This is a genomic window from Chishuiella sp. (assembly GCF_032109125.1).
In the GTDB taxonomy this organism is placed as follows: Bacteria; Bacteroidota; Bacteroidia; order Flavobacteriales; family Weeksellaceae; genus Empedobacter.
Map to the genome: position 1 here is coordinate 173,015 of NZ_DAMCLZ010000001.1, position 57,671 is coordinate 230,685.

Consider the following 57,671-nt stretch of genomic DNA (forward strand, 5'->3'; position numbering starts at 1 on the left):
TGAAAGTCTTGGGACATAAAGATATTCGCACAACTCAGATTTACGCTAAAATCGTAGACAAAAAACTAAAAGAAGCCTCTAACTTATTACCAACTTTAAACTTAGAATTATGAATACTTTAATAGACTTCATTAAAATCATATTATTAACAGGATTAATAATATATGTTTATTTTGCTTTAATTAAGAAATTAAGTAATAATTACAAAGTATTAATTCTTCCCTTCATAACTTTAATTAACAGTATTATTTTTGGATATAAGGCAAATTCAAATGATGATGATATTACTTTAATTATTTGGTTGGTTATATTTTTAACTTCTTTACTTTTAATTGTACTAGTAATTAGAAAAATTAATTCGAAGAAACATAAACCTGTACAAACAACAATCAATAATACAGAAATTAATCATAATACTAATATTGATACAATTGATAATTCTAATACCTTTCATAATTTACAGACGAATAATCATTTCGAACAAAATAATAATGTAACGAATATTCATTCGAAACAAAGCAGTCAAAAAAAAGAAAAGGTAGACGTTATGAACTCGAGTGATAATACTAATAATAAATTATCCGAAGAACAATTGAAAAAATTATATAATTTCTTCGTTGATAATGACCTTTTAGTAGAAAATAATCTAGAATTAATAGACTTTAAAGATTTATTTTTAAAAAAGCCTATTAGACTAAAAGCAGATGTACCTACATTAAGAGAATTCTACAACAATTTGAAAATCCAAAAAAATGTAACTTTCAATAAAATAAATGATGATTTCTTAATTTATTTCATAAACTCTAATGATAATAATATATATAATTATAAACAGTTTGGAAATCATAAGCATACGATTTCGAAATTAAGTGATGAAATTATTGAACTCTTTAATAAATTTTAATGGTAAACCATTTTTTCCATCTTTTCCACTTTTAGGTTAATGTAGTTTTGGTGATATAATCATAAAAACAATATACCAATGGACAATTTAATTTTAGAAAAATTATTAAGTATTGAAAGTTTATTACTTGATAAAAAGAAAGTTTTAAACCCAGACGAATTAGCTGATTATACAGGCTATTCTAAATCGACAATTTATAAAATGGTACAAAATAATATTTTACCATTTTCAAAACCCAATGGGAAACACTTATTCTTTGATAAAGAAGAAATTGATGAATGGCTACTTTCTAATAAATCGAAAAGTAAACTTCAATTGCAAAATGAAGCTTCAAAATATGCAAAGACTAGAAAATAAAAAAGTGTTTATTCCCCAATAAACACTTCAAATATTATTAACAAAGTTTTTGCCTTGTCTTATTTATAATCCTAAGTCAAAGATAAGGCAAAAAACTTATAATTCAATCATTTTATGAACAAAAATTATAAGTCGTTACGTTCTGTATTCGACCAGCTAGAGGAATATCTAAAAAATAGATATGATATCAGATTTAATAACATTAGCCTCCTTTATGAATCTTCAATTCACGGAGAATATAATTACAATGAATTGAATCTAGAACGTCTTTACATTGAACTCGAAAGGAATGATATTCGTATTTCGTTTGACAAGCTTTTAATCTATTTAAAAGCTACATCTTATCATTATAACCCTATTAAAAACTATTTTCATAACCTATTACCAAAATGGGATGGATATGATTATATAGGCGAATTGGTATCGAAAATTGTCGTAAATGAACATCAAGAGTTTTTTAATCAACAATTCAGAAAGTTTCTAGTTCGCACAATCCTCTGTGCTTGTGAAAAGAAAATAGTTAACAAAAACGCAATTATTTTTTATAGCCCTAAACAAAATATAGGTAAGAGTACTTTTATTCGATACTTATGTCCACCTATTTTGGAAGAATATATAGCTGAGAACATCAGTAACGATAAAGATTCTATTATTAAAATAGCCAAATGCTTAATAATAAATCTTGATGAAATGCAAAATTTTATGACAAAAGATATAGAATTTACTAAATCTCTTATTTCAAAGGACAGTATAAATGAGCGATTACCCTATGGGAGAAAATCAGAACGAATTGAACGTATAGCTTCATTTTTAGGGTCTACCAATCAAATTCGAATACTAAAAGACAATAGCAATGTAAGATGGTTAGTTTTCGAAATTGACTTTATCGATTTTTCATATTCTAATATTGATATTAATATTGTTTGGTCTCAAGCTTATCATTTAGCTTATAAAGATAAAAATTTTGATCCATTTTTAACAAGCGATGAATTAAATTATAATGATGATAAGAATAATAAATTCAGGTCTTATTCTCGAGAAGAAGAAGAGATTATTTCTTTCGTAGATTATAGTGATAATGAAGATGATTTTTTGACTGTTACTGAACTTTCTTTTGAACTAAGAAAAGTATCTGTAAACAAGCATCCTGTTGTGCTTGGTAAACTATTAAACAATATAGGTTATAAAAAACTTAGAGTAGGGGAGGAAAGAACAAAAAAATACAAAATAAAATTATCCGAATATTACTATGAATTTATGAAGTTTTAAAAAAACTACCCGTTCAACCCGTTCTACTTATTCAAAGTCTCTATTTATGGAACATAATTATGGGTAAGTTAAATGTTTTTACTTATTCATACCTATTCAAAATTTAATTTATGGATAAGTCCGAACGGGTATGAACTAGTAGTAAAAATAGTCACAAACCTAGTAATAGAAAGAACTGAACGGGTAGAACGGGTAAAATTTAAAATTAAACTTTCAAAAAATGAACTTAAACGACATAAATAAACTTGATTTTGTTCAATTGTTAATGAAGCAATTTGGAGTAAATCCTTTATATAAATCAGAAAAGTCAATATGGGTTATTTCACCATTTAGACCAAATGAACTAACGCCATCTTTTCATATTTCGAAGATGTATAAATATGATATTTGGTTTGATCATGGAAATGGATTAGGTGGAAAAATTGTAGACTTTTATCTCCATTATTTAAAAACGGATTTAAAAGGAGTTTTAAAATATTTTAATGAAAATTCTTTTTCTTTTCAAAAGCAAAATGATTTTCTTATTGAAAGAAATATAAAAGAGACTCAAACTAAAAATGAATATGAAATTTTAAAATTGAAAGAAATTTCATCATTTCCACTCATTCAATATTTAGAAGAAAGAAAACTTCCCTTAGAAATTGTAAATCGATATTGTAAAGAAATTCATTATAAATTAAATGGAAAATACTATTATGCAATTGCATTTCCAAATATTCAAAATGGATATGAAATTAGAAATAAATATGTAAAAATGTGTTTAGTAAAAAAAGATATTTCTTTGATAAAAAATAATCAAAATCAAGTAAAAATATTTGAAAGTTGGAGTGATTTTATCAGTTATATTTTTTTATTTCCAGCTCAAGAATTTTTATCAGATTTTTTAATATTAAATTCAATTTCTTTACTCAGAAAAAAATCAGAATTAATTAATAATTATAAAAAAATTGAAACCTATTTTGACCATGATACTGCTGGAAAATCTGCAACAATTTTTTTAGAAAATGAATTAAAAAATAAAGTAAAAGATGATTCATCTTTTTATAAAAACTTCAAAGATTTGAATGAATTCATAATTCATTTAAAAGGGTGATTATACTTCGTGTGTGTGATTAACGATAGCTTACGCGCACGTAATTACTATTTTAATGAGGTAAAGATAGAAAATGATTAGTAAATTTTATAATAAACAGTTTATATTAAATTCAAAAGTGTTACTTAAATATCTGAATAATTTTTTCTATTTTAAGTCTATTTTTCCTCCATCGATAGCCTCAAATTTATTTGTCCAAGTATAAAAATCATAGTCAATTTCTTTCCAAAGATTTTCGTTAAATTCAAAACCGAAATTTATACCATTATTGTTTAAAGTTATATAGACTTGTAATCGATCATTTTTTTCAAAATTTAATAATTTATCAAATAATGAATTTGTATTTAATTTTTTTAGAATTATTTCCACTATATTATTTGAATTAGCTTCTTTAAAAAGTGGATCTAAAATAATTTCACCTACAATAACAATATCTAGCTTTTCATTGTATCGATACAACACCCAATAATTCTCTAATTGATCAATCATTTCTTCACTAAAGTCTGAGCAGGTACAAAAGATTATATCTGAAAAATTTTTACACATAATTTTAATTATAATCTAAAAGTATAATTTTTTCTTTCAATAGCCTATAATTCTTTAGTACACTTTTATTATCTCTTATTATCTAAGCGACTTATTCTGTCGTTACAATAAATTATATTTGTTATATTAAAAAAATAAAATTAAAAATGTGATATATATTACGGTTTCCCGTAAGGATATATCCGTTGTTATTACTTTATTAGCAATTTAACATTTTGTATATTTACATTTTATAAAATGCAAATCAATTCAAATATAAATATCATTGGTGGATTACCTGAATTCAATCTGATCAAAACTTTTTTGATAAAGACTGAATTACAGGAAATAAGCCATGTGGAATATTCTGATATAAGAACACTTAAGTCGGTTAATCGATTCAAAAAGGCAATTACAGAGTCATTCATTTCTACGAATGAAAATCTAAATCATTTAGTACTTCCATTCATAGAAAAGCAGTCTATAGAAGAGAATAGTTATTTATTATTTCTTCTATTTTCCTTCAATAATGAATTATTTAGTTATCTAAATAACCAGGTGTTTTTTCCAGTTTATTATTCAGGACGTAAAATCATAAAAAAAGAAGAAGTCATTGCTTGTCTTGTTGAACTTCAAAAAACAGAGGATACTTTAAAGAGCTGGTCTGAATCTACGATTACAACTACAGCTTCTAAGTATTTAACTCTATTAAAGAAATTTGAATTATTATCTGGAGTTCAAAAAAAAGAAATAGTCTATAAAAATTTATCTAGCGAAGAATTTTTAGTATTTGCTTATTTTTTAACGATAGCTGAAGAAAACACCAATAAAATTAATTCCGATTGGATTAAGTATTCGTTCTACGAACAAGAATTTTTCGTTGAAAAGGTGCTTAATAAGCAGTTTATTCAATACGTTGAAATTCAATATAACGGGGACAGCTTAAAAATTAATCCAACTATTAACTACGATCAACTTTATGAAATACTTAAATCCGCATAATGCAATTCTAGAACTGGAAAGATTGGTTTCTTCTAAGGATTCTGAAATTAAATTGCAAGCGAATGGTGGAAATTCTATTCTATTAGTTTGTAAACCTTCTGAAGAAATTAATTTCATTAATGAAATCAAACAACTAGAAGAATCTAAATACCACATTGTAGATATGAATCTTTTGTTAGTAGAGTTTGTTACGAATAACAAAGAAGATATTGAATTTTACTTTGAGCATTGGCCATCTTCACTAGATCGAATTTTTAAAAATGATTTAGAGGAACAACAAGATTTCTATCATCTAATTTTAGATAAAATTAATGAGGCATTTTCAGTGAATAAGATCCCTGTAGTAATTAATACAGGTGTTATATATGCTACGCATTTTGATTTAGCTACTTTTTCAGGAAGTGAACTGATCATGAATGCTTCATTGCCTGCCGTGTTTTTATATCCTGCAGAATACAATCAAAACAATCAATTAGTTTTTTTAAATAAAAGAATTGCATCTCAAGACAGATGTAAAATAATATAGCCAGTAACACATGAAAATTAAAGATTTATTATCAATTGATCTATCGGTCGACATTAAGAACGTGATTAATATCGAGGATGTTTCTGAGAATGAAATTCAAAAGGAAATTGAAGATTATATTGTGACCGATGGTTTAGCGAAAGATTTTGAACAATTTATAGATAAATTCACATCTAACGCTGTTGAAACTGGTGTTTGGATTTCTGGTTTTTATGGATCAGGTAAATCCTATTTTTCAAAAATGATTGGGTATTTGTTAGCCAATCAATCTATAAATGGAACACCATCAAGAGAACGTTTATTACACCGATTTACTGGGATTAATGATGAAGTTTTCTTTAAAAATAAAATTGCAAAATTAGACCGTTACAATAATATTGTCGTGTTTCTTGATATTGCAAAACAAGATACATCAAAAGGGTTTAGTTATACCTTATTTAAGAACTTTTTAAAAACGATTGATCTTCCGCAAGACGAATATGGATACATGTTATTCAATTCGATGATTGCTGCAGGCAAGTCGGATATTTATGCCCATGTTCAGGACACAATCGGAAAAGATTGGGCTACATTAAAAGGAAATATGCGTACTTATTTTACGGCTTGTAAGGATATACATTTAAAGTCTGGTTTATCAGAAAAAGAATACGATCAATTATTTTCATCGGTTAGAAATGCCATTGGTGTATTTGCAGCGGCTGATTTAGCACGTGAATTAAAATCGTACTTAGAAGTTAAAACTGACGCGACTGTGGTATTTATGTTTGATGAAACTTCGGAAGCGGTGAATCAAAATAAACTAAAGTTATTGGATTTAGAAGGGGTCTCTGAGGCATTAAATACGTTGGGTAAAAAAGTATGGACCATTGCAATTGCTCAGGAAAAATTAGATGACGTGATTTCTAATGCAAATATTTCGAAGGCTTCCTTGGTTAAAGTGACAGACCGATTTGTGGAGAAAATTCACTTAGAAGCCACTGAAGTGGATACCATTATCAAAAGTAGAATCCTTAAAAAAACAGAAGAAGGCGTTCAGTTATTAAATCAATATTATCAATCCAACTCCGGTAAAATTGGAGATCACTCCAATTTAAATGGCTATGGTATATCGAATACGTCAACAGTAGATTCTTACGCCGCTTATTATCCATTTTATGAAAACCAATTCAGCCTACTACAAAATTTCTTGTTTGGGACGAAGGGATATGCTTCTACGAAAGTAGCGGCACGTGGGATGATCATTACGACTTTCGACATCCTACGTAAATTAGTAAAAGAAGATGATTTATATAACACGGTAACTGGATGGCAAATTGCACGAGAAGCTAATAATCAACCCGAAACCAGTATTTCAACCCGATATAAGACTGCAGAAAAGGTTTTGGAAAATCACTCAATTGATGGGAGAAAATTATCAGAAACTATAAAATTTCTACATGATTCTGATGCAGTTAAAGTAACCTCTTTAAATATAGCAAAAGCGTATTTCAATAATGCGGATGACGTGATCACGAAGCAGAATGAAATTAAAGAGGCTTTACAAATATTAGTAGAGGCTAAAATTTTAATTGAAACAGATCATACCTATAAAATTACGACTGATGTCGAGCAAAAGATATTAGACGAGATGAACAATTTTGCCGTGCAAGGATTCCTAAAAAAGGGAAGACTAATTGACTATTACAAAAAGTCAAGTATGATCAGTCAATTAAGTAGTGTAACGGATGGTATAAAGTTCAATTTTAATGTGCAATCCGATGATAAGGATGATATTGCAAACCCAAATACAAAAGAATTAGCGTTCCAAGTTAAGAGTTTATACACGATGCAAGACAATCGTGTGGCTGAAATCAATCAGTTAAAAACACAATACGACGAACAAAAAGGAATGGCTATTTTGTATCCAGAAAACGATCATTTTACAGAAATAGATAAATTGATTGACGCGATAATTCGTATTGAGCAAGTGGAAGCAAAATACCCAAGTAAGAGTACTGAAGAAGGAAAAGTTGTACAAAATTTATTACGTAACAAAGAGGATAAAGAACATGCGCTTAAAAATGCAATCGACAAAGCATTAGCCAACGCTACGTTAATTTATTGCTTTAATACTACGATACTGAATGATGCTAATTATGCTGCTGAAGTACAAAATCTACAGCGTAAAATGGTAACGAATGTGTACAATAAAAGACTGCAAAGTCAAATGCAGGAAGCAGTAGCCGTACAAGTGGTAAAAGAGCAAAATCCAAGTCGTTTAGCCACATTTTTTAATTCCAAAGAGTTTGGTTTTTTTGATGCAAACGGAAATTTTGTGGGAGAAAATTTAAGTGTGGTTGAAGAAATAACCAATCTTATTCGAAACTCATTTGTACCAGGATCAGATATCGAATCAAATTTAGCAGGTGCACCTACTGGTTATACTTACGGAACGGTAATCGTTACCTTAGCTGCCTTATTACGAGCGGGAAGATTAGCCGTTAAAACGCCTACACAAACCAATCCTATTTATGCCGTAACAGATAAAGGGGCTTTAGAAGTGTTTTCAAAAACAAATGAATTCAAAAAAGCATCTTTCAAAGCCAATACACAATCCCTTTCTGCACACCAGAAAAAGCAGGTCGTTGATTTCTTCTTGAACAACGAACTTGATTATACTGTTCAAAAAGTAGAGGGGTATAAAGTAGATTACAACACCAACGATTTCCAATTAGCGGTGGCTATTCGAGATGTTTCGAAAATATATGTACAAAAAATCCAACAGCTAACGGATAATGTGAAAGATTTTACCATCTATTTCCCGAAAGCCAAAGAACATAAAGATTACATCAATGCATTCACAAGTCAAGTGACACCTGATAATTACATCAGCAGAGTGAATGACTTTATTGCCCAGAAAGAAGAATTAGAAGCTGTAATTCTGAAAGTGGATAAAATGGAGAAATTCGTTAAAAAGAACTTGAAGAAATTACAAGATTGGGCCATCTATATTCAAGACGTTAAAACCGATTTATTAAAAGCCAATGCTTTAGATGCTTCGGTAACGGATAAAATGGAAGAATATGAGGCCTTGTTAAAAACAGATATTACCAAAGCTTTTGTACAATTACAACAATTAGCGCAAGAGATTAAAGATAAGTATCACGCTAAATTCAAAGGGCTTATCGATCAGTATGCTGTTGAGTTTAAAAAGCTACAGACTAAGGCGGAAGATATTAAATTGGATATCGAGGCTTTACCGAATCAATTGAATGCGGGTATTTTATCAGAGGTGAAAAAGGTGTTAACCTTTGCGCAACAACGTGCTGTAAGCGATTTAGAGTTGGATTTTTCTATCGTGAATAAAAAGTCGGGCTTCTCGTTTTCTGAATATGCGACAGCTACCGCTTTAATCAACCAAAACGACACGCACTTAGAGATTCAAAAAGCATCCATTATTCGTACAGCGCCAGCGCCAGTTACACCGCCAACAACGGATGGTACTGACACACCAACAACGCAAGTACAAGAGCCAGCTACGCCTGTCATTCGTAAAATTAAAACGCAAATTCCTACAAGTAAAATGACGGTAGTGGATTACAAAGCGTGGTTAACCAAAGAATTACAGAAAGTAGCGAATGCGCAACCTGACGATGAAATTGAATTTGAGGACTAAAACCGAACCATAGAAAACACGATAAATTAAATGAAACTTTCAGATCATACTAATCATATACGCCAAAAGGTTCAATCTGCTGTGAGCAACAGATTGGATCGTTTAGGCATCACTATAGAAGAAACAGAAATCAGCCTTTCGGCTGAACAACAAAAAGAAAAAGAACGCTTGTTAGAAGTGTTTCAATCTTTAAAAGACGAAACAGGAACAAAAGAAAAAGCGTACGAAAAGTTAGTAGATGAATTAACATTTACTTTATTCAACCGTATTGCTGCTTTAAAAGTATCAGAAGCGCATACCTTAATTCCAGAAATGATCACGCAACGTCCTGAAAATGGAAATCGTTCGTTTTCACACACAGCTTACTTAGAGCAGTTTCCTGACAAGCGTAAACAAGAACAAGAAGGTTTGGTGGATTTCATCAGCTTCGAGTTCGAAAACTTAGCAGAAAACTTACCTCTTTATAGTCTATCGGATTATTATCATCTGATGCCTTCTGCAATGGACTTAAAGGAAATTATCGACGCTTTTAATGCCGTAGAAGTAGACAAAGATGTGGATGATGCCATTTGGCAATCCGATGATGTATTGGGTTGGTTGTACGAAAGTTATAACAACTACAAGAAAGTAGCCCACAAAGATTCTAAAGCCAAAACAGAATACGATAAAGTATCCATACAATCTCAGGTGTACACACCAAAGTGGGTGGTAAAGTTTTTGGTGGATAACAGTTTAGGAAAACAGTATTTGGAAATGTACCCGCACTCGGACATCAAAAACAAATACGCCATTGCCAACGCACCTACTGAACGTGTTCGTGAGTCTAAACCATTAACTGAAATCAAATTAATCGATCCTGCCATGGGATCGGGAAATTTCTTATTGTATGCGTTTGATGTGTTTTATGATTTGTACCAAGACCAAATCGATAATTTTGGTGCCGATTACGACGAACGCGACATCCCGAAATTTATTTTAGAACACAATTTATACGGAGTCGATTTAGACAACCGTGCGGCTCAAATTGCACAGTTGGGACTGTACATCAAAGCAAGACGTAAAAAGCGCAATATCAAAATTGAACATTTCAATTTGGTAAGTTCCGATTTTATCTTACCACCTTACGAGCAGGTAAAACATATTTTCTTCCCTTCAGAAGAGAAAAAAACGACTGCCGAACAAGCGGTAGAAAGAGTCGTGATCAGTTTGTGGGACGATTTAATGCAAGCTCATAAGTTTGGAGCATTGATCCGTATTGAAGAAATTGTAGAACAACACTTATCGGCTTTCGAAAAATCAGAAGTGACCTTGTTTACTTCTGCTGAAAACGAAACCTACTTGTCTTTCCGTAAATCTTTTATTAACGATTTGTACAAAGCCGTAAGCAAGTACGCCTCTACAGGGGTGCAAAACTTTATCCAAGTACAAGCAGCCAATGCGGTAACTTATTTGGATGTATTAACCAACAAATACGATGTAGCAGTTGCCAATCCGCCCTATACAGATTCAGCCGATTTTGGTCCTGAATTAAAAACCTTTGTAGAAAAACACTACAAAAAACCGTATAAGTTTCATACCAATCTATACGCGACCTTCATCAAACGTTGTTGCGAATTAACCAACGAGGTAGGAAAAGTAGCTATGATTCATCCTTTAACTTTTATGTACATTAAAACATTTGAGAATGTTCGTAAATATATCATCGAGAAAACACATATTTCAGTTTTTGTAGATTATGGTTTAAGTAATTTATTTGGTGCTGTGATGGTTGATCCTGCATTCTATGTTTTAGAGAAAGGGAAAAAAACTAAAGAAGAATCATTATTTATTTCTTTAAATCAATATACTAGAACACCGAATGAAAAGTATAAGAAAGATTTTTGTTTAGAAGCATTAAACGACTGTATTGCAAATAATCCAAATAAGCACAACATTTTCCTAGACCAAGAAAAGCTAAAAATAATTGATTCTTGGCCGTTTATTTATTGGATTTCCGATGAATTTAGAGAGAAGTTTGGAGGCAAATCATTAGATGAATTTTTATTCATTGTTAAAGGATTAACAACTGGTGATAATAATAGATTTATAAGATACTGGTGGGAAGTAAATATAAATAATATTTCAAAAGATTATAGTACAGATAAATTAAAATGGGTTCCATATGCTAAAGGGGGACCATTTAAGAAATGGTATGGAAACCTATGGTCTGTTATAAATTGGAAAGATAATGGTTATGAAATAAAAAACTTAGTCGACGAAAATGGAAAACAAAGATCGCGACCGCAAAATGAAAAATTTTATTTTAATGAAGGCATAACATATACAGCTGCTGGTAGCAAAGGTGCATCATTTAGGACTCTGCCACAAAATCATATTACAGACGCTGGAGGATCGGGAATTTTTCCTAAAAAGTTTAGTAATACCAATTATATAATTGGTTTTCTAAATTCGTCATTAATTACATATATTTCTAATTGTTTGAATCCCACAGTCAATATCAATCAAGGAGATATATGGAGAATACCATTTATTAGTCCGAATAATAATCAAGAAAGTTTAGTTACACAGCTTGTTGAATTTAATATTTCATATATTAAAAAACTTGCTGAATCAGAATTAATTGATCCATTATTTAATGGAACAAAGTTAAAAGGCCAATTTGAGTTATTTCACAAAGAAATATTACAGGTATTAATTGATGTAAACAGTTATGTTGCCCAAACATTAATTAATGAAACAATCATTAATAATGTAGTTTTTCAAATTTATGATTTAACTGAATCGGATTATCAAATGGTAATCCAAAGTGTAGGTGTTTCTATTGGATCTTTACCAATAACAAATCAAGCGAAACAAGCCTTTTTAGCAGGATTAAAGAATCCATTGCCTGAAGTAGTGGAGTATATTAAAAACTTAGAAGAGCAAACCTTTGAAGAAGATGTTGTAAAAGAGATTAAAGAAGGCTTTAAAACTTTATATCAATCAAATAACGATTTAGAAGAATTCTGTATTCGTCATCAAGTTAACCCGATCAATGTATGGTATTGGTTCAAAGAAGCCAATATTCTACCAATGGGTAAAGCCAAAGAAATTGCTTTAGAGTTTGTAACCGATCATATCCGTACCTTATTAGCACAGGATGATGATGGCATTATTCCATTGTATGCACAAGCGTTAGAAACTCGCTTAATCGATCGTTTGGTGAATCACTTACATGAGCAAGGATTCTCCGCAGCACAAATAGCAGAATTAGATCAGTTCTTAGGGAAGCCTTTAGAGAAATATATCGAAGAACATTTCTTTGAAGATTTATCTAATCATTTAAATCTTTTTATGTTCCAACCAAAGTCACCATTTATTTGGCACTTATCTTCGGGGAAATACAAAGCTTTTGAAGTGTACACATCCATTTACCAATGGAACCGCGATAGCATCTTCAAATTAAAAGCCGTTTATGTAGCCAAACGCAGAGAGCAGTTGCAATTGCGTTTATCAGACATCCGCGAAGCAGATTCAGCAGCTGCACAAGCGGAGAAAGAACTTATTGCCAATCAATTCATCGAGTTAGAGGCGTATGAGGCAAAATTAGATGAGTTAATCGCAGAAAATTACAACCCGATATTAGACAGCGGTGTGGCTAAAAATATTGCGCCTTTACAGAAAAAAGGAATGATAAAAGCCGATATTTTAAAAGCACCTCAGTTAACAAAATACCTAAACGCAGACTGGTAATGGTAGATCAATGGATACAGCAAGAGCTACAAAATAAGTTGAGCCGTAGAAACTTGGTCATGGTAGTAGATCCAGACGGCCAATTAGAACAATTGCTCCCAATGTGGGAGCAACAGGTTTTGCAAGTAATTACAGTAGATGCCACCTTAAAAGAAGAGTGGCAACGTGTAAAAGAAGAATTGTTTATTCGGGTTGCCATAGAACAGGCCCCGAAAGAACCTACAATTGTCTATTCCCAAAGACCGAAACCGCAATTAAGTTTTTTATTTGATTACACCGAAACCCACGGCTTGTTAGATTATACCAATGCCGAAGAATGGTTGCGTCAAAAGTTATTTGCCGAAACAGGCTTACAAATACAGTTAAGCAAAGAAGAGCTGTTAACTGCTGCTAAAGCAAGTATGGGGAAAGACATCAAATGGTGGAAATCGGTCTTACAAGGTTTAGCAGATGTCGTGAATTTAGAGCACGAAATTTTACCGTTAATCTCAAATCCAGAAGTTTGGGAACAACAACAAGCAGAGGAAGTAATTCAGTACGTTCGTCATAAATTGTTTGCCTTTGTTGCACAACCCGTTTCAGATAAACCATTGAAGGTACTCGTACAAGAAGTGGTCGAGCAAATGTTGCACAACATCGTACAGAACAAAGCTACAGAAGATAGAGTATGGTACACCAACTGGTTAGACAGTAACCAATACATAGCTGTATTGAAACAATACGTAAAGCATTTTACGATACCACAGGGTATCAACCATTGGGAAGTAGAAAGTAACCATTGTTTTGAGGAAATAGACCGCAGACAATTGGTAGATGTGGTGGCGAATTTGCATAATGTGGCATTTAAAACAAAATACCACAGTACCATTAAGAAAAGAATAGGAAACCATCGTAATCCGTTAGTACCAACGTGGTGGAAAGATATCAGTATTGTTTTAAGTTTTGATCCTTCAAAAATTACGAAGCTATTCAGTTTAAAAGAGGTCGTAGCATATTACACCACCGAATATCAAGCTTTGGATCGTGCGATACGCAACTTGTATCAAGAGTTTTTAAACGAAGAAAGTATCTTAAAACCGATACAAGAATACTACCAAAGTATCAACCAAGAATTGATTGATAAATGGTTCGCCTACAAAGACGATTACCAAAGCAATCAACAAGGATATTTGGTTGATTTGATTAAAAATTCAACGAAGAAATTGGCGGTAATTGTAGGCGATGGCGTACGTTGGGAAATTGCAGAAGCGGTTGCCAATGCCATTGATAAAACCTACGAAGTACAAAAACAAGTGATGTTAGCCGATTTACCATCAGAAACCGAGCATAATATGTCGGCTTTATATGTGGGAGATCAGCAGGTCTTAGCCAAACAAAGCGACCGTGAAAAGGAATTGCTTAAACGTACAGGGAAAGAAATCGCATTCAAGAAATTAGTGGATACCAATGCAACAACACAAGATCCTATTTTAGTTTTAACCTACAAGGATATTGACAGCGCAGGTGAAAAATTGCAGTTGGATGCCATTAAATTATTCGCAGAATTCGAAAAAGTTTTAATCAAAAAAATTGAAGAACTTTTACGTGCGGGTTATGAAGAAGTACATTTAGTAACCGATCACGGATTTGTATTAACAGGTTTATTATCAGATTCCGATAAGTTAGAAGTATCTATTGAAGGAAATCACAGTAAAAGTGAACGTTACATTCGCTCGGTAGAAAAACAACAGACGGATATCTTATGGAGCATTCCAAAAACTTATGAGCAATACCAGTACATCAATGTAGCACAATCCGATAGTCCGTTCCGTACACCAGGAGTTTATGGTTTTGCGCACGGAGGTTTTGCACCGCAAGAGGTCATCATTCCAAATTTTATGTTCAAGCGTAAAGGGAATGCACAACCTGCATTACAGGTATTTATTTCAAATAAAAACCAATTAGCAGACGTATCAGGTGAATATTTTAAAATCAAATTAGAAACCCAAGCAAGTGGAGATTCGCTATTTGATGGACAGCGTACCGTAAATATTACCTTATACCAAAACAATATTCCAATGCAATCGGTAGAAGCCATCACGATTCAGAAAGACCAACAATGGGATAAAGAATTTAGCTTTGAAGGACATCAACAGATTGTGGTATTGGTAGAAGATGCGACTACAAAAGAAAAAATAGACCAAGTGGTCGTGAACAAATCATCTGCCCGAGATATGGGAGGATTATTTTAATTTCTAAAGATATAACAATGATTCAATTAGATAATTTAGATACACAAGCCATAGATAACTTTAGAGGTTATGTGGTGAAAAAAGATTTAGTAGGTATTGTTAAAGGGGGAGCCAATGTGCCCGCCTTTGTTTTAGAATACTTATTAGCGAATAGTTGCAGTACAGATGATGAAGAGAAAATAAAAGAAGGCTTAGAAAATGTACGTACCATTTTACGCGATCACTATGTAAATCCTGAAGAGAGTTCATTAATCCAATCAAAAATCAGAGAGAAAGGACGTTATAAAATCATCGATAAAATTTCGGTAGAATTAGATGCGACGAAAGATACCTATTGGGCAACTTTAGTAAATTCAAACATCAAAAATGCCAATATCAGTAGTGATTTGGTAAAATACCACGAAAAGATTTTGTTAGGAGGTATTTGGGCAATTATCGATGTAGAATATGATCCATTAATTACTATTGGATCAAAAGTTTTTCCTTTCGTAGTAAGTAAAATTACACCCATACAATTATCGTCTTTTGACAATTCATCGATCGTTGATAAACGTAAGAATTTCGAAACTGCAGACTGGAAAAAATTATTATTGCGAAGTGCGGGATATGAGCCAGAAAGCGAAGGAATGGACGAGCGTATGCAAGATTTATTATTGTGTCGTTTAATTCCACTGGTGGAAAAGAATTTTAACATCGTAGAATTAGGGCCTCGTTCATCTGGGAAATCATACATCTATAAAGAAATAACACCTTATGCGATATTAATATCGGGTGGTCAAGGTACGGTTGCGCAATTATTTGTGAACAATGCTTCAGGACGTGTAGGAGCTGTAGGACTTTGGGATGCGATTTGTTTTGACGAAAGTACTGATAAGCTTTTTAAAGATAAAGATGCTATTCCATTAATGAAAGATTATATGGAATCGGGATCATTCTCTCGTGCGAAGAATGGAGAGATTTCAGGTTCAGCTTCGATCATATTAAACGGAAATATCAATCAGCCTGTAGAAACGGTTTTACAGACTTCTCATTTATTCAGTCCGTTATCAGATGAAGTTAATGAAGATACAGCCTTCTTAGATCGTATCAACTTATTTTTACCTGGTTGGGAAATTGTAAAATTTAGTCCATCAAACTTTACGAAGCACTATGGGTTTAGTACAGATTTCTTTTCAGAATTACTAAAATCACAGCGTAAAATAACATTCACAGATGCATTAGATCAATATTTTGCCTTAGGGAACCATTTAAAGCAACGTGATGCTAAATCAGTGCGTCGTATTGTTTCAGGATTTGTAAAACTATTACACCCACACGGAGAATATACGAAAGAGGATATCCGTAAATACTTAACGATTGCAATGGAAATGCGTCGCCGTGTAAAAGAACAATTAAAACGTATTGGGGGTATGGAATTCTGGGACACCAATTTCTCATACATTGACAAAGAGACACAAGAAGAAGTTTTTGTTGGTTTGCCAGAGGAAAAAGGATCGTCTTTAATCGAAGCAAATCCATTAGCTCCAGGTACATGTTATACCGCTACCAACGATGGCGAAACCAACGCTGTTGTGAAAATAGAAGTAGTTGCAATCGCAGGTAATGGTAAATTAAACATTACAGGTACATCGAACCAAGCCGTAAAAGAGAATATCAAAAATACTTACAATTACCTAAAAGCGAACGAAAAATCAATTTTGAATGAACGTCATTCTTTAAGCAATTTTGATATTAACTTACAAGTTTCGACTATTTTGGGTTCTAATGTAACAGATGGAATTGGAGCTGCCGTTTATGTGGCAATTATTTCAGCATTATATAAGAAAAACTTAAAAGGCGGATTAGCTGTTTTAGGTAATATTTCAATTGGTGGAGCAATTGAAAGAGCCAATAATTTTGCAGATCGTGTGTCAAATTTGTCAGAAAATGGTGCTAAAATCATTTTAGTTCCAATGCTAAACATGTCCGAATTTGGTACTTTGCCTCAAACTATTTTCACTAAAACAGATGTACCATTCTATACGGATGCACAAACATTGTTACAGAAGGTGATATTGGATATTTGATATAATAAAATTCTTCACCAATACGAACAGATTATACAACTTAAAACGTCCGTTATTCCATACAAAAACATATAATATATGTAGAATAACGGACATTTATATTTGAAATTAATTATTTCTTAGTTTCTTCAATCGACGTTGAAAATTTTGTAAATAATTAGGCTCAGATTCAAAAGAAGATAACTTTAATTTATTATAGATTAACCAATTGATCTAATTGTTTCTGAATTTCTTCATTTTTTATTTTACGATGTGATGCATTGTACACACATTTTCCATCTTTTATAATAAGGATTTGTGGTGATTCGTGTAGAACATTGTAACGGCGTTCAACCTCATTAGAGAGAGGTCTATACGTTAATAAATCTAAATAATTCAATTCGAAATCGCTTTCTTTTACAATATCCCAAATAATATCACATAGTCCACAAGTTGTACTGTGTTTATAAATAATTTTTGGTTGATTAAAAGATGCTTGATCAATTTGGTCTAATTGATCCAAAGTTGTAATATCTATTTTTTTCATTTTTGTTTCTATTATTTCAATTATAAAATTACGTCGAAAAGAAGGAATAACCTATAAAATGATAAATTATAAAAAGGAAATAAAGTTTCAGATTTGAATTCGATTTGACTTTTAGGTAGTGCCATATATATTAAAACCTCAAAATTATAATTATCCAGAGATGCCCGAAAATGAACATTTAACGATGAGATTAGCTGAAATTTGTGGTATTTTAATTGTTAATTCTTCATTGATAAGATTAAAATCAAAAGAGCTGTGTTATATTACTAAGAGAATAGATCGAGAACCTCACCCTCTGCAAGATGCATTTAATAGAATTTTTAAAAAGCATTAAAAATTAGATAAATCCTACAAAATTAATATTTTTCAGGATTTTTTTATTTAGGAAGATTTTGAAAATCTTCCTAAATTCTCAAAAGTTTTATGGCAAGTTGGTGGCAAGTTTTAAAATAAGTAAAAATTGTCACGAATAGAATTATAACAATTTGAAAATCAACATGTGATATATTTTAACACCTTGATTTAAAGTACTTTTAGTTTGACATTTATAACCTTAAAAATGTTGAATTATGTTAGAACAAAGTTATGGGCTGAACTTCTTTTTGAAAAGCTCTAATGTTAAGTATAAATCCATTTTTCCAGATTATTATCATTATTTTTTATATTATAATAAATTTTCAAGGTCAAGTTTATTATAATAATAAGAACCCATTATTTTTCTAGATCTAATTTTTCCAGAGATTCTAAGATTTTGTAAAGTAGCAGCAGAAATATTTAAATATTCCCTGACAACCTTACTTCTTAACCATTCGAATTCTTTATTTTTATTAGAAATCTTTAATTTTTTTGTTTAACAGATGATTAATATCTGATACAATTTGTCTTCTCAGTACTTCAAGATCGCTTTTTGTTATTCTATCCATGCTATAAATTTTAATTTGAGTACAAATATTTTTCATCTAATAATGAATAGATTAAAAACCAAATTATTTGGTACTTCTTTTCGTTCATTTTCCGATGAGAAGATATAATTGATATAAACAATTCGTGAAGATCTTTGTTTTAAACTATAACTTTTCCACAATTTACTGTTTATATCTCCTATAAAATAGATAAAAAAAACAATTTAAACAATATAAGTATAACAGTAAAACCATTTAAGTTGTTTAGATTAATTAACACGAAAAAGAATTTATATGGAGAAAAGTTTTTACTTCAATGTATTGGATGAAATACAAGTTGAAGAGAAAAATGTAGAGTTATTAGCAGGAAATACAATTGACAATTCCTATCGAATGATTACATTTTTACAAAATTTATTACATGAATTAAGAAGTTTGTCAGCAAAAAAAGGTTTTGCAAGCCATGAGGAAGAAATTTATTTTTTCAAGAAAATTAAACCCAGTATTCTTGGTAAATTAATTTATTACAATAAAGTATACCGAATCGAAACAACCTGTCCTTTTCATGATGGAAAAATGCACAATAAATATTTTTCAAGACAATTGGCTAATTTGAAAAGAGATTTTATAGAGCATATATGTAATTCAGATTTTTATAGGTACTATCGTTCTGGACGAGAAGATAGAGATAGCACTTACTTTAGACGAGGTAATATCAATTATCATGATGGACTCAATAGTATAGTGTTTGAAATTGATCCTGAATTTTCTACTTTTTATGATTACAAAATTGCTCGAATCTTAGCCAATGAATTATTATATTCTTATCTATTAAGTAAGATAAATCCCGATGAAGAAGTAGATGGCTTACTTTTAAGTTCTGAAAACAACAAAAAAGATATATCGTGGACAGATAGTAAAAATGCTCTTATTGAATTAATTTATGCACTGTATGCTTCAGGTGTAATTTCACATGGTAAAATAGGTATTCGAAAAATTAGTTTAGTTTTTCAAATAGTATTTAAAGTTCCTATTGGAGATCTTCATCATTCTTTTCATCGCATGAAATCCAGAAGTGGCTCACGAACCATGTTCTTAGACTATCTAAAAATCTCGTTAGAAGAATATATGGATAAGGATTTATAAAACATATTTTTCTAAAAAATACTTAAGTATTATCTATGCCAATTGGTAAAACGTTTTATTGAAAATTAATTATTCAAAAAAAGCATTTTTTCTACTATCAATCAGCATTTCACTCTCTTTTATATCTAAAATAAACTCTCTTGCCAATTGGCATAACTTGGCTTATTAGACATTTTTAATCATTCAATTTTGTATTAAGATTTATTAACTCAAAATAATTAATATGAATATTGATCGAATGGAATTTTTAGCTTGGATGGAGCGTCTTATGACAAGGCTTGATCTACTTGGTGAAAATATAAATGATTTTCAGAAAAGTAAAACCACTATCGATGGAGAAGAATTACTGGATAATCAAGATATCCTTCAAATGTTGAAAATTAGTAACCGCTCTTTACAACGATACCGATCAGAAGGAAGACTTCCTTACTATACCATTAGTGGTAAATTATATTACAAACTATCCGATGTTCATGAATTTATTCGAAACAGTTTTAATTCTTCAGCTTCTAATCGGAGAGACAAAAAATGACAGAATGTGCCTAGTAAAGCCAAAAAAAATACCTCATGAATGATTCTATTATTTTCGATGAACATTAAAAAATAATAAAAATGAGTGATAATCAACTAGATAATTTAGCACAATTATCAGATATTTTACTGGTATTGGATAAAGAAAGAATGAAGATTGAGGCAGTGAAGAGTCTTCATCAAAATGGTCAAATGGAAACTGTTTCACCTACAAAGAAAAATCAAAACCAGTTTATGCGAATAGATAAACATGGTGATTTTCTATCCAATTTTTTTTCAAATTTCTATAATCAACTTAAGAATCCTTCCAATTTTTCTTTCTTCAAAGTACCAGCTCCTATTGCGATAGAAAAAGCAAAAGAGATTCAAAATCACTATAAATCACCTTCTACTGAAAGTGAAAAAAATATCGATGAGTATGAAATAAAACCAGATTCACTTGAGCATAGTAATTTAAAAAACAAAGATAATATGGAAACAGAAAAAACTGAATACCGTTTCGATTCAGAGCAAATTGATTGGGAAACAATGAACAATTTAGGATTAAGTAAAGAACGATTAGAGAAATTAAATCAACTTGATCCATTATTAAAAGGTTATAAAACAAATCAACTTATTCCAGTTAGTATAAATTTTGGATCAGCAATACTTCGAACAGATGTTCGACTTTCACTACAACAAACTGATGATAGTAAAATTGTACCTGCTTTACATGGTATTCGAAAAGAACCTAATTTAAATTACGAGTTCTTTGGACATCGATTCACAGATGAAGATAAAAAGAATCTTTTGGATACTAGAAATATGGGTAGAGTTGTAAATTTAATTAATTCCAAAACAGGAGAAACAATTCCATCAATTATTAGTATTGATCGCTTAACAAATGAGCTGATTGCATTAAAAACAGAATACATAAAGATTCCTGATGAAATTAAAGGAGTTAAGTTAAATGAAAAGCAGAAACAAACCTTGAAAGAAGGAAAGCCACTAAAGATTGAAGGAATGACTTCAACTAAAGGAAAAGAGTTTTCTTCTTATGTTCAGTATAATGCAGATAAACGCTATGTAGAATTTTTATTTGATAAAAATTTAGATTCTAAACAAAGTCAAAAAGAAGCTTTTGAAGCGCCAAAAATATTTAGAAACAAAGAACTTTCGAAAGAACAGTACAATGATTTTAAAGACGGTAAAACAGTTTATATTGATGGATTAGTAGATAAAAAAGGACAACCTTATCAAGGTTACATTACATTCAACAAAGAATCTGGAAAAACTAAATTTTCATTTCCAAACCAATTAAAAGAAACTGCACAACCAAGTGATGCACATAAAACACAAGTAGCTGTAAATTCTAAAGGAAAGACGAATGAATCTACAAAACATCTTCAAAAGGAATTGAAACCAAAACAACAATCACCAAAGAACAAAGAAGATAAAAAAGCAGTTGAAAAAGTTTCAAAATCAGTAAAATCGAAACGTCATAAAATGTAATTATAAACTAATTATCATGAAAGCTGAACGAATTCCTGAATTAAAACTTATCTGTGAACGTTATTTAGAACATATTAACTTTAAAGAAGAAACGTATTTTCAATTAGAGCTCTTACATATTAAAGCATTTATAGAATTTAAAAGTGTATCTAAATTTAAGTGTGATACAGAAAAAGAAATAAAGAATATTTTAAAGTTAGTTGAGCGAATAGGAAAAACTGAAGTATTAGCTGTAGAAATCAAAAAAGTAGTAGAAGAATCTCCTCTACTTTTTAATTTGATTGATTTACAGAAAAAGGCTAATGAAGAGTTTAATTTCACCCCAGAAGAAACTTTAAGCATTGCACAAAGTCTTTATGAAAAGAAGTTTATTACATTTCCTAGAACTGAAAACAAATTTATTTCAGAAGATTTATGGAATGAGATTCCAAATCTTGTTCGAATCCTTCAAGAAAGAGAGAAGTATAAAAAAGCTGTAAGTAATTTAAAAAGGAGATTCTTTAATAAGAAAATTGTAAATAATCTAAAATTAATTGAGCACCATGGGTTACTTATTACAAAAAGAATTCCTTCAGCTTTATCAATCAAAGAAACAATTATCTACCAGATGATTGCTTTTAGGTTTTTAGAATCAATTTCTAAACCATGTATCAAAGAAATGACAACAATTGAATTGGAAATATTACAACATAAATTTTCTTCTAAAAGTTGTAAAATTATAGAAGCTGGTTGGCGAGCTATTCAAGGAAATTTTTCAGAAGAAACTGAAATAAAACAAGATTTACCGTCTTTTAAAAATGATGATGAATTAAAAGTAAAGGAATTTGTACTCTTAAAAAAGAGAACTAAGCCTCCAAAATTGTATACAGAAGTAGATTTATTAATAGCAATGGAAGTTTCAGAAAAAGGAATTAAGAAGCTATTGACTAAAAAATATATTGTAAGAAAGAATAAATTCTTACTTCCTACAAAAAAGGGATTAAAATTTTATGAGCATTTAAAAAGTAAAGCTAAAGCAAATCCTATCTTACCTGTAAACTATCCAAAACTAAATTGTCCAAAATGTAACAATAAGCACTTAATTATTAATGAAAAGAAAATTAGATGTTCAACTACGTCTTGTAATTGGATGCTATTTAGAACATTTTGTGGAGTTTTAATTTCTATTAAGGAGATTGAAAATTTAATTAATATAGGAAAAACTTCGCTTATTAAAGGAATGCAAAGTAGGTCAGGAAAAAAGTTTAATGCTTTTATTGCTTTGAATGAGAAAATGGAAAGTCTATTTATTATTGAGAATAAGAAGTAGAAAGTCTTTTGTACTAAGAATTGTTATTATTTAATTCATTCAATTTTATACGATGTTTTAATTGTTTAATAAAATCATTCGGTCGTAGTGATGTTACTTGAAAAAAAGCATCTGAAAAGTGTCGTGCAGATGAAAAACCACCTAATTCTGATAAATCTCTTATAGAATGTTTGTGGTATTTTTCACTATTTTCAAGTAGGTTCATAATATAATTTATTCTGAGTTGGTTGATATAATTTGAAAAATTTGTTCCCTTTTGTGTATTAATGATACGCGATAAATAAGTCGTATTTGTTTTGAAAGATTTGGCTAATTGTGTAAGTGTTAAAGTTGATTGCAGATATAATTCTTTCGCCTCAAATTGATCTAATTGAATTAATATCTCTAGAACTATTTCGGTTGGAATATCTGTGGTTTTTAGATTGATTGATTTGTTTTTATGAACTGATTTGTTTTTGAAAAAATGAGTATAAATATAGAATAGACCAATAAAACTTATTAAAATAACACTAAACACTAAAATTGGATAGAAGTAAAGTTTGAATTCTACTTCTTTTTTCAATTTCAATAATTCTTTCACATCATATTCTTTCAAAATAACGGGAGATAATTTTTCAAAGTTTTGATGTGTAAGCTGATCTAATTTGAGTAGTTGATTAATGTAGTAGAGTTCATCCTCATAGTGAGATTTTTTTTCAGAATAGTTAATTAAGCTTTCATAGACTGGTCGCATTTCAATATCTAGAAATTCGTTTTGATTGAATATTTTGTCAACTTTTTGAAAATATTCAATTAATTTCTCATAATCGTTTAATTTTTCAAATGATTTTCCAATATAAAAATAGACTTTACTGAGCGTATTAAAATCCTGTTGTTTTTCTAAATAATGGATTTCTTTTGTTAAGATTGAAATGGTATTCTTGTAATCTTTTTCAAAATATTTATCGATTGCACTAAGGTAAGAAAAGTAATGAATAAAATGAGAATCTTGCATTTGCTTACTTAATTTGATCCCATCATGACTAAGTTGCCTTGCGAGATCAAATTTCTGTTGAGATTGGAGAATACTTGTTATGTAATAAAGCGTATTTAAATAATATGTTTGATGATTAGTATCTGACGCGTTTTTTTCAAAATAGCTGGAGCATCGCTGAAATAAGATATATGCCTCATTAAGTTGTTTCAAATGAAATTTAATTAAGGCAAGATTAAATATTACTTTGTGATATAAATATTTAGATGATTTACTATTTAACTTTTTCTCAGCTAATAAGTAGTTTTGTAATGCAGGTTGAAATTTCTTGTATTGATAATGAACCATTCCTTTCGATAAATAACTTTGAATGAGTAAATCATTTACTCGAGTTTTTTGAGCAATAACAATCGTACTATCGGCGTATTTTACTTTAGTATGATAGTCATTTGAAAAATAGATTCCTTCCTTGTATGCGTAAAATAAAGTTTCGTTGTCTTTTCGAATTTTTGCTTTTAATATGTATGCATTAATATACCTCCAAACTTTAGGATTATTTTTATCGAATTGAAAAGAATCAATTTTTTGAACCAAATAATCATTTGTCTGAGCACTTAAATTGTCAATGGAATAAACTTCTTTAGGGTTTAAACAAAGCAATAAAAATCTGAATGTTAAATGTAGACATGTTTTCAAATTCTTGAATTTTTAATGAAAACAGCAGTAGAATCATAGGTAAGTTACTTATTATTATTTAATTACAATAATTCTAAATCGATTTTATCCTATTTTTTCATAAATCAAAAAGTGAATTTATAAATCTGATACGCTCAAATATTACTCAAAATAGTGAAATTCTGAAAAATCACTAAAATTTAACAAATCGTAAACACCTGTAATAAAGTGTTTTATAGATAATTGATCAACGTATTTATAAAATCGTCATTTCATTTACATTTTTGAATTTATGATATAACTTTTGAAGTAGTGATGAATCCTAATTTTACTTTACTAAAATGAATAATCTAAAAATATTAACGATGAACACGAAAAACCTTTTATTACTTAGTACTGTTAGTTTCTTATTTTATCAATGTATAAATAATCAAGAAGATGAGGAATTTAACTCCATCAATTCACCAATTTTACAACAAAAAGATTCTCTCATAGAAATAGATAGTATACGTTATTTCGAATCAATAAAAAATGAAAAAGAGAATGAAACTGATCCACCGAAAGATAAAGATCCTTATATAAAAAAAATGGTACTCATTACCAATTGATTAATAAATATAAAAATAACGTTTAAATATGAAAGATGAGAAAACTAATTCCAACTTTAAGAATACTCATCTGCTACCTTTTTATCGTATTATTTGTTTATGCAGCATTTAGCAAATTAATTGATTTTGAAAATTTCCAAATTCAATTGGCTCAATCTCCTTTATTAAGCGCATATGCAGGATTTGTATCTTACGCTGTCATTATAACAGAACTCATCATTGCCTTTTTACTTTGTCAAAAAAGAACTCAGCAAATAGGATTATTTGCTTCTTATGGACTAATGTTAGCATTTACAGTTTATATCTATATTATTTTAAATTATAGTGACTTTATCCCTTGTTCTTGTGGTGGTATTCTTGAAAAATTAGGTTGGACAGAACATCTTATTTTTAATTTATTTTTTATAGTATTAGCTGTAATAGCAATCTTATTTGATCAAAATGCATTTAAAAATAAAGTAATTACTTCCATTATATTGTTTATTGTAATTAGTATTTTTAGCACTGGTAGCGTCATCATGTTATTTATAAAGTCAGAAGCAAAAATTACTGAGCAAAATCCTTTTATTCGTAAATATTTAAAAGATTTAGTTATTCGTAAAAAGACCTATACACTCAAAAATAGTACACAATATTTCATAGGTTCCACAAACAATAAATTATATTTAGCAGATCGATTAGCGCCTCTTTCTTTAGCAGAAATTGATTTAGATAATTACCAATCGAGGGATATTAGAATTAAAATTGATCGTGATGACTTTCCTTTTCGTTCTGTCAAAGTTTTTATTTCCAATCCAAATTTTTATCTAGTTGACGGTACAGTTCCTGTTATTTTTAAAGGGAATATAGCTAATTGGGAGGCAACAGTATTTTCCACTGATCCAACTCTTTATTTCTCTAAAGCTGTAGGCTCTTCAAACAATAAATTATTTGTAAGAAAACAAGATTTTACACAAAAACGAAATGTAATTGCTCAATTTGATTTGAATGGTCTTACTAAAGAAACTCATAACGATTCATTACTTGATGATCAAACCAATGGTATTTTTGATACAGATGGAATACCACTTTATGATTTACAGAAAAATAAGTTTCTATATGTCTACTATTATAAGAATCAATATTTTGTAACAGATGATAATCTAAAAATGGATACATCATCTAAAACTATTGATACAACTCGTACTACTCCATTAAAAGTTGTATCCACTAATAACAAACAAAAGCTATTAAATCCTAATAGTACTGTAAATCGTTTAGCTACAGTGGACAATGGATTGTTATATATAAACTCAACTAAAAAAGGTCAGTTTGAAGACAAGCAGGTTTGGAAACAAGCTTCTGCAATTGATATTTATGATTATGAAAAACAAGTTTATAAAGGCAGTTTTTATCTCTATAACATAAAAGGACAGAAAGCGAATGAATTAATGGTGATTGAAAATAAATTATATGCCATAATTGGTTATCAACTGGTAATTTATGAATTAAATACTCAGTAAATAAAATAATCTATCGGCCGATAGCAGGAGTAAAACCGAACACCTGTAAAATATAGTAGGTTAACTTAAAAAATTACAAAAATGAAAAATTTAAAACTTCAAACAGTTTTGCCTATTGCTGCATTTTTATTGGCTGGAATAGGAGCGTTTGCTACACAGCAAACAACAAGTAGTCAATCTAATCAAGATGCTGCTTTAATTGATGGATTCATTCGACACAGTTCGTCTACAGACTGTGAACCGATTAGTGTCGATTGTACAACTCAAGTAACTGATCAACTTTGTATGACGGAGGAAGCAACTCCTGAGCAAGTTTGGCAAAAAAATGGACTTGGTCAGTGTGTCATAGAATTGTATAAAACCAATTAATAAAAATAGAGGTTCCATTTTAGGGAACCTCTTACTTTTTTTCAATAAACTTATTTTTAAAACTATTTAATCCACTTGCTATTACGCTTATTTTTCAAATAGTATGCAAACCATTCATGTACTCTTTTTGTTAAATCTTTTTGGTCATTTCTATTTAGTAGAAAGTGTCCTGCATTTGGATAACGTAGCATAATAATATTTTTATTTAGTTTTCTTAATGCAGTATAAATAGTCATTGTTTGCTCAGGAGAAACAATTGGATCTTTTAAACCTGTCCAACTTAGTAAAGGAGTTGTTATTTTATCGGCATAAAACAAAGGTGAATTCTTGATATATAAATCAGGCGATTGGTAAAATGTTTTTCTAATTCTGAACTGATGATTTTCATAACGCCAACTTTCCATTTTCTCAAAAGTATCACTCATTGTAAAATATCCTTTTATCAAATCAAAAAATCCAGCACCTGTAACAGCTGCGCTAAATAAATCAGTTTGAGTAAGTATATAGTTTGTTTCATATCCACCAAATGATTGTCCAATTAGTCCTATTTTTCCTTTTTCTGTTACCCCATTTTTTATCAATTTATTCAAAACTGCAACCACTGAATTTGTAATTGATTCTCCTGCAAAACCTTCCTTATAGTTTACATCAGGCAAAACAACAATATAACCTTGTTGGGTAAGATTCGAAACATTAAAACCAATTGTATTCGACCATGATGGAGGATGATATTTTTTTACTTCATGAGAGAGATTTTCATACACACGAATAATAACTGGATAAATACTATCCTTTTTATAATGAGGTGGATAAAATAATGCTGCTTTTAAATTTTGACTATTTTGAGTGGTATAGTTGATTAATTCAGATTTTCCCCAACTGTAATTATAATGCTGTAAATTACTTGAATAAATTTTTACAGGTGCTGATTCAGTTGCTTTTTGATACCATACTTCAGCTGGTAAATTATAAGCTTCTTTCATAAAAATAAATGCTTTAGAAAGAGAAGCCTGTTTTAGATTTGAATATAAAAAATCTTCACTTTCTAGAAATACATTGATTTTAAGATTTGGCTTTAGAATTCCATAGGATTTAGTTCTTGCTTCTAAATTATCGATGATTAACCTTGCATCTTGCCTAATGTCTAGCTCTCGCAAATTATTTGAATAACTTACTTCTTTTCGTTTCTCATCCGAAAAATCAAATCGAAAAATTCGTTGAGATTCTCTTCCTTTTGTTATTCTATTAAATGCTAAAGTTCTCCAATTTATTTTCCAAATATCGTAAGTATCGTAAATAAAAATCTCTTCTTTATCCATACTTACACCTGCAACGCCCCATGCTTCTTTCTGATAAGCTTCATCAACTTCTTGATTGTCCCATTGAGTATCTATTAGTGATGTTAAATTGATATTTTTTTCAGATCCTGTATCATACATCCACCAATTATTATCTGCATAATAAATGAAGTTATCTGTTTGTGCTATATTTTTTATAAGGGATGCATTGCGGTTAAATGACTTAATAATTCGTTTTTTACTCTTTGTAATAGCATCATAAAGGTAAAGATCATGATTATTAATTAGTTTATCATCTGTGGTTTTCTCATATTTATTATAGAGTAAAACCTTTTTTGCATTGGCTAAATAATGAACTGAAGTTAGTAGGGTATCTGTTAGTTGACTAACTATATTTTCTTCTCTATTCCAAACCCATGTATATAACTCGTATCCTCTTTCATCTTTTGCTTTTCTAATGGGATAAATCAGCTGATCTGAACCATACCATATTTCTACTGAATCATTAGTTGACTTACTTACTAATTTATTTTTTGCATTAAAATAAACTAGCTTAGAATCTTTAGAAAGATGTAGTGATCTTGGTGTTAAATCTATTTCATCTTCAAATAAATCTATTTTCATACAATCACTTTTTCTTTGTTTTTCATCAAAATAACAAACAGTTGATCTAGATGAGTTTTCATCTTTTTTTATCATGGCAATCCCTTTATTATTCCATGAGAAGTTTTGGTAGGTGACTGATTTTTGTTGATCAATTAAATAAGAAGATAAAGGATGAGCTAATTCAAGATATTCTAAGTAAGTGGTAGAATCAATAGTTCTTTCATAAACCATTCGATTAACCTTTTCATCTAAGCTAAAATTTCTAATTTGCTTAATTTGTCTTTCAACTTTTCCAAACTGATTTCTTATGACAATTTGCTGATCTGCTTTCTCTTTCTCGACTGTAATTAGCTTGTTATATTTTTGAGATAAATAGATTTTATTGACAAATGGAATTATAGTTATGTCATTGGTTTTTAAATTAAGAAGTGAAAGTTCCTGATTTTTTAACCATAAAAAAGTATGTTCTTTCATGAAGAATCCTTCCCTTATTCCTTTTATTGTTAGCTGTTTTTTTGTTTGATTATTTACAAGAAATAAACTGTCTACAGAGGGGTAGGTTACATAGAAACTTGACCAGTTTCCTTTTTCAGATAATTTATTTCCTGCTAATGTTCCCCATTTGTCATACTCTAATTCGGTTATGGTTGGTTTAGGTTGAGCGTATAATGGTTGAAACTTAAAAAGAGAAAATAACTGAATAAGAATAAGGGCTAATTTGATTATAATACATTTCATTGGTAACCGCTATTTTGAGTAAAATTTGAATTCTTTAACAATTCTTGTTCTGGAATTGGCCATTGTTGATGGTAATTTTTCCAATTCGGTTTTGTTGATGATAAAACCTGATCAATTAAATTCAATCTTTTTAAATCAAAAAAACGATGTCCAAATTCACAAAATAATTCGTGTTTTCTTTCCCTTACAATCGCATCTAAAATCATTTCGTTTGTCAATAATGAAGAATTGAGTAAAGGTAATCCTGCTCTTGTTCTAATTTTATTAATGTCTTCTACTGCACCCTCAATATTCCCTTGTTTTAAACGAGCTTCAGCACGAATTAAAAACTGTTCAGCTAATCGAAATACAACAGAGTTTTCAGTAGTTGCTGATGCATTACCTCTTTGTTTGTATTTATAGGTATGTTTCCAAGTATTAGTCTGATTTGAAACTGTTCTAATCCAACTTTGACTACGTAAATCATTTGCTTCAAATTGAGTTAATTCATTTCTTAAAGCTATTGATACTGGTGGTCCAGAAGCAAAATAATATGTCGCTCCCTCATAAGTAGCATTGCCCGATTGTCTTGGAGATAATTGCCAAATAATTGATTTATTCTCTTTTAAAAATTCTTGATTAATATCTAATTGCCATTGAAGTGAAGAATTATTAATTAACAAAGAAGCCAATTGTTCTGCCAATTGCCAGTTTCCTCTATATAGTTCCACACGAGCTAATAATGCTTGTGCGCTTAACTGATTAGGACGATTTCGTTGAGAGTTAATTTGGATAGGTAGTTTAGAAATTGATTCTTCTAAATCTTCAATGATATTTTCATAAACAATAGACTCTTCTAAACGAGAAACATTCTTGTTTATCTCATAATCTGTTGTTTTTATATACGGAACATCTCCAAAAGTATTTAATAAATAAAAATGTAGTAATGCTCTTACAAAAAGGGCTTCTCCAATAAATTCCTTTTTCTCTTGCTGAGTTAAACCAGTACTTTTCTCGCATCCTTCTATAATGGCATTTGCCATGTAAATTTGATAATAGGTTTGCGACCAAAGTTGTAAGACTATAGAACTATTGACTTGTAAGGTATTATTATATAGATTCTGCGTTTCTACATCATTTACGCGATAAGAATCTAACTCATCGGTATAAATTCCCATAGAAACTGCAAAACCACTCATTTGTCCACTTAAAAATCCTTTATCTCTTATATCTGCATATAAGTTAACAAGGGTAGCATTGGTTGTCTTTTTGTCTGCAAAAACTAACTTACTGTTGTATTGAGTTGTGGGTACGTCTACATCTAAAAAATCATTGCATCTAAAAAATAATGAAAAGATGAAGACAATTAAACTAGTTAAATATATTTTTCTCATTGTACTTAATTTTATTATTCTTAAAAATTCAATTTCATTCCCATTACAATTGTTTTAAGTGGTGGTAGAAAACGATTGTATCTAAATTCTGGGTCACCTCCTTTGTAGGGTGTTATGGTAAAGAGGTTTTGTGCTTGAATAAATATCTGAGGTTTTAATTGACTCTCAGGCAAAGGAATGTCGTAGGTGATCGAAACATTTTTTAGTCGGATATAAGAGGCATCAACAATCGAGAGATTACTATTTCTCATCAAATTATAGTTTGCAGTAATTTGAGAATTATTTGTGCTGTAAGGTTGCATTGGTATACCGTAATCTACAAGCTGATTCATCATAGCACCAGCTATAGCAGTTGGTAAATACAATTGGCGTTCTTGCTTGACGAATTGAAAAAGAACATCTAAACTAAATTGTTTGTATTTGATTTGATTCGAAAGCCCTCCGTAAAAAGATGGATTAAGGTCTGCAACAAATAACCTATCATTTAATGTTGTTATTCTTCCATCACCATTGTAATCATAGAATTCATACTGTTGAGTTATAGGATTTATTCCTGTAAACTGATATAGTTTAATGATGTTAGTAGGTTCACCAATTACATAAGTATTGGCATAAGCAGAGCTTTCGAGATTAGGAAATGAGATAAGTTTATTTTGATTAAAAGTCAAATTAAATTCTGTTATCCATTTCCAATTCTTGGTACGAATATTTTCTGAACTCAAAGAAAACTCCCATCCTTTATTTTCTACTGTAGCAGGCAAGTTTCCTGAAAAAGAGGAAAAACCTGTTGTAGTAGGTAGAGAAATTCCTACCAGTTGATTTCCTGATCTATTTTGATAATAAGCTACAGAGAAGTTTAATCGATCTCTAAAGAAACCTAATTCCAACGCAGTTTCAAATTTCTTGTTGGTCTCCCAACGATAATCGGGATTATAAAGACGTATTGGGCTTAACCCAACAGTTCCACCATAGGGATTAGATGTCATTTGATAATTGTCTAAATATTGATAATCACCAATATTATCACTTCCCGTTATTCCATAACTTCCTCTTAATTTACCGAAACTCAACCATGAATTATTTTTTAATAATTTTTCTTTTGAAAAAATCCAAGCGGTACCAACAGCGCCAAAATTTGAGAAACGATTTTGAGGACTAAACCTGCTTGATCCGTCTCTTCTTCCTGTTATATTTAATATGTACCGATCATGTAACGTATAGTTTAGACGTCCATAAAAAGCTTGGTAACGATAATTTATTTTTTCATCTAATCCTATTAATTGTAATGCCGCTGTAGAAAGGGATAAGAGCATTTCATTTGAAGGGAAATCTCCAGCTGTTAATAGCAAGCGATCTGTTGTTTGATTTTGAAAAGTTGTTCCAACAAGTACAGAGATTCTGTGTTGATTCCATTTTTTATCCCAGCTTAGTTGTGGTTCTATAATCCAAGAATTACGATTTGTTTGATTCGACTCTACGATGGATGATTCGCTTCCTTGGCCTAAAGATGGATTATACATCGTTGAAGGAAATGTTCGTAGTTCACGACTATGAAGTTGGCTGAAACCTAGATTTGTTTTGAAAGTTAATTCTGGTAATAGCTTGTAACTAATAACCATATTAGTAGTTAAATCATTTATTTTGGATAAAAATTTAGAATTTAAACTCGCTAGTGGATTATTCCATGTATTATTCTCCCAATTTAAACTACCATCTTCATTGTATAATCTAGGAGCATTAGGCGCAAGTTCTCTTGCTACAGTAGTTAAGTCAGTTGAGGGTTGATCATTATTTTGGTCTGTGTAATTTCCTGTAAATAAGAAATTGAACTTATTTGTTTTATCCTTGTAATTTAAAGAAAGATGAACAGCGTTTCTTAGGTATTTAAAATCTCCAGGATAAACCGTTGTTTCTTCATTACGAGTTCCACTAATGGTATAATTAAAAGAAGAATTACCTCCTGAAATAGAAGCTTGTAATGTTTTAAATTCAGCAGTACCTCCAATTAATTCTTTTTGCCAATCAGTGTATCTATTTTGATCCCATGTTCCATTAATATCATATGCAGTAGCAGGGTAAGTTGTTATTCCATCATTTGTAAAAGCAGTTTTTCTCATATCCAAATACTGCTGTGTATTCATCAGTTTTAATTGACGTGTTATCTTGGCTAAACCCATTGATGTTCGTATACTAACTTGAGTAGCGCCCGATTTTCCTTGTTTAGTGGTGATTAAAACAACTCCATTAGCTCCTCTAGATCCATAAATAGCGGTTGCATCAGCATCTTTTAATACTTCTAAACTTTCAATATCGGCTGGATTTATAGAAGATAAAGGACTTGTAAACGAAGGACGATTTCCAGAAGTTGTAGTACCTCCAATTGGATCAGAAGAGTATGGAATTCCATCAATAATAAACAACGGTTGATTGGCATCACTTCTTAAACTATTTTGTCCACGTATTTTTATCTGAAATCCACCACCAGCACCTCCGCTGTTTTGAACAATTTCCACTCCTGGCATTCTTCCTTGCATAGTAGAGAGGAAATTATTCACAGGTTGATTTTCTATTTCTTTGGATGTAATACGTGAAATAGAACCTGTTCGTTCTTTATCTTTTACATTGTAGTATCCTGCATTAATGATTACATCTTCTAATTTAACAGATCCGTCTTCTTTTAAAAGATTAACATTGATCACATTCCTATTTTGAACCTCTTCTTCTTTAACGGAGAAGTCGATTTGCTCAAAAGTAAGTTTAGAGTCATTTTTTTCTAAGATTAATAAATACTGTCCATTTGCATCGGTTTGTACTGTATTATAAGTACCTTTTTCTGTCACAATCACTCCAGCTAGAGAATGATTATTTTCTTTTACTGTTCCTGTGATTGTTTTACCTTTTTGTGCAAATAGTGGGGTAGCACAAATCAGCCCCAATAGCACACTTATTGTATGCCTATTGAGTTTAGAGTAAAATATTTTCATAATTTTACATCAGTTTTTTAATTCAACATTAGTTTTAAAAGCCACTCCTTTTCCAGTACATCGCGCCAACTTTGTTTTTGGGAAAGGGGTTTTTATTTTTTCTTCATATTTAAAAATTCCCTCTACTAACAGTTTTAAAAAATTATAGTGAGTAAATGAAATAAAAATTAACACTAATTAAATTTGATGAAGATGTTTTCTTCACTAAAATATGTGTTCAAGGGAATTTGACGTGAGTCTATTAATTTTAAGTCTAATTACAATAAGGTATGAACCTCGATAGATTTGGATAATAATAATAAAGGTTTTACTTTTAATGTGCGAAAAAAAAAAGAGTATAACCTTACTGTCAAAATCTCATTAACGAGGTTCTGATAGAGAGCGTTTAAAGAAAAAGAGAATCTTTTTCTTTGCAATCCATTTTTACATATTATAAAAACGGATGATATTCTTAAAAAAAATGTAAACGTTGCAGACTTCGTCTGGTAGTTTTTTACGGATGAATAGTAATTGTTTCGTTCTCATGCATTTTGTGTTAAGAGCGATAGTCTTTCATTGTAAGTATAGAAGAAATAAGGACGAACTTCAATACTTAGAAAGAGGTACCGCTAAGAACCACTATAACTTATGTTATAGTTCCACAAAGATTTACATGAAGTTCGCCCTATTAGATATATTACAAAAATAGTAAAATCTAATAGAAGTTGGCGAACCCATCATCTCATGTGGAATTTTAGCGGTTTTCTTTCATGAGAGACATTATTAAGCTAAGTGATACTTAACTAATATTTTATGTCGCATAATTATTATAACAAATATATAAAGTTTTACGTTAAACGCAAAACTTTTATTGAAAAAGTTTTTATTATGATGAAAATAAATAGGCTTGATATTATTTTTAAAGAAAAAAAAATTAAAAATAGAGTAATAGCGAAATTTATTAATAAGTCTGAGTCTACTATTTCACTATGGAGAAATAATAAAAGGCAACCATCTCTAGAAGAGTTAATATGTATAGCAAAATTATTAAGAGTTAGTATTTATGATTTGATAGAACCAATTAATTGGGATAATGAAAAATCAGATACGTATGAGGAATTTGTAAAAAAAGTGAAAGATTTAAAATAAAAAATAGATAGATAATCAAAGTTTATTGAATATCTATTTAGTTTTTGTCAATTTTCTTGTTATGTGTAATTTTCATTTTGTAAATCAATTTCTTCCTGCATTTTCAATAACTCTTTTTGTAAAGAATTATTGGCTTGTAATGTATTTTCTAGTTTATATAATAATAAATCGTTGATTTGTTCTTCTTCTTTCTTACAGGTAATAAGCAAGGTTATATTTAATAAAAATGTGAAATAGAAATATCTCATGTTGTCAAACTAATTATATAATTGTAATTTCTAAATTTATTGCGCTGTGTAGAATAGTAAAAGATAAAATTGTTAAAAAATTATGAATGATATAAAAATTACATTTTCACCAACACAAAAACAAGTAGATCAAATATACTGTTGGACTACATTTCCAGAAAGTAACTGGTCTTCTATTCAAATGTGTTTTCAAAAAGGAAATCTGTGTGTTGCCACAATAAAAAATAAGCCTGTTGGATTTTTTGCTTACAGGTTAGAGTCAATTAGTATTTTTATAATCATTGCAGAAATTAAAGAAGACCAAAAGAATAAAGGGATTGGTAAGTTAATAAAAACAGAACTTGAAAATAAGTATAGAGATATTGGATATAAGGCATTCAATTTATATTGTGAACCCAAATCCTCTCAATTTATTTGGAAAAAGTTAGGTTTTGAATATTATCCCGAGAAAGAGAGAAAAAACAATAATGACTTAATTTATATGTATTCAATTTTTGGAGATGTTATTAAATCATCTACCAATAGCTACGAACAATTAGAAAAAGATAATACAATAGAAATTTGGAACTCCTATGATCCAAAGGATAAACCACCCATTTTCTTCTCAAATATAAACTGTCAACCCGATGGCATGACATTAAGTAAACCTGTATTATTTTTTGGTAATTATGATTGGAAAATAAGAATCAAATACAGTGGAAAAATATATGAAGGGCGTTATAAAGATTATGATCGATCTAGTAAAGTTTATGAATGTTTCTACATTGAAAAAGTAAAAATAGATTAATGAAAAAATGAACTTTTTGATTCAAAATTTTTCTATAAACTGTAATCAGTATAATTCTAAGATAACAATATCGTATTGAAATTCTACATTATTTATTAGTAATAATATATTCTATCAAAATATTGTTATTTAAACTTACAATTTTTTTAATTATCTAGAAAATAAGAAAGTTCAACTTCTTAATTAGGATTTCCATTGTATAACATAGATATACTATTTTACTCCAAAGTATCTTAACTTTCACAATTACAACATTTAAAAATATGATTAAATTCAGAATCGGATAAAATAGTAAGAAAATTTTATATCTTCGCAAAACCTAAATTATTGCCTATGAAAATATTTAATTTCAATATTTTATTTAGTAGAATATATCCATCAAAATTTAAACTTTCCTAATTAATGAAGAAAAATTTACTATTCTTTATGGTATTCATTATACCTATAACTATATATTGTCAAAACTTAGAACTAGAAAAACTACCACACATTCGTGTAAAAGTTGGAACAAAAAAAAATGAAGTAAAATTACGTTGGGCTGTAGATCAATCTGCAGCATGGCAAAAAGCAAATACAACAGGTTTTACTTTGAAACGTTATACAATGGTTCGTGATGGGAAAATATTGAATATTCCTGAAGAGAAAAACTTTGGCTTATTTTTTCCTGCAAAAGAAAACAAATGGGAAACTATTGTAAACCAGAATGATTATGCTGCAATTGTAGCTCAATCTTTATTTGGTGATAGTTTTGAAGTTGAATTAGGAAATCAGAAAACAAGCGAGTTAGAAAATATTCTAAATAAATCTCAAGAGTTAGAACAACGATTTGCTTATGCTTTAATGGCTGCAGATTTGGATTTTGAAGTAGCAATATTAGCAGGTTGGGGATTTGTAGATAATTCTATAAAACCAAATGAACGTTATTTATATATTGTTGATATTAACGAAGAAAATAAGTCTGAAAATTCTACACAAAAAGGCGAAGCGTTAGTTTTTGAAAATAAAGAAGAAGATTTACCTAAACCGTTGGATTTTATTGGGATTTTTCAAGATCAATCGGTTATTTTATCATGGGAATATTTACAATTACGTGATATTTATACGTCTTATTTTATTGAACGTTCTGATGACGGAAATAATTTTTCTTCTTTGAGTGATTTACCTGTAATGAATATGAACAGTGATTCTCAGAAAGAGGCTCATAATATGATTTTTATTGATTCTTTAAAAACTGTAGAAAAAGATTATTCGTACCGTGTAAGAGGAAAAACAATTTTTGGAGATTTTGGACCATATTCAAGTATTGTTTCAGGTAAAAGTCGAAAAAAATTAGAAGTAACACCTCGAATAAGTCAAGTCAAAATAGAAAATGAAGATAAAATCATTTTAAATTGGGAATTTCCTAACGAGAATGAACAAGAAATAGAACAGTTTGATTTGTTGTATTCTGCTACTGATAAAGAGAATGACTATAAAGTTATTCAATCTAAAATTGCTAAAAACTTACGAACAATTACAGTAAAAAATCAATCATCTTCCAATTATTTTAAAGTTAGAGCAACTGGCAAAAATAATGACAAAAGAGAATCCTTTTCTGTTCTTGTTCAACCAGAAGATAATACACCTCCAGCAGTTCCAATACAATTGAAAGGAAAAATAGATTCTACAGGTATTGCTCGAATAGAATGGAAACCAAATACAGAAATTGATTTGGAAGGGTATCATGTTTTTCGAGGAAATCAAAAAGGAGAAGAATTAATGCGTATTACAACTCAACCAATTAATGAAGCTTTTTTTAATGATTCTGTTCAGTTAGAAAATTTAAACTCAAAAGTTTATTACTATGTGACATCTGTGGATTTTAGAAAAAATCAATCTCAACCATCTCAAATTATAGAAGTAGAAAAACCAGATGTCATCCCTCCACAATCTCCATCATTTAATAAATATGAAATTCAAGATGGTGTAATAAAACTTAGTTGGTATAAAAGTGTAAGTGATGATGTGGCTTTACATCAACTTTATCGAATTAACATTGATGATAATGATACAATAGCTAAAAAGATTTATGAGACGAAAGAATTAAATCCTGAGTATAATTTTGAAGATAAAGATTTAGAAGCTGATAAGCGATATATTTATTACTTAAAAGCTATTGATCATAATAAATTGATTTCAAAAGAATCGCAGCGAATCACTCTACGAAATATAGATTTACGACCTAAGAAAGTTATTTCTTCATTAACAGGAACTGCAAATCCTAAAAAGGGAATGGTTGAACTTATTTGGAAAAATCAAACAAAGGATATCAAAGAAATCATTATTTACAGAAAGAAAGAAGGCGAAAAATCTAGTCTAATTTCTACACTAAATGGTTCTCAGAACTTCTTTGAAGATAAAAATATAATGACGGGTAATAATTATACTTATCTCATAAAAGCCATTCTGTCTTCTAAACAACCATCAACAACTGAAAAAATTACTGTAAACTACTAAACCAACCTTATTTTATTATGAAAAAACTTTTACTTTTTATACTTGTCTTGTTAAATGGGGTTGCTTTTGGGCAGAATGTACAAGGTGATTCCAAATATAAACTTTCTTTAGATGGTTGGGTGGGACATACAGGTTCTTCTAGTTGTGGTTCGTTTAGAGGTCTACAATGGATTACAGCCTTTTATCAAAATGGTAATCATCAAGACATATTTGGTACTTATAATAATAGGGAACAGAATTATTCCAATGCTTCTATAAATTTTGATAATATTTTTTATACAAAAAACAACATATTAACAAAATTAAATATACGTACCACAGCCAGAAGAGGAAATACAGCATGTACTTCTTATGAAAATACAGGTTCTCCAAATATTTCAGTTACAATGGATAGATACTATGATTTTGAAGAATTTGAACAAAAAGAGAGACATATTCCTGGATACGTCACTATAAAATCTTTACCAATTGTAACTTTAAATACACCTGATGAAAACAATAGGTTAATTACAAACGAAAAATATCTAAATATTCAATTAGCAGATAATATAGATAATTCTTATTATAATTGGGAATATTCAGTAGGAAATCCAGATAATTTTATAAGATTTCCTGATCAATATAATAATCAACCTATACTTAATTTAAAAGGAGATGACTTCTTAAAAAACAATGATTTGGGTAAATCTATATTTATACGAGTAAACACAGGTTATCAAAATAATACATCAAATATTATTTTATTTACTTATTTAAAAACTGCCCCAAAAATTACATCGGCTTCTTCTGGTGATATTACTTGTTTTGGAGAAGAAAATGGTCAAGTAACATTAAATTTTGATCGAAAATTAGAGGAAGGTGAAACTTTAGAAAGTTCTTTAGTAAACACTGATAATGGAAATGCTGTTGTAGATAATTATAATTTATCATCTTTATCAAATGCGACAAGTTATACGATTTCTGGATTAGAAAAAGGTAATTATAGGTTAGACTTAGCTCAAGGTACTTATGGTGGAAATTCTACTTATACTGATGGAGCAGACTATTCATATACATTTACCATTAAAGAACCAAAACCTGTCGAATTTTCGGTCACACAATCAACAGATGTCTTTTGTTTTGATGGAGCTGATGGGACAATTAGCTTATCTGCAACAGGAGAAGCAGGTAGAACATTTAAATATTCTATACTTGGAGGAAGTTTTACAACAGATAATTGGGTTGATTTTTCATCAACAAGTACAACAAAAATAGAAAATTTACCTGCTGGAGAGTATACAATCAAAGTGATGGATTCTAGTGGTTGTTTAGCTAAAAATGGAGATACGATAAAAGAGGTAAAAGTAAAAATTACTCAACCTGATGCTCCACTTAGTGTTGTAGAAAATGAAATTATGCTACAACAACCTACTGGTTATGGTTTATCGAATGGATTAATTTCTGTTCGTATTGTTGGAGGAACAAAAAATGATGATGGTAGTTATAATTTTGAATGGCGAAAAGATTCTCCATCTGGGGAAATTATTTCTTCATCACAAATTGTAACAGATGCTACAAATAATCCTTTTACAATTGTTTTGAAGGATATTCCATCAGGAAAATATTATTTAACAGTCAAAGATAAAAATTACTCAAATGCATTAAACGGTCAAGAAGGATGTGGTATTATTTCAAGAGAATTTTTTGTAGATCAACCCTTGCCTTTGGTAGCTAAATTAAGTATAAAAGAAGAAATTTTATGTCACATAGAAAATGAATATTATGGGAATTTTGATCGAGATAATAATAATATTCCAGATCAAGCTGAAACAGGAATTATTCAATCTGAAGTTTCAGGTGGTGTAGGGAGTTATAAATATCAATGGTATAAAAATGATAATGGTAGTTTTATTATACTCCAAAATGAAACTTTGGCAGAGCTTAGTAAAGTTATTGCTGGAGAATATAAATTAGAGGTTGTTGATGAAAATAAAAATAAAACAGAAACTGAACTCATTATAAATTCTCCAGAAAAATTAATAGTAAATACAGAGGCTAATGAACTAATTTGTAATAGTGATAATGGTGGAGTAATTACAGCTACGGCGATTGGAGGTTCAGGAGATTATACTTATTTATGGAATACATCCGATATAACAAGTACAGTTACAGGATTAACAGCTGGGAATTATTTTGTTACTATAAAAGATAAGAATAATTGTGTAGCAACAAATTCAGTAACAATAAAAGAACCTTCAAGTTTTGAAGTTGAAGTTGTTCAACAAATAAATCCTACTTGCTTTGACCAAGCAAATGGACTTCTTGAAATAAGTATTTCAGGAGGAACATACCCATATTTAATAGAATGGTCTAATGGAATGAAAGGAGCACTTATTTCAGGGTTAAAAGCTGGAGCATATACAGTAACTATTACAGATGAGAGCGGTTGCCAGACCATTAAAACTTATATGTTAACTGAACCTGAAGAAACAAAAGTAAATTTAGGAAAAGATGTCACATTATGCTTAGGTGATTCAATAGACTATGATGTTACAAGTACTGATGCTAATGCAACTTATGAATGGTTAGATAAAAATGGTAATATTATTTCTACTTCAGCTAAAATATCATTGAATTTACCAGGGGAATATACAGTAAAAATAACAAATGAATCAGGCTGTGTTTCTACAGATAGTGTTATTATTACTAGTTCTTCAGCTATTTTACAACCTGAATTTTTAATTGCTACACACGGATTTGTTGATGGAAATGTAAAATTAGTAAACTCTTCTAAAATTATTCCTGAAAGAGTTGAATGGATTTTTCCTTCAGAAAACGATTATAAAATAATTAGTGAAAGTACTGAAAGTCTTGAAATAAAGTTTTCTAAAATTGGAAAATATCAATTTGGATTAAAAGGTTATCAAGGTTTATGTGAAAAAACTTTTTATAAAGAAATTTTAGTGGAAGAAAACACAAATGGTATTGATATCAATCCTAAAAGTATATCAAATATTAAAGAATTTATTGTCACGCCAAATCCTAATAATGGAAATTATAAAGTCATTGTGAAATTGTATGAAGCTAGACCTATACGAATTAGAATTATAGATATGCTAGCTCAAGAATTTTATGTATCAAGTGAATTTATTAAAAATACAGAATTTGAAATTCCTTTTCATCAATCATTAGTATCAGGAGCATACTTTGTTGTATTAGAAACAGAAGGTGAAATATTAGTTCGTAGAATGTTAATTAAATAATCCTATAAAAATGAAAACAAAATTAATTTATATTTTTTTAATCATTGGGTTATTTATCCTGCAATCTTGTGCTTCTGAAGAATCAGTAGGAATTAATATTGATTTTGATATAACTGTTCAGAATAATGATTATTCAGTACCTGTAAAAGTTGATATAAAAAATAAAACAACAGGAGCAGATACATTTAATTGGAGTTTTGATGGAGCAACTGAAGTAGTATCAACTCAAAGAAATCCTAAAACAATAGTTTATACAAAACCAGGAACTTATACTATAAAATTATTAGCCTCAAATAAAGATGGTATAAAAGAAGAAAAATCTATTGAAATAAAAATAGATGCAGCAATGCAAGCAAATTTTGATTGGGAACAAGAAGGAAGTGATATAGCTCCTGTAAAAATTAAATTAAATAATTTATCAAAAGGAGCAATAAGTTATTATTGGGAGTTTGAATATGGTAATCCTATAACTTCAACAGAAGAAAATCCTGTTGTTACTTTCAATAAATCAGGAACTCATAAAATAAAACTTACGATTGGAAACGGACGTGAAGAAGATACAACAGAAAAAACAATTACAATAAAAGATGCAATGAGTGTTGATTTTGACTGGTCTGTTGATTTTATAGATGAAGATTATGAAACACCCGTCAAATTGTATTTAAATAATTTAACAACGCAAGCAACTTCATATCAGTGGTTTTTAAATAACTCATCAACTGCATTTAGTACACTACAAAACCCAACTATTGTTTTAAAGAATATTGGGACGAATACAATAAAGTTAATAGCCAAAAATGATAAAGAAGAGAAAATAATAGAAAAAAATGTAGAAATAAAAGCCAATAAAAATTTATTAACATTCAATCATATAAAATTAGGAATCAATACAGCACATACTTCAATTGGATCATTCTTCTCATCACAATTAGGAAAAGTTGTTAATCAATCTGATGTAAATAATATAGATGGATCGTTGATTGATTTTGCTTATTTCGGATTAAGTTCAACATTTAATTATAATGAATTTTTGTCACCAGACGAAGTTCAAACAAAATCATTTAATGCCATTAAAAATGCGATACATATAAAAGTTATTAATTCGCAAGAACTAGTCGGTACCCAATTGAATATTTCTCAATATGATGCAATTGATAACGGAAATGATTTTAATCGATTAACAATAACAGAATCAACTAGAGGAAAAACACCATTTGATAATAAAACTTCTAATAGAATTGTTCTTTTTGAAACAGTTGACGGAAGAAAAGGAGCTATAAAAGTGACCGATTATGTTCAGGATGGAAAAGAATCTTTTATTATAGTATCAATTAAAATTCAAAAAACGAAAAGCTAAACCTCTTTACTTATGAAAAAAATGAAGCATTGTATAGCTTTTGTATTTTGTTTTTTATCTATTATAAAGATAAATGCACAAGAAGTTGATTTAGAAAATATAGGTGGAAATATTAAAGAAAATTTAAAGAAAAATCCATTTAAGATTTCAGGTGGAGTATCTGCAAACGCTATTTTTTATAGTTCAAACGTTAATCAAAATAGGGAACCTTTTACGTATTTCTTAAATGGAAATCTTAATTTAGGTTTATACAATTGGTCAATGCCTATTTCGTATAGTTTAACCAATCAAGGATCTAATTTAGGATACCAAGTTCCATTTAAATTTAATAGAATAAGTGTTAGCCCCAAATATAAATGGGTAAGAGCACATATAGGAGATTCAAACATGAATTTTTCTTCTTATACGTATAATGGTTTACTATTCACAGGCCTTGGTTTAGAGTTAACACCTGATATCCCTTTTAAAATAGCACTTTTAGGAGGTAGATTAAATAAAGCTGTAGAAGACGATGGACAACAGCAAACAATAGCATCTTATAAAAGAATGGGATATGGAGCTCATTTAAAATGGGAAAAAGAACGTTATAAAATGGGATTAATTGGTTTTTATGCTAAAGATGATCTTAATTCTTTAAAACAATCGATTGATGATAGAGGAATAACACCTGAAGAAAATTTAGTTCTTTCGATGTTGGGTTCCTTTAAATTGTTAGAAAATGTTGAAGTTTTTGCAGAATTTTCTAATTCAGGTCTTATCAGTGATATTCGAGCCGAAAAAGGAAAATCTTCAAAAGGAATAGCAAATAAATTTTTAAAAAATAATTCTTCTTCTGAAAGTTTTAATGCATATAATGCTGGAGTAAATTTTAATTTAAAATCAACAAGTTTAGGAATAAAATATGAGCGAATAGATCCTGGATATAGAACACTAGGGGCTTATTATTTTAATAATGATTTAGAAAATATTACCATAAACACAGCATTTAATTTATTTAAAGGAAATGTAAATGTTAGTGCAAATATTGGTCGTCAAAGAGATAATTTGAATTCGGCTAAATTAAAACAAACGAACCGTTGGGTTGGATCAATAAATACCAATGTAAAAGCAACAGATAAGTTAATGTTTACAGCAACTTATTCTAATTTTACAATGTATACAAACAACCAACTTAATCAGTTCAATAATTTAAATAATAATCCTTTAGCATTACAACAACCTAGAGATTCAATTAATTACAAGCAAATTTCTCAGAATTTTAATCTTAATGCAAATTACAATTTATCAAGTAGAAAAGAATTAACACAAAATATAAATTTTAATTATTCTTTAAATGACATGGTCAATAAAGAAAATAATATTGTTAGAAGAGGAGGGTTAAATCGTTTCCATAATGCAAATTTAACTTATTCTATAGGTTTACCTGAAAGATCAATTAGTTTAGCGACTTCCATAAATTATACTAATATGTATGCAGCATCTAAAACCACTAATATTTGGGGACCTTCTGCTACAATTAATAAAATGTTTATGGATAAAAAGTTACAAACTTCTTTTGGTGTTTCATACAATGCTTCAACAAGTAATGCAATTTCTACTAAGGTTTCTAATTTTAGATTAAATGCAGGTTATTCACCTTGGGAAAAGCATAATTTTAGTGCAACTATCATTCAATTATTTAGAAATACCAATCAGGATATTCCAGATAAAAAATTGAACGAATTAACAGCTACTCTTGGCTATAATTATTCCTTTTAATCCTCAACCAAATGAAAATATATAATCCAATTAAACTTTATTTTTTTATTTGCATTTTACTTTCAATAAAAGTATTTGCAAATCCTAATTTTGATGTAAAAACACCTATCGATTTTTACAACGAATTATATTCTCCAATTCAAGATCCATCAGTTGATAAAGAAATTGCAATAGCAAGAGGGGCTTTTAATATTGTTGAAAAAAATAATAGCTATTCAACAACAATTAATCCAAGTGAGTTAACTGAGCTGCCTATTGGTGTAAAAGAGATGATGGATAATGTGGAGTATGCAATTATTGTTACAAAAGCTAAATTTACTCCAGAATATGCATTAATTAATGTTTATGCAAGAATTATTACGCCTCAACAAGGAGTAGATGGAGGAAAAAAAGAATTATATTTTGGGGCAGAAGATGTAAAGCTTTCTTATCAAGGTAAAATTATCGGAGATGCCAAGCTTTCTCTTTTAGGGAATCAATATATACCATTTAACGGAGATGAATGGTTAATTACATTAGAAGGTGGATATATTAATAAAAAAGGAGGAGGAAATTCTGTTAATGAGAATACGTATGTTGTAATAGACTGTGACGGAATAAAAGAATTAGCCCTAAAGGGTAATGTACAAATTTCTCGAAATGTTTTAGTACCTGTCGATTTAAGTTCGGGAGATATTATAGAAGATGATAAAATTCGTGTTCGTGGAGATTTTGCTGTAAAAGCAACAAGCTGGAATGATTTATTAGTAAAGGTAAGCATTTCTCCATTTGCTATTACAAAACAAACTCAAAAAACAAACCAAGGATATTTTACTTTTTATGCGAACAATGCAATTTTGGATATGAGTGATCTTCGCTCTGATCCTGGAATTGTTTTTCCTGAATATTATTATACCCACGGTTATTTAATTGATGGTGCTGAAAGTTGGAGAGGTTTTTATGTAGAATCTTTACACATAGGTCTACCAAAAGAATTTAAGACCGAAAAACAAAGAGTTGCTCCTATTTCATTTGATGCTCACCATTTAATTATTGATGGGTATGGGGTATCAGGTCAATTTGCTGCAAATAATATATTTCCTTTAAAAGAGGGTATTACCAGTGAAAAAAATGCATGGAGTTATTCATTAGATCAAATTGGACTTAATTTAGCAGCTTCTAAAATAGTTGGAGCAAATATTAATGGTCAAATCCAATTACCAATACAAAATACAGAAAAAAATGCTACCAATAATCTAGGTACATTAGCTTATGAAGGTTATATAACAGAAGATGAATATCTCTTAGCTGTATCAGTTCAAGAAAAATTAGATTTTTCTTTATGGAGTGCTAAAGCAAGTATTCTTCCTGGTTCTTATTTAGAATTATTAGTTCGTAATAAAGAATTTTTACCTAAAGCTGTTTTAAATGGTTCAATGGATATTAGTGCAAATGGTAACCCAAATCAAAATAATACTATAGAAAATCAGAAAGAATCAGAGTTTAAGGGAATTGTATTCGAAGGATTAACACTTCAAACAAAAGGTCCTATTATGACTGTAGACTACTTTGGAACAAAAGGAGCTCACCAAATAGGTAATTTTCCTGTAACCATAAATGAAATTGTCTTACAGTTAACAGAAAACCAAGCTAATCTTGGAATGGATATTACTGTAGGCCTTCAAGATAAAGGATTTGCAGCTAGAGGAGCTTTCTTTATTGATGGAATAATAGAGAAAAATACTATAAGACAACGCTGGAATTATAATGGTTTCAGAATATCAAAATTATATCTTAACAATGTTGATATAACTGTTGCAAAAGTTAGTGGTGAATTAGAATTCATGCGAGATGATCCTTTGTATGGAAAAGGATTTAGAGCAAACCTTTCAGCTACAGAGATCAAAGGTCTAGGTAAGGGAACTATAAATCTTAATGCTATTTTCGGTCGTAGTACTTTTAGATATTGGGGATTGGAAGGTATGGTAGATGGGTTAAATATCAATACAGGAACTTTTACAGTTTCAGGATTTTCAGGAGGATTATTTTATCGTATGATACCTGATGCAGGACTTAGTATAGAAAATAAAAAACGTGCTGTTGTTTTTATTCCGAATGAACAAGTTGGAGTAGCAGTAAGAGCCGCTGTTTATGGTTATGTTTCAAAAAAAGAGGCTATTTCTCTTATGGCAGGCTTTAATGTATCAACCAATAAAAATGGAGGATTACGAAATATTGGATTTATAGGAGAAGCACAAGTAATGGCTGATATAACGGTAGGATTTAATAATCCTTTGGCTAAGTTACAAGAAAAATTACACGAAACAACTGGAGGTAGATTTCTTGATAAATTGACTAAAGACTTAACAAGCGATAATAGCCCTCTAAAAAATATAATAGATGTTGATGTCGATGAATATTATCCTACAGAATTTACTGGGAATTCAGCTTTATCAGCTAAACTTGCTATGGATTATGATTTTAATAATAAAATATTTCATGCTAATTTAGATGTATATGTAGACGTTGCTGGAGGTATAGTAAAAGGAATAGGTCCAGGAGGAAGAGCAGGTTGGGCAGTTCTTCATATAGCACCAGATGAATGGTACATGCATATAGGAACACCAACAGATATGATAGGATTAAAAGTTGGTGTTGGTAATTTTTATGTACAATCTTCAAGTTATTTTATGGTTGGTGATCGTATTCCAGGATCTCCACCACCACCAATTGAAGTTGCTCAAATTTTAGGTTTAAAACAAGGTGATTTGGATTATATGAAAAATCTTAATGATCTAGGAGACGGAAAAGGTTTTGCATTTGGAACACATTTCAAATTTGATACTGGAGATATGAATGCACTTTTCTTGTATGCTCGTTTTGCTGCAGGATTTGGAGCCGATATCATGCTTAAAGATTATGGTGAAGCTGTATGTACCAATAGAGGAGGAAAACAAATAGGGATTAATGGATGGTATGCTAACGGACAAGCTTATGTTTATCTTCAAGGAGAATTAGGGATAAAAATAAAACTATTTTTTATTCGAAAGAAAATTCCAATTATTAAAGCTGGTGCAGCTGCACTTTTACAAGCTAGAGGACCTAATCCTTTTTGGATGAGAGGTTATCTTGGTGGAAATTATAATTTATTGGGCGGTTTAATAAAAGGTAAATTTAGATTCAAATTAGAATTTGGTGAAGAATGTAAACTAGAAAATGAATCGATTTTAGGAGGAATGAAAATCATTACAGATGTTACACCTAAAAAAGCAGATACTAATGTAGATGTATTTGCTATTCCACAAGCTACATTTGCTTTAACAGTAAACGAACCTGTTGTTATTCCTGAAGATGATGGCGATCATACGTATAAGATTGTAATTGATAAATTTACAGTAGTTGATGAAGCAGGAAAAGAAATTGTAGGTAAAATAGATTATGAAGCAAGTGATCGTGCTAATTTTATTTCAGAAGATATATTACCACCGAATAAGAAATTAAAAGCAATTGTAACAGTTAGTTTCATGGAGAAAAAAGGTGGAATTTACCAGGTGATGATGGAAAATGGTAAAAAAGCGATTGAGACAGAAGAGCGAGAGTTTACAACAGGAAGTGCTCCTAATGTTATTCCATTACACAATATACAATATGCTTATCCTGTAGTGGATCAAAATTATTATTATAAAAAGGAGTCTAATAAAGGCTACATAAAACTAAAAAGAGGACAAGATTATTTATTTGACGATCCGAATTGGACAACAAAAACAGTTTTAAAAACAACGGATGATAAATCATTAGAAACCAATTTTGTTTATGATCAAGCAACAAATGAAGTGCAATTTGAAATGCCAGAATTAAAGAACAAAAGCACTTATACCTTAGGAATTATTGCTAAAAGTTTAAAAGGAAACACAACGAATGATTCTTCTACTACAACATCAACATCAACACAAGGAGAAGATGAAGAAGGTTCTTCTATAGAGACTGAAACAACAATTAAGAAAGCAGAGAAACTTTCTAAAGATGGAGAAATAGAACGATTATCTTTTGCATTTGGTACAAGTCAGTATAACACATTGCAAGAGAAATTAAAACGTTTAAAATTTAATCATTATTGGGAAAAAGTAAGTTCAGATATTGTGATGTTACAAAATGGAGTAACCAATGGGAATGAAAGTTTTGATTTATCTGAATTAGTAGGAACAAGATATACAGATAATAAACCTTTACTCCAAGTTTCAGCATTAATGGATGATGCTTTTGCACAAAAATTTAAAACATTATTTTATAATAATTATCCAGTAGAGCACCTAAAGTTAGATCGTAGTGGTGATGAAATAGGAATTCCGCCAATAAAAGCAATCCCAATTTTCTCTTCTTATTTAATGTATTTAGAAAATAATGAAAATAACGCATTTCTAACAAATTACTTACCATATAAATATGATTTGTTTAGATATTATAAAAATGATTGGTATGAGTTGGTAACTAAGGCAAGTTCTAATTATTTAAGTGTTCCTGTACAACGACGTCCCGCAAAAATTAATGATTTAATCGGTTCTAGTTACGGAATAATACCAAAAGGTAAATACCCAATACAAATGATTTATCTAATGCCAGGTAATAAGACAGGAACAGAATATCAAGTTAATTTTGAAAATAAATAGAAAAAGTATGAATACACGATTATTGAAAAATTATTTTATAATAGCATTTCTTTTTCTATTTAGTTGGATAAATGCGCAACAATACCCAGTACAGGTAACACCTGTACTTATTCCTCCTTATAGTTTAAAATTGGGAGATTATGCCACAACAGGCGAGAATAAGTTACAGTTACAATTGCTCATGACCGATTTAATGGAGCCAACGCATAATGTACGTTTACGTTTTTCATTAGAAAGTGGTATAAACGCAACACCAATAGCTGTATCTAATCAATACATTAACGGAATGCGAGATATTACTTTGTCTCCAGGTGTTCCACTTATTTTATCGAATATTGATATTCGTCCTTTATTTCAATTGCAAAATTTGGGAGGGATTTCAGCCGCTGATTATGCTAGAACATTACCTCAAGGAATGTATAATTTTTGTTTTCAAGTAATTGACAGTAATACAGGTCGAACATTATCTCAGAAATCTTGTTCAACAGCTTATTTTGTACAATATGATCCACCGATGCTTTCTTTACCACAAAATGGAGAGTTAGTACAAAAACAGAACGAAATACAGAATCTTGTTTTTCAGTGGATGCCGAGACAATTAGCACCCAATACGCGTTATATTTTTACATTAAAAGAAATTTGGGATACACAGCGAGATCCTGTTACAGCATTTTTATCTTCACCAGTACTTTATCAAGAAGAAGTTTATAGTAACTCTTTATTTTATGGATTTGATAAAACGCAATTATTAGTAGGTAAGCGATATGCCTGGCAAGTACAAGCGAAATCAGGTAACCCAGTTTTAGGAGGAAATCCAACCGAAGACAATGGCGTGTATAAAAACAATGGCTTATCAGAAATTTTTTATTTTGATTACATTCAAGATTGTAAAATTCCCTCTTTTTTATCAGCTAAAAATGCAGGACGAGGACGCGTAGAAATCCGTTGGTCTTATCCAGGAGAAAAGCCCAATAGCTTATATAAAGTACAGTACCGTAAAAAGGGAAGTACTTCTGCTTGGATGGAACTAGATGCTTATCAGGAATCTGCTTACATAACAGGTTTAGAAGATCAAACAGTTTATGAATATCGTGTAGGTTCGGTTTGTGGGCTTAATACGTCTTTTAACAATTCGTTTGAAAATGGGACAACCAATGCATATTCTTATAGTAATATTCAGCAGTTTACAACAAATAGTAGTGATAAAGACAATAATTACCAATGTGGTTTACTTCCTGATAGTAATATAACCAATCAATCACCATTACAAGAGTTATTAGTTGCTAATGAAATATTCACAGCAGGCGATTTCCCTGTAACGGTTATTTCTGCAAAAGGTAGTAATGGTAATTTTACAGGAGAAGGGTACATTGTAGTTCCTTATTTAGGAAACACGAAACTAAAAGTAGTTTTTAACAGTATACAAATCAATACTGAAAGACAATTAATTGGTGGAGTTATTGAAACGACGTATGATCCGAATGAATCAGCAATTTACACATTAAGTGATTTATGGAGTGGTCTTGGAGATCAAAACATAACGAATATTAACTTCAATTATCCAATAGAATCAGTAGAATATATATCAACACCACCACCAGGAAAAATCATTGTAAAAGGTAAACCAGGCGAAAATGGAGAAGAAGGAGCGAGTCAAACCTATGATGGCGGAAAAGAAACCAAAATAGTAGATTCCGAAGGTAATATTTGGGAAGTAGACAAAGATGGTAATGTAACCGATGGTGGAAAAATAGCCAAAGGAGGAGCATCAACTTCATCTAATACCGAAGGTATATCAGGAAGTGGAAAAAATAGTAAAGTAGAAAACTATACAGCTAAAGGTATAACACTAAAATGGGAAGAATTAAAAGATAAAACGACTTATACGTTTGATACGCCTTTAAATTCTGGTTTAGCACTAAGTGATTATGCGAATGTAAAAGACAGTAAAGGAGTAACTGTTGCGGTTCCTTACAAATTGGTTGTAAACGGAAAAAAAGATGTTTTACAGGCTAATGTAACCATTACAGATGAAACGTTGAAAGACGCTAAAATTATTTTTAAAACCTTAAAGGAAGGAAAAGAAATAAATGCAGAAGAAAATAAAGTTTCGTCTACACAACGTTTGTATGAATTAGAATTAAAAGGCGTTTACAATTATGCCGAAGAAGAAATAATTGCAGTAGCAATGCCAACCGATTCAATCGGGAAACAACAAATTATTAGTTCGTTTAATCTAGTTCATATCAAGAATGAGAAACCAAAGGTACATTTGGTTCCATTAGATAATATATCTGAAGGAAAACTGAAAGAAATTGAAGAAAACATCAAAAAATCTTATAAAGTTGTAGGCGTTGACTTTGAAATTGTAAAAGAAGATGTTTTAGATATTACCGATTTAGGAATCGGAAATACAATAGCATCAGGTGACCCAAAACTGATGAGTACGTATGGAAGCGATCAAGTAAAAATCAACAATTATTACCTGAATAAGCGTAGTAAAGAATTACGTTATGTGGTTTTTGTAACAGAGAAATCTTCTTCTACAGGTCAATATGGGTATATGCGTCTCAATGGGCAATTTGGGTATGTATTTGGGAAAGCCCCAATCAAAACAGCAGCCCACGAATTAGGACATGGTGTATTTAAACTAGAACATCCAACAAGTAATAGCGATAAATTATTGATGGGTTATGGAACAGGAGAATTACTATCTCACCTAGACTGGAAACAAATCGGTGATCCTAAGTTTAAATTGTATGCTTTCCAAGGGCAAAGTGAGGGAGAGTTAGCAAATGGATTTGGATTATCTCCTAATTTCGATTTATTTGAAACAGATTCTAATCTTATTCTTACGTACGATGATATTAAGTTAGAATATGGATTTGTAGAAGGCTTCATCAATAAAGGAACTGATTATTATTGGGATACTACTTTAGAAAAGTATATCGATTCTAATCAAAATAAATATCCATTTATTAACACTACGCCAGCTGATAATCGATTTATTTGGTTGGTTTATAATCTTGACAAAGAGTGTAAAGAACGTAAGTTTATACGTACACTTTACAGAGACGTAAAAGATATTATTGCTCGTAAAGACAAGCAAGCATTAGTAGGTTATATTGCTGAAATAGATAAAATAAATCGCCCAAAAGAACCGAAAGATACAGATATCTATTCAGGATATTTAGGTTGTGATGAAAGTAAAAATAGAACAAATGAAGAATTATTACAAAAAGCCAATAAAATTATTGAAGATAAAATAAAAGCACAATTCCCTGAAAAGAATATTACTTACTCATTGTTAGATAAAAAAGACCCTGACTATGAACAAAAATTGGTAGAAGCTAAAAAACAAGCAAGTTATATCATCGCAACTTTAGAAGCAAATGGCGAATCAACATTGGATTTTAGTTTTGGAACACCAGATTGGTTACTAAAATTATTACCAGAAGGAGGGAAGTCCAATGATACGTGTGCGAAAGAGTATGTTAATAAAGCATTAAAGTCATTAAAAGAAAATATAGCCTACAAAACTGCAGAACGATCAGAGCAAATCGCGATGGAAGTAGGTACAGCAACTTATTATGGTTTCTTTGGAGTATTGTATTGTGCTACGAACGAAGAAAGTTGTAAGAACTCATCTTCAACAGTTAAATTTATTACAGGAGCTACACATGAGTTGGTAGCTAGTGTAGATGTTGTACAAATAGTAGAAGGAGTTGTAGCATTAATAAAAGGAAATGCATTAATGACTATGAAATCTTATGTAGATTATTATAAAAATCTTGAAACAATTTCTCGAAATCAAACTGTAACTCCACGACAAGCTTTAGAGGTTATTTTATATCCACCAGCTAATAGTAGTATAGTAGCAGTTGAAAAATCGATAGAAGTAGGAGATAGTTTTATCAAAAATTATTTTACAGAATGTGATAAAAATGAAGATATTTTGAAATATGATAACTCACAAAATATGTGTGCTTATAAATATGGAGAAATAACGGTAATGGTAGTTCCTATAGTATTTACAGCAGGAGAATGGGCGATAACAAAAGTATCTGCTTTAAATAAATTGAAAACATTTACAAAGTTAAGTGAAAGCTTACTAGAAGCATCTATACAACTGGATAGAAAATTAGCCAACAAAGGTGTTAAATTAGTAGACGAAGGAACAGGAACAGTTTTAATAGAAACCAAAACAGGAAATCGTTTAACGAAAATTGAAAGTAAGAACCAAGCAGATATAGAAAAAGCCTTGGATAATTTAACAGGTTATCATATAGATGATTTAATAAAAGATTATCCAAATCTAAGAAAGTGGCTTGATGATCCAAAATTGAAAGAGATTTTTGAAAGAGATTTTGGTAATGCATCTCCAGATGTATTAAAAGCATTGGATAACAAAGAAGCATTCGATGCATGGAAAAATCTGAGAGAAAAGAATCCTACATTAATTTTATGTAACTAATTATGAAAAAGATATTTTTAATTGTTTTTATATTTATAGGAATAGTCCTAAATGCACAATGTTGGGCAAATGAGTTATTTATTGATATAGCTAATTCTAAGAATGATGCTTTTAAAGCATTTTACAAGAATGCTCCAGTAGAACATTATGATGCCTATAAAATACTTTCAGAATCTAAACAGTTAAGACAAGATATAGGAAGTTTACAATCTATTGTTAAAATTCGTAAAAACCCCAATTACCTTTCGTCAGGTATGTCAGACGAAATATTGTCAAAAATAAATGGTTGGGGAAACAAAGGAGTACAGGTTGGTTATAAAGAAATTGTAGATAAAATAGATAATTTTATATCTGCTTTAAAAAAGAATGATATAAATTGCATAGAATGCGACAAGTTTTTTAATGTTTTTACAGGTTCTGCCAATAATTCAAAACAAGGTGTTTTTTATATTTTGGAAGATATAGCAAATGACACAAAAACCTTTACAGGAAAAACAATAAATCGTGAAGTAAGGGTAAGTAAAATTGACGATTCAAATGGCTTTATAGATGTTGTTGTAAATGATAAAGGGTTGACTACAAGCAATGCCGATGATCTTTTAATAGAATATAAATGGTACGGAGGAGATAAAACTGTTTCACAGAAAACATTTTTAGATGAGTTTGTAAAAAGGGATTTAAACAATATCGAAAGTCTTAACAATTTACAATGGCGTATCAAAGGGCAAAAACTAACCAAAGAAAAAGTGATTGAATATCTTTCTTCTAATGAAGGGAGGAAAATGTTAGATAAACAACAAACAATAAAATTAATCGATAATTATGCAAATGATGTAAATTATCGTAATGAAATTACAAATGTAAAAGAAGTATTAGAATTTATAGAGTCAAATAATGATTGGTATAATTTAATTTTCAAATAGGATGATAAGAAAAAATATAATTAATAATGCAGAAGAATTTGAAATTCTTAATAATCAAATTTATGTAGGAAATGACACCTTTTTAACAATATATGACACTCATTTAAAGGTTCTTAAAAAAGAAAATATAGGGGTTTTTTTTTTAAAAAAATTTAATAATTATATACTATTACAGCCTAAAAGTGATAAAGAAAGAGAAAATGTTTATGTAATAAATGAAAACAATAAATTACTTTTTGGTTTAATATTAACACATAGTTTCATAGAAAATGATCAACTATATATTCTTAATTCAAATAGAAATATAATTAAGTATGATAATAAAATAAATAAAATAACAGAGTATCATAATATTGGTAGATTTCCAAAATTATTTATAAATAATACTTATTTGAAAATTACAATTGAGCAATTATTTTGTTATAAACTTAATAACAATGGAATTCTTTGGCAACAATCTTTTACCGATTTACTACAGTCAGAAGAAGTATTGTTACGCTATTATTATGTTTATAAAGAAAAGATAGTTATTCATTTACTTACAAATGGTTTACTACAGAATAAATATGTTTCTATTGTATTAGATGTTAATACAGGTAAAGAACTTTATCGTACAGAAGAAACATTGGGTAAAAAATTAATAAATGGACTAGGCTATACATTATACGACCAAATTTTATGGATAAGTAATCCCGAAACATACGAAGTAAAACGTATTGATTTATCAGAAACACTATTTCCATTAAATAAAATAATAGACGATAAAATAGGCGATGTAGATTTAGGAAAAACAGAAGTTAAATTTAGATTTTCGCCAGATTATTTTTCTGTAGATTATCCATATTTATATTTTTCTGAGCAAAGAGGTCTGCAAGTAGGAGCTTTAAATATAGAAACTAAAGAATTGGTATTTCACACAGAAATTGAAGAAAAAGGTTTAGTAAAAGATTTAAAATCAAGCAACGGAAAACTCTTTGTTCATACTACAGAGAATAACCTTTATGTTTTTGGTTAATTACGAAACAAGCCCAAAGAATTTGTAAATTCAATAGAAGGTTTTGAAATAAAATATTTGACAGATCGACAATTTGAAGCTGATATAAAAAGAACGATTAATGGGAGAACTCATTTAGGAGAATATAAAAGTTACAAAAAAGCAACATGGGAAAACTTTCCTAATAACACGAGTAGGGTAATGTATCAGAGTTAGTGATATGGAATTTTAACTAATTTAAATCGCTGAAATTCAATATAAATATTAAAAATATATAAATAAAAAGAGTAGAGATAATCTACTCTTTTGTATTTTTAGATTAAAGAAACAGCCTAAAATGATTAATTTTTCTACCTTGTGTATCAGAGTTAGTGATGGAGTATTTATTCGTTCTTTGAAAATGTAATTTTAGCGTTAGGGGTTGTAGTGACATCCTTTTGTGTAGCGAACTAGCGAACAAAAGATACAACGAAAAACCCGCTCGAACGCCCAACATCCTATCTCACCTAGACTGGAAACAAATCGGAGATCCTAAGTTTAAATTGTATGCTTTCCAAGATCAGAGTGAGGGGGAGTTTAATGGTGGTTATGCAATTACGCCAAATTATTCTGTTTTTTCTGTTGCTTCTTCAACTGTAACTGATGATATAGATTACATAATAGAAGATAACAAAAAATATGCTGACGATGGAACTTTACCTAGATTTAAATTAGATAATAAATACTATACATGGAATTATAATGAAAATAGATATGAGTCTAAAGAAAACTCAGACACAATTATTTTCAAAATAAATCCTATTGATAAGTCTAAATTAGATGATACAAAAGATATTTATTTATTCTTTAATAAGAATAATCCATGTGGAAAAACAACCTATAAATACGTAGGTGTAAAAGAATACCTTAAAGCAAATAGTGATTTATCTAGTTTTATCCATGAGAATAATGATAATAGAAAAGATTTACCTTGTATTGGGGCTACAAGTTCTACTGTTGATAATGGGAATAATAATTGGAAATTTGATCCTAATAATCAATCAGATGACGGTAGTAATGAAGAATGTAATACAACTTCTTTCGAATATTTATCTATACCTTCAGACAAAGATATTCAGTCTATAAAAACTGTATTTTTAAAAGGATTTAACGATAGAAAATCTATTCAAACCAAAGAAAGAGAACAAGGGAAATACAGTCATATTCAATATGTAAATAATTCTGGAA

The 57,671-nt window shown here is 29.8% G+C and carries 38 protein-coding genes (2 of these 38 running past the window's edge); 30 read left to right on the forward strand and 8 right to left on the reverse strand.

Annotation, left to right across the window (positions count from 1 at the left end):
• The 5 genes from RT575_RS00760 to RT575_RS00780 form a co-directional block, all read left to right on the forward strand.
• Positions 1-113 carry the final stretch of a site-specific integrase gene (locus RT575_RS00760; protein ID WP_313578036.1) on the forward strand. 1,030 nt of this gene lie to the left of the window's left edge, so only the last 113 of its 1,143 coding nucleotides appear in the window; its start codon lies off the left edge, out of view; the stop codon is at positions 111-113.
• Positions 110-904, forward strand: coding sequence for a hypothetical protein (locus tag RT575_RS00765; protein ID WP_313578038.1), 795 nt, complete (start codon positions 110-112; stop codon positions 902-904). The genes RT575_RS00760 and RT575_RS00765 overlap by 4 nt, the downstream gene beginning before the upstream one ends.
• A 78-nt stretch (positions 905-982) precedes the next feature.
• Positions 983-1,261 (forward strand): helix-turn-helix domain-containing protein, encoded by a 279-nt coding sequence (locus RT575_RS00770; protein WP_313375343.1) that lies wholly within the window; start codon positions 983-985, stop codon positions 1,259-1,261.
• A gap of 114 nt (positions 1,262-1,375) precedes the next feature.
• Positions 1,376-2,530, forward strand: a complete 1,155-nt coding sequence (locus tag RT575_RS00775) for a VapE domain-containing protein (RefSeq protein WP_313375342.1) — start codon at positions 1,376-1,378, stop codon at positions 2,528-2,530.
• Between the two features lie 220 nt (positions 2,531-2,750).
• Positions 2,751-3,623 carry a toprim domain-containing protein gene (locus RT575_RS00780; protein ID WP_313578040.1) on the forward strand — a complete coding sequence of 291 codons (873 nt, stop codon included), beginning with the start codon at positions 2,751-2,753 and terminating at the stop codon, positions 3,621-3,623.
• Between the two features lie 147 nt (positions 3,624-3,770).
• Here RT575_RS00780 and RT575_RS00785 read toward each other — a convergent pair whose 3' ends face one another.
• Positions 3,771-4,169, reverse strand: a complete 399-nt coding sequence (locus RT575_RS00785) for a hypothetical protein (protein WP_313578042.1) — start codon at positions 4,167-4,169, stop codon at positions 3,771-3,773.
• Positions 4,170-4,406: 237 nt separating this feature from the next.
• On the opposite strand from RT575_RS00785, the gene RT575_RS00790 reads away from it, so the two are divergent.
• Genes RT575_RS00790 through brxL form a run of 6 tightly spaced genes read left to right on the forward strand, consistent with a single transcriptional unit; the run spans position 4,407 to position 17,360 of the window.
• The gene (locus RT575_RS00790) at positions 4,407-5,150 is read left to right on the forward strand and encodes a BrxA family protein (RefSeq protein ID WP_313578044.1); all 744 of its coding nucleotides are present in this window, start codon (positions 4,407-4,409) and stop codon (positions 5,148-5,150) included.
• A gap of 22 nt (positions 5,151-5,172) precedes the next feature.
• Positions 5,173-5,676 (forward strand): hypothetical protein, encoded by a 504-nt coding sequence (locus RT575_RS00795; protein WP_313578046.1) that lies wholly within the window; start codon positions 5,173-5,175, stop codon positions 5,674-5,676.
• A 10-nt stretch (positions 5,677-5,686) separates the two neighbouring features.
• Positions 5,687-9,331 carry a BREX system P-loop protein BrxC gene (brxC, locus tag RT575_RS00800; RefSeq protein ID WP_313578048.1) on the forward strand — a complete coding sequence of 1,215 codons (3,645 nt, stop codon included), beginning with the start codon at positions 5,687-5,689 and terminating at the stop codon, positions 9,329-9,331.
• Between the two features lie 30 nt (positions 9,332-9,361).
• The gene (gene pglX / locus RT575_RS00805) at positions 9,362-13,063 is read left to right on the forward strand and encodes a BREX-1 system adenine-specific DNA-methyltransferase PglX (RefSeq protein WP_313578049.1); all 3,702 of its coding nucleotides are present in this window, start codon (positions 9,362-9,364) and stop codon (positions 13,061-13,063) included.
• Complete coding sequence (locus RT575_RS00810) at positions 13,063-15,294, forward strand: PglZ domain-containing protein (protein WP_313578051.1); 2,232 nt, start codon at positions 13,063-13,065, stop codon at positions 15,292-15,294. Before pglX ends, RT575_RS00810 begins: the two co-directional genes overlap by 1 nt.
• 17 nt (positions 15,295-15,311) lie before the next feature.
• Positions 15,312-17,360: a protease Lon-related BREX system protein BrxL gene (gene brxL, locus RT575_RS00815; RefSeq protein ID WP_313578053.1), complete on the forward strand. Its 2,049-nt coding sequence runs from the start codon at positions 15,312-15,314 to the stop codon at positions 17,358-17,360.
• A gap of 193 nt (positions 17,361-17,553) precedes the next feature.
• On the opposite strand, the gene ytxJ is transcribed toward brxL, so the two are convergent.
• Positions 17,554-17,886: a bacillithiol system redox-active protein YtxJ gene (gene ytxJ, locus RT575_RS00820; protein ID WP_313578054.1), complete on the reverse strand. Its 333-nt coding sequence runs from the start codon at positions 17,884-17,886 to the stop codon at positions 17,554-17,556.
• 118 nt (positions 17,887-18,004) lie between these two features.
• Here ytxJ and RT575_RS00825 point away from each other — a divergent pair, with 118 nt between their 5' ends.
• Entirely contained in the window at positions 18,005-18,220 is a 216-nt protein-coding gene (locus RT575_RS00825; RefSeq protein WP_313578055.1) for a HipA domain-containing protein, read from the forward strand.
• A gap of 330 nt (positions 18,221-18,550) precedes the next feature.
• On the opposite strand, the gene RT575_RS00830 is transcribed toward RT575_RS00825, so the two are convergent.
• Positions 18,551-18,721 carry a helix-turn-helix domain-containing protein gene (locus RT575_RS00830; protein ID WP_313578658.1) on the reverse strand — a complete coding sequence of 57 codons (171 nt, stop codon included), beginning with the start codon at positions 18,719-18,721 and terminating at the stop codon, positions 18,551-18,553.
• A 361-nt stretch (positions 18,722-19,082) separates the two neighbouring features.
• Between RT575_RS00830 and RT575_RS00835 the strand changes: the two genes are divergently transcribed.
• From RT575_RS00835 to RT575_RS00850, 4 genes are all read left to right on the forward strand, one after another.
• Entirely contained in the window at positions 19,083-19,934 is an 852-nt protein-coding gene (locus RT575_RS00835) for an RteC domain-containing protein (RefSeq protein ID WP_313375328.1), read from the forward strand.
• 223 nt (positions 19,935-20,157) lie between these two features.
• Positions 20,158-20,466, forward strand: coding sequence for a helix-turn-helix domain-containing protein (locus tag RT575_RS00840; protein WP_313375326.1), 309 nt, complete (start codon positions 20,158-20,160; stop codon positions 20,464-20,466).
• A gap of 80 nt (positions 20,467-20,546) precedes the next feature.
• Positions 20,547-21,956, forward strand: coding sequence for a DUF3945 domain-containing protein (locus tag RT575_RS00845; RefSeq protein WP_313578057.1), 1,410 nt, complete (start codon positions 20,547-20,549; stop codon positions 21,954-21,956).
• Positions 21,957-21,972: 16 nt separating this feature from the next.
• On the forward strand, positions 21,973-23,265 hold the full coding sequence (locus tag RT575_RS00850) for a DNA topoisomerase (protein ID WP_313578059.1): 1,293 nt from the start codon (positions 21,973-21,975) through the stop codon (positions 23,263-23,265).
• A gap of 13 nt (positions 23,266-23,278) precedes the next feature.
• Here the strand turns inward: RT575_RS00850 and RT575_RS00855 are convergent, their stop codons facing one another.
• Complete coding sequence (locus RT575_RS00855; protein ID WP_313578061.1) at positions 23,279-24,934, reverse strand: AraC family transcriptional regulator; 1,656 nt, start codon at positions 24,932-24,934, stop codon at positions 23,279-23,281.
• Between the two features lie 344 nt (positions 24,935-25,278).
• Between RT575_RS00855 and RT575_RS00860 the strand changes: the two genes are divergently transcribed.
• The 3 genes from RT575_RS00860 (at position 25,279) to RT575_RS00870 (ending at position 27,392) form a co-directional block, all read left to right on the forward strand.
• The gene (locus RT575_RS00860; RefSeq protein WP_313578063.1) at positions 25,279-25,521 is read left to right on the forward strand and encodes a hypothetical protein; all 243 of its coding nucleotides are present in this window, start codon (positions 25,279-25,281) and stop codon (positions 25,519-25,521) included.
• Between the two features lie 35 nt (positions 25,522-25,556).
• A complete protein-coding gene (locus RT575_RS00865; protein WP_313578065.1) occupies positions 25,557-27,023 on the forward strand; it encodes a DoxX family protein in 1,467 nt (488 codons plus the stop codon).
• 81 nt (positions 27,024-27,104) lie between these two features.
• A complete protein-coding gene (locus tag RT575_RS00870; protein ID WP_313375322.1) occupies positions 27,105-27,392 on the forward strand; it encodes a DUF6520 family protein in 288 nt (95 codons plus the stop codon).
• Between the two features lie 62 nt (positions 27,393-27,454).
• On the opposite strand, the gene RT575_RS00875 is transcribed toward RT575_RS00870, so the two are convergent.
• The 3 genes from RT575_RS00875 to RT575_RS00885 are packed head-to-tail and all read right to left on the reverse strand — an operon-like array spanning position 27,455 to position 34,391.
• Positions 27,455-30,034, reverse strand: coding sequence for a prolyl oligopeptidase family serine peptidase (locus RT575_RS00875; RefSeq protein WP_313578066.1), 2,580 nt, complete (start codon positions 30,032-30,034; stop codon positions 27,455-27,457).
• Complete coding sequence (locus tag RT575_RS00880; protein ID WP_313375319.1) at positions 30,031-31,407, reverse strand: RagB/SusD family nutrient uptake outer membrane protein; 1,377 nt, start codon at positions 31,405-31,407, stop codon at positions 30,031-30,033. Before RT575_RS00880 ends, RT575_RS00875 begins: the two co-directional genes overlap by 4 nt.
• Positions 31,408-31,427: 20 nt before the next feature.
• Positions 31,428-34,391: a SusC/RagA family TonB-linked outer membrane protein gene (locus RT575_RS00885; protein ID WP_313578068.1), complete on the reverse strand. Its 2,964-nt coding sequence runs from the start codon at positions 34,389-34,391 to the stop codon at positions 31,428-31,430.
• A gap of 867 nt (positions 34,392-35,258) precedes the next feature.
• Here RT575_RS00885 and RT575_RS00890 point away from each other — a divergent pair.
• Positions 35,259-35,519: a helix-turn-helix transcriptional regulator gene (locus RT575_RS00890; RefSeq protein ID WP_313578070.1), complete on the forward strand. Its 261-nt coding sequence runs from the start codon at positions 35,259-35,261 to the stop codon at positions 35,517-35,519.
• A 59-nt stretch (positions 35,520-35,578) separates the two neighbouring features.
• On the opposite strand, the gene RT575_RS00895 is transcribed toward RT575_RS00890, so the two are convergent.
• Positions 35,579-35,767, reverse strand: a complete 189-nt coding sequence (locus RT575_RS00895) for a hypothetical protein (protein ID WP_313578072.1) — start codon at positions 35,765-35,767, stop codon at positions 35,579-35,581.
• A gap of 82 nt (positions 35,768-35,849) precedes the next feature.
• On the opposite strand from RT575_RS00895, the gene RT575_RS00900 reads away from it, so the two are divergent.
• From RT575_RS00900 to RT575_RS00945, 10 genes are all read left to right on the forward strand, one after another.
• On the forward strand, positions 35,850-36,554 hold the full coding sequence (locus tag RT575_RS00900) for a hypothetical protein (protein ID WP_313578073.1): 705 nt from the start codon (positions 35,850-35,852) through the stop codon (positions 36,552-36,554).
• Positions 36,555-36,956: 402 nt separating this feature from the next.
• Positions 36,957-39,050, forward strand: a complete 2,094-nt coding sequence (locus RT575_RS00905; RefSeq protein WP_313375314.1) for a hypothetical protein — start codon at positions 36,957-36,959, stop codon at positions 39,048-39,050.
• A 17-nt stretch (positions 39,051-39,067) separates the two neighbouring features.
• Positions 39,068-42,292: a T9SS type A sorting domain-containing protein gene (locus RT575_RS00910; RefSeq protein ID WP_313578075.1), complete on the forward strand. Its 3,225-nt coding sequence runs from the start codon at positions 39,068-39,070 to the stop codon at positions 42,290-42,292.
• A 10-nt stretch (positions 42,293-42,302) separates the two neighbouring features.
• Positions 42,303-43,649, forward strand: a complete 1,347-nt coding sequence (locus tag RT575_RS00915; RefSeq protein WP_313578077.1) for a PKD domain-containing protein — start codon at positions 42,303-42,305, stop codon at positions 43,647-43,649.
• Positions 43,650-43,661: 12 nt separating this feature from the next.
• Positions 43,662-45,407 carry a hypothetical protein gene (locus RT575_RS00920; protein WP_313578079.1) on the forward strand — a complete coding sequence of 582 codons (1,746 nt, stop codon included), beginning with the start codon at positions 43,662-43,664 and terminating at the stop codon, positions 45,405-45,407.
• An 11-nt stretch (positions 45,408-45,418) separates the two neighbouring features.
• Complete coding sequence (locus RT575_RS00925) at positions 45,419-50,053, forward strand: hypothetical protein (RefSeq protein ID WP_313578081.1); 4,635 nt, start codon at positions 45,419-45,421, stop codon at positions 50,051-50,053.
• Between the two features lie 7 nt (positions 50,054-50,060).
• Positions 50,061-54,527 (forward strand): fibronectin type III domain-containing protein, encoded by a 4,467-nt coding sequence (locus RT575_RS00930; protein WP_313578083.1) that lies wholly within the window; start codon positions 50,061-50,063, stop codon positions 54,525-54,527.
• Positions 54,528-54,529: 2 nt separating this feature from the next.
• On the forward strand, positions 54,530-55,450 hold the full coding sequence (locus RT575_RS00935; protein WP_313578085.1) for a hypothetical protein: 921 nt from the start codon (positions 54,530-54,532) through the stop codon (positions 55,448-55,450).
• Position 55,451: 1 nt separating this feature from the next.
• Positions 55,452-56,465 (forward strand): hypothetical protein, encoded by a 1,014-nt coding sequence (locus RT575_RS00940; RefSeq protein WP_313578087.1) that lies wholly within the window; start codon positions 55,452-55,454, stop codon positions 56,463-56,465.
• 521 nt (positions 56,466-56,986) lie between these two features.
• Positions 56,987-57,671, forward strand: the start of a protein-coding gene (locus tag RT575_RS00945) for a hypothetical protein (RefSeq protein WP_313578089.1). The gene runs 1,646 nt beyond the window's last position; 685 of the gene's 2,331 nt are visible here — the first part of the coding sequence; its start codon is at positions 56,987-56,989; the stop codon falls past the right edge of the window.

What these genes read in the sequence shown, in the direction of transcription:
- RT575_RS00765 (WP_313578038.1), top strand. Translation starts at nt 110, where the DNA reads ATGAATACTTTAATAGACTTCATTAAAATCATATTATTAACAGGATTA.
- RT575_RS00770 (WP_313375343.1), top strand. Translation starts at nt 983, where the DNA reads ATGGACAATTTAATTTTAGAAAAATTATTAAGTATTGAAAGTTTATTA.
- RT575_RS00775 (WP_313375342.1), top strand. Translation starts at nt 1,376, where the DNA reads ATGAACAAAAATTATAAGTCGTTACGTTCTGTATTCGACCAGCTAGAG.
- RT575_RS00780 (WP_313578040.1), top strand. Translation starts at nt 2,751, where the DNA reads ATGAACTTAAACGACATAAATAAACTTGATTTTGTTCAATTGTTAATG.
- RT575_RS00785 (WP_313578042.1), bottom strand. Translation starts at nt 4,169, where the DNA reads ATGTGTAAAAATTTTTCAGATATAATCTTTTGTACCTGCTCAGACTTT.
- RT575_RS00790 (WP_313578044.1), top strand. Translation starts at nt 4,407, where the DNA reads ATGCAAATCAATTCAAATATAAATATCATTGGTGGATTACCTGAATTC.
- brxC (WP_313578048.1), top strand. Translation starts at nt 5,687, where the DNA reads ATGAAAATTAAAGATTTATTATCAATTGATCTATCGGTCGACATTAAG.
- pglX (WP_313578049.1), top strand. Translation starts at nt 9,362, where the DNA reads ATGAAACTTTCAGATCATACTAATCATATACGCCAAAAGGTTCAATCT.
- RT575_RS00810 (WP_313578051.1), top strand. Translation starts at nt 13,063, where the DNA reads ATGGTAGATCAATGGATACAGCAAGAGCTACAAAATAAGTTGAGCCGT.
- brxL (WP_313578053.1), top strand. Translation starts at nt 15,312, where the DNA reads ATGATTCAATTAGATAATTTAGATACACAAGCCATAGATAACTTTAGA.
- ytxJ (WP_313578054.1), bottom strand. Translation starts at nt 17,886, where the DNA reads ATGAAAAAAATAGATATTACAACTTTGGATCAATTAGACCAAATTGAT.
- RT575_RS00835 (WP_313375328.1), top strand. Translation starts at nt 19,083, where the DNA reads ATGGAGAAAAGTTTTTACTTCAATGTATTGGATGAAATACAAGTTGAA.
- RT575_RS00840 (WP_313375326.1), top strand. Translation starts at nt 20,158, where the DNA reads ATGAATATTGATCGAATGGAATTTTTAGCTTGGATGGAGCGTCTTATG.
- RT575_RS00845 (WP_313578057.1), top strand. Translation starts at nt 20,547, where the DNA reads ATGAGTGATAATCAACTAGATAATTTAGCACAATTATCAGATATTTTA.
- RT575_RS00850 (WP_313578059.1), top strand. Translation starts at nt 21,973, where the DNA reads ATGAAAGCTGAACGAATTCCTGAATTAAAACTTATCTGTGAACGTTAT.
- RT575_RS00860 (WP_313578063.1), top strand. Translation starts at nt 25,279, where the DNA reads ATGAACACGAAAAACCTTTTATTACTTAGTACTGTTAGTTTCTTATTT.
- RT575_RS00865 (WP_313578065.1), top strand. Translation starts at nt 25,557, where the DNA reads ATGAGAAAACTAATTCCAACTTTAAGAATACTCATCTGCTACCTTTTT.
- RT575_RS00870 (WP_313375322.1), top strand. Translation starts at nt 27,105, where the DNA reads ATGAAAAATTTAAAACTTCAAACAGTTTTGCCTATTGCTGCATTTTTA.
- RT575_RS00875 (WP_313578066.1), bottom strand. Translation starts at nt 30,034, where the DNA reads ATGAAATGTATTATAATCAAATTAGCCCTTATTCTTATTCAGTTATTT.
- RT575_RS00880 (WP_313375319.1), bottom strand. Translation starts at nt 31,407, where the DNA reads ATGAGAAAAATATATTTAACTAGTTTAATTGTCTTCATCTTTTCATTA.
- RT575_RS00885 (WP_313578068.1), bottom strand. Translation starts at nt 34,391, where the DNA reads ATGAAAATATTTTACTCTAAACTCAATAGGCATACAATAAGTGTGCTA.
- RT575_RS00890 (WP_313578070.1), top strand. Translation starts at nt 35,259, where the DNA reads ATGATGAAAATAAATAGGCTTGATATTATTTTTAAAGAAAAAAAAATT.
- RT575_RS00895 (WP_313578072.1), bottom strand. Translation starts at nt 35,767, where the DNA reads ATGAGATATTTCTATTTCACATTTTTATTAAATATAACCTTGCTTATT.
- RT575_RS00900 (WP_313578073.1), top strand. Translation starts at nt 35,850, where the DNA reads ATGAATGATATAAAAATTACATTTTCACCAACACAAAAACAAGTAGAT.
- RT575_RS00905 (WP_313375314.1), top strand. Translation starts at nt 36,957, where the DNA reads ATGAAGAAAAATTTACTATTCTTTATGGTATTCATTATACCTATAACT.
- RT575_RS00910 (WP_313578075.1), top strand. Translation starts at nt 39,068, where the DNA reads ATGAAAAAACTTTTACTTTTTATACTTGTCTTGTTAAATGGGGTTGCT.
- RT575_RS00915 (WP_313578077.1), top strand. Translation starts at nt 42,303, where the DNA reads ATGAAAACAAAATTAATTTATATTTTTTTAATCATTGGGTTATTTATC.
- RT575_RS00920 (WP_313578079.1), top strand. Translation starts at nt 43,662, where the DNA reads ATGAAAAAAATGAAGCATTGTATAGCTTTTGTATTTTGTTTTTTATCT.
- RT575_RS00925 (WP_313578081.1), top strand. Translation starts at nt 45,419, where the DNA reads ATGAAAATATATAATCCAATTAAACTTTATTTTTTTATTTGCATTTTA.
- RT575_RS00930 (WP_313578083.1), top strand. Translation starts at nt 50,061, where the DNA reads ATGAATACACGATTATTGAAAAATTATTTTATAATAGCATTTCTTTTT.
- RT575_RS00935 (WP_313578085.1), top strand. Translation starts at nt 54,530, where the DNA reads ATGAAAAAGATATTTTTAATTGTTTTTATATTTATAGGAATAGTCCTA.
- RT575_RS00940 (WP_313578087.1), top strand. Translation starts at nt 55,452, where the DNA reads ATGATAAGAAAAAATATAATTAATAATGCAGAAGAATTTGAAATTCTT.